General features: G+C 66.5%; 29 protein-coding genes and 2 pseudogenes (1 of these 31 cut by a window edge). 24 read left to right on the forward strand and 7 right to left on the reverse strand.

Annotated elements, in window-relative coordinates; translation table 11 throughout:
* Window positions 1–49 precede the first annotated feature (49 nt).
* The 8 genes and pseudogenes from BN4346_RS49055 (at window position 50) to BN4346_RS37015 (ending at window position 29,780) form a co-directional block, all read left to right on the forward strand.
* Window positions 50–8,116, forward strand: coding sequence for an SDR family NAD(P)-dependent oxidoreductase (locus BN4346_RS49055; RefSeq protein ID WP_327344516.1), 8,067 nt, complete (start codon window positions 50–52; stop codon window positions 8,114–8,116).
* Between the two features lie 19 nt (window positions 8,117–8,135).
* Window positions 8,136–12,926, forward strand: coding sequence for a type I polyketide synthase (locus BN4346_RS36990; RefSeq protein WP_067973237.1), 4,791 nt, complete (start codon window positions 8,136–8,138; stop codon window positions 12,924–12,926).
* 324 nt (window positions 12,927–13,250) lie between these two features.
* Window positions 13,251–16,307 (forward strand): annotated as a pseudogene (locus tag BN4346_RS50060) (type I polyketide synthase); the annotation flags it as partial.
* 114 nt (window positions 16,308–16,421) lie between these two features.
* Window positions 16,422–17,999, forward strand: a pseudogene (locus BN4346_RS50065) (SDR family NAD(P)-dependent oxidoreductase); the annotation flags it as partial.
* A gap of 241 nt (window positions 18,000–18,240) precedes the next feature.
* Complete coding sequence (locus BN4346_RS49935; protein WP_407695083.1) at window positions 18,241–18,660, forward strand: acyl carrier protein; 420 nt, start codon at window positions 18,241–18,243, stop codon at window positions 18,658–18,660.
* Window positions 18,660–24,098 (forward strand): type I polyketide synthase, encoded by a 5,439-nt coding sequence (locus BN4346_RS37005; protein ID WP_067973247.1) that lies wholly within the window; start codon window positions 18,660–18,662, stop codon window positions 24,096–24,098. The genes BN4346_RS49935 and BN4346_RS37005 overlap by 1 nt, the downstream gene beginning before the upstream one ends.
* Window positions 24,095–28,498, forward strand: a complete 4,404-nt coding sequence (locus BN4346_RS37010) for a type I polyketide synthase (RefSeq protein WP_268811482.1) — start codon at window positions 24,095–24,097, stop codon at window positions 28,496–28,498. The genes BN4346_RS37005 and BN4346_RS37010 overlap by 4 nt, the downstream gene beginning before the upstream one ends.
* A 25-nt stretch (window positions 28,499–28,523) precedes the next feature.
* On the forward strand, window positions 28,524–29,780 hold the full coding sequence (locus BN4346_RS37015; RefSeq protein ID WP_067973249.1) for a phthiocerol/phthiodiolone dimycocerosyl transferase family protein: 1,257 nt from the start codon (window positions 28,524–28,526) through the stop codon (window positions 29,778–29,780).
* Here BN4346_RS37015 and BN4346_RS37020 read toward each other — a convergent pair.
* Complete coding sequence (locus BN4346_RS37020) at window positions 29,773–30,603, reverse strand: class I SAM-dependent methyltransferase (protein ID WP_067973254.1); 831 nt, start codon at window positions 30,601–30,603, stop codon at window positions 29,773–29,775. The two genes, BN4346_RS37015 and BN4346_RS37020, sit on opposite strands and share 8 nt — an antisense overlap.
* 217 nt (window positions 30,604–30,820) lie before the next feature.
* Here BN4346_RS37020 and BN4346_RS37030 point away from each other — a divergent pair, with 217 nt between their 5' ends.
* The 5 genes from BN4346_RS37030 (at window position 30,821) to BN4346_RS37055 (ending at window position 36,467) form a co-directional block, all read left to right on the forward strand.
* Window positions 30,821–31,519, forward strand: coding sequence for a flavodoxin family protein (locus BN4346_RS37030; RefSeq protein ID WP_078058666.1), 699 nt, complete (start codon window positions 30,821–30,823; stop codon window positions 31,517–31,519).
* Between the two features lie 13 nt (window positions 31,520–31,532).
* A complete protein-coding gene (locus tag BN4346_RS37035) occupies window positions 31,533–32,036 on the forward strand; it encodes a DUF2505 domain-containing protein (protein WP_067973257.1) in 504 nt (167 codons plus the stop codon).
* Window positions 32,029–32,775 (forward strand): nitroreductase family protein, encoded by a 747-nt coding sequence (locus BN4346_RS37040; protein WP_067973260.1) that lies wholly within the window; start codon window positions 32,029–32,031, stop codon window positions 32,773–32,775. The genes BN4346_RS37035 and BN4346_RS37040 overlap by 8 nt, the downstream gene beginning before the upstream one ends.
* Before the next feature lie 80 nt (window positions 32,776–32,855).
* Complete coding sequence (locus BN4346_RS37045) at window positions 32,856–34,364, forward strand: hypothetical protein (RefSeq protein WP_067973262.1); 1,509 nt, start codon at window positions 32,856–32,858, stop codon at window positions 34,362–34,364.
* Between the two features lie 744 nt (window positions 34,365–35,108).
* Window positions 35,109–36,467 (forward strand): cytochrome P450, encoded by a 1,359-nt coding sequence (locus BN4346_RS37055; RefSeq protein ID WP_067973266.1) that lies wholly within the window; start codon window positions 35,109–35,111, stop codon window positions 36,465–36,467.
* 21 nt (window positions 36,468–36,488) lie between these two features.
* On the opposite strand, the gene BN4346_RS47725 is transcribed toward BN4346_RS37055, so the two are convergent.
* Window positions 36,489–36,767, reverse strand: a complete 279-nt coding sequence (locus BN4346_RS47725) for a hypothetical protein (protein ID WP_154677601.1) — start codon at window positions 36,765–36,767, stop codon at window positions 36,489–36,491.
* Window positions 36,768–37,174: 407 nt separating this feature from the next.
* Here BN4346_RS47725 and BN4346_RS37060 point away from each other — a divergent pair, with 407 nt between their 5' ends.
* The 4 genes from BN4346_RS37060 (at window position 37,175) to BN4346_RS37075 (ending at window position 41,731) form a co-directional block, all read left to right on the forward strand.
* Complete coding sequence (locus BN4346_RS37060) at window positions 37,175–38,794, forward strand: hypothetical protein (protein WP_154677602.1); 1,620 nt, start codon at window positions 37,175–37,177, stop codon at window positions 38,792–38,794.
* 429 nt (window positions 38,795–39,223) lie between these two features.
* The gene (cmrA, locus tag BN4346_RS37065; protein ID WP_067973271.1) at window positions 39,224–40,030 is read left to right on the forward strand and encodes a mycolate reductase; all 807 of its coding nucleotides are present in this window, start codon (window positions 39,224–39,226) and stop codon (window positions 40,028–40,030) included.
* Window positions 40,027–40,866, forward strand: a complete 840-nt coding sequence (locus BN4346_RS37070; protein WP_067973274.1) for an SDR family NAD(P)-dependent oxidoreductase — start codon at window positions 40,027–40,029, stop codon at window positions 40,864–40,866. The genes cmrA and BN4346_RS37070 overlap by 4 nt, the downstream gene beginning before the upstream one ends.
* Window positions 40,867–40,945: 79 nt before the next feature.
* Window positions 40,946–41,731 (forward strand): alpha/beta hydrolase, encoded by a 786-nt coding sequence (locus BN4346_RS37075; RefSeq protein ID WP_067973306.1) that lies wholly within the window; start codon window positions 40,946–40,948, stop codon window positions 41,729–41,731.
* Window positions 41,732–41,798: 67 nt separating this feature from the next.
* Here BN4346_RS37075 and BN4346_RS37080 read toward each other — a convergent pair whose 3' ends face one another.
* The 3 genes from BN4346_RS37080 to BN4346_RS37090 all read right to left on the reverse strand — a co-directional run bounded on the left by BN4346_RS37080 (window position 41,799) and on the right by BN4346_RS37090 (window position 44,659).
* Window positions 41,799–42,632, reverse strand: a complete 834-nt coding sequence (locus BN4346_RS37080) for an SDR family oxidoreductase (RefSeq protein WP_235653642.1) — start codon at window positions 42,630–42,632, stop codon at window positions 41,799–41,801.
* A gap of 66 nt (window positions 42,633–42,698) precedes the next feature.
* Window positions 42,699–43,466: a phthiotriol/phenolphthiotriol dimycocerosates methyltransferase gene (locus tag BN4346_RS37085; RefSeq protein ID WP_067973312.1), complete on the reverse strand. Its 768-nt coding sequence runs from the start codon at window positions 43,464–43,466 to the stop codon at window positions 42,699–42,701.
* A gap of 86 nt (window positions 43,467–43,552) precedes the next feature.
* Window positions 43,553–44,659 (reverse strand): AurF N-oxygenase family protein, encoded by a 1,107-nt coding sequence (locus tag BN4346_RS37090; RefSeq protein WP_327344522.1) that lies wholly within the window; start codon window positions 44,657–44,659, stop codon window positions 43,553–43,555.
* Between the two features lie 210 nt (window positions 44,660–44,869).
* Between BN4346_RS37090 and BN4346_RS37095 the strand changes: the two genes are divergently transcribed.
* The 6 genes from BN4346_RS37095 (at window position 44,870) to BN4346_RS37115 (ending at window position 51,904) form a co-directional block, all read left to right on the forward strand.
* Complete coding sequence (locus BN4346_RS37095) at window positions 44,870–46,357, forward strand: flavin-containing monooxygenase (protein WP_067973276.1); 1,488 nt, start codon at window positions 44,870–44,872, stop codon at window positions 46,355–46,357.
* Window positions 46,358–46,508: 151 nt separating this feature from the next.
* A complete protein-coding gene (locus BN4346_RS37100; protein WP_167666248.1) occupies window positions 46,509–46,946 on the forward strand; it encodes an MmpS family transport accessory protein in 438 nt (145 codons plus the stop codon).
* Window positions 46,943–49,813, forward strand: a complete 2,871-nt coding sequence (locus tag BN4346_RS37105) for an MMPL/RND family transporter (protein WP_067973282.1) — start codon at window positions 46,943–46,945, stop codon at window positions 49,811–49,813. Before BN4346_RS37100 ends, BN4346_RS37105 begins: the two co-directional genes overlap by 4 nt.
* A 348-nt stretch (window positions 49,814–50,161) precedes the next feature.
* Window positions 50,162–51,052 carry a PE-PPE domain-containing protein gene (locus BN4346_RS37110; protein WP_067973291.1) on the forward strand — a complete coding sequence of 297 codons (891 nt, stop codon included), beginning with the start codon at window positions 50,162–50,164 and terminating at the stop codon, window positions 51,050–51,052.
* Window positions 51,053–51,287: 235 nt separating this feature from the next.
* Window positions 51,288–51,416, forward strand: coding sequence for a hypothetical protein (locus BN4346_RS49515; protein WP_268811483.1), 129 nt, complete (start codon window positions 51,288–51,290; stop codon window positions 51,414–51,416).
* 14 nt (window positions 51,417–51,430) lie between these two features.
* Window positions 51,431–51,904, forward strand: coding sequence for a hemerythrin domain-containing protein (locus BN4346_RS37115; protein ID WP_067973293.1), 474 nt, complete (start codon window positions 51,431–51,433; stop codon window positions 51,902–51,904).
* Between the two features lie 4 nt (window positions 51,905–51,908).
* Here the strand turns inward: BN4346_RS37115 and BN4346_RS37120 are convergent, their stop codons facing one another.
* The gene (locus tag BN4346_RS37120) at window positions 51,909–52,676 is read right to left on the reverse strand and encodes a lipase family protein (protein ID WP_067973296.1); all 768 of its coding nucleotides are present in this window, start codon (window positions 52,674–52,676) and stop codon (window positions 51,909–51,911) included.
* 306 nt (window positions 52,677–52,982) lie between these two features.
* Here BN4346_RS37120 and ileS point away from each other — a divergent pair, with 306 nt between their 5' ends.
* Window positions 52,983–56,144, forward strand: coding sequence for an isoleucine--tRNA ligase (gene ileS, locus BN4346_RS37125; RefSeq protein ID WP_067973298.1), 3,162 nt, complete (start codon window positions 52,983–52,985; stop codon window positions 56,142–56,144).
* Between the two features lie 297 nt (window positions 56,145–56,441).
* Here the strand turns inward: ileS and BN4346_RS37130 are convergent, their stop codons facing one another.
* Window positions 56,442–57,671 carry the 3' portion of an IS1380 family transposase gene (locus BN4346_RS37130; RefSeq protein ID WP_067973314.1) on the reverse strand. 177 nt of this gene lie beyond the right edge of the window, so 1,230 of the gene's 1,407 nt are visible here — the last part of the coding sequence; its start codon lies off the right edge, out of view; its stop codon occupies window positions 56,442–56,444.

Consider the following 57,671-nt stretch of genomic DNA (forward strand, 5'->3'; position numbering starts at 1 on the left):
TCTGTGTGACTGATGACGAGCTGCTCGCGCGGCTCTCGGTGAGGTTGAGTTGAGCGAGAAGAGTGCTGCGCCGGCCGTGGGGCCGGATCGTCGGGCGATTGTTGCTGAGGCGCTGCGCAAGATTGATGATTTGACGGCGCGGTTGGCGGTTGCTGAGGCGGGTGATACTGAGCCGATTGCGGTGGTGGGTGTGGGGTGTCGTCTGCCTGGTGGGGTGGATGGTCCGGCTGCGTTGTGGCGGTTGTTGTGTGATGAGGGTTCGGGGATTGTTCGGGTTCCGGCGGATCGTTGGGATGCCGTTGGGTTGTTTTCGTCGGATCATTCGGTGCCGGGGACGATTTGTTCTCGTGAGGGCGGGTTTTTGACGTCGTGGCAGCCGGCGGAGTTTGATGCGGAGTTCTTTGGTATTTCGCCGCGTGAGGCTGATGCGATGGATCCTCAGCAGCGGTTGTTGATGGAGGTGGCCTGGGAGGCGTTGGAGCATGCCGGGATCACTAAGGAGGCGATCCGGGGTACGCAGACCGGTGTGTTCGTGGGGATGACGACCAACGACTATGCGTTGGCTGCTGCGGAACAGTTCGGTCCGCGCGATAATGATCCCTATCTTTCGTTCGGTAATGCGCCGAATTTTGCGGCGGGGCGGTTGTCGTATTTTTTGGGTGTGCATGGTCCGGCGATGATGTTGGATACGGCGTGTTCGTCGTCGTTGGTGTCGATTCATTTGGCGTGTGCGAGTTTGCGGCGTCGGGAGTCGGATCAGGCGTTGGCGGCTGGGGTGAATTTGATGTTGACCCCGCAGAACAGTATTGCGACGTCGCGGTGGGGGATGTTGGCGCCGGATGGGCAGTGCAAGACGTTTGATGCCGCGGCTGATGGTTATGTGCGGTCTGAGGGTGCTGGGGTGGTGGTGCTTAAGCGGCTTTCGGATGCGCAGCGTGATGGTGACCGGGTGTTGGCGGTGGTGCGTGGTTCGGCGGTGAATCAGGATGGGCCGTCGTCGGGTCAGACGGTGCCGTCGGGTCCGGCGCAGCAGAAGGTGGTGCGGGCGGCGTTGGCGTCGGCGCGGTTGGGGCCGGGCGATATTGATTATGTCGAGGCGCATGGTACGGGGACGGCGTTGGGGGATCCGATTGAGTTGGATGCTTTGGCGGCGGTGTTTGGTGAGCGGGGGTCTTCGGCGCCGTTGGTGTTGGGGTCGGTGAAGACTAATTTGGGGCATTTGGAGTCTGCTTCGGGTGTTGCGGGGTTCATTAAGACGGTGTTGTCGGTGCAGCGGGGGTTTATTCCGCGGCATGTGAATTTTTCGGAGTTGACGCCGAATGCGGGTGTGGGGGCGTCGAAGTTTGTGGTTGCTGGTGCGGCGATGGCGTGGCCGGTGGTGTCGCGTCCGCGTCGGGCGGGGGTGTCTTCGTTTGGGGTGTCGGGCACTAATGCGCATGTGATTGTGGAGCAGGCTCCCGAGGGTGAGGTGGCTTCGGGGGCTGTTGCGGTGCCGGTGAGTACGTTGGTGGTGTCGGGCAAGTCGCCGGCGCGTATCGCGGCCACTGCCGGGGTGCTTGCGCAGTGGATGGCCACCGACGGCGCCGACATCGCGCTACCGGACATCGCCCACGCGCTCAACCATCACCGCACTCGTCATCAGAAATTCGCCACCATCGCCGCCCGCGATCACGAGCAGGCCATTGCGGGGCTTGCTGGGCTGGCCGCCGGTGAATCCGCACCGGGCGTGGTGGAACCCGCCGCGGCGCTGCCCGGCCCCGGGACTGTGTTTGTGTTTTCGGGTCAGGGTTCGCATTGGGTGGGGATGGGTCGTCGGTTGTTGGCCGATGAGCCGGTGTTTGCTGCGGCTGTTGATGAGTTGGAGCCGGTTTTTGTTGCGCAGGTGGGTTTTTCGCTGCGTGAGGTGATTGCTGCGGGCGTGCAGATTTCTGGTGATGCGCAGGTGCAGCCGGTGATCATGGGGTTGCAGTTGGCGTTGGCTGCGTTGTGGCGTTCTTATGGGGTTGTTCCGGATGCGGTGATTGGGCATTCGATGGGGGAGGTGTCTGCGGCGGTGGTGGCCGGGGCGCTGACGCCGGAGCAGGGTTTGAGGGTGATCGGGGTGCGGTCGGCGTTGATGTCGCGGCAGGCCGGTCAGGGTGCGGTGGCGTTGTTGGAGTTGGATGCCGCTGCGGCGGTGGAGTTGTTGGCGGGTTATCCCGGTGTTGAGGTGGCGGGGTATTTGTCGCCGCGGCAGACGGTGGTGGCGGGTGCGCCGGCGGATGTGGATGCGGTGATCGCTGCGGTGGCTGCTTCCGAGCGGTTTGCGCGGCGGGTGAATATGGAGGTGGCCTCCCATACCGCGTTCATGGATCCGATCCTGGATGAACTGCGCGCCGAGTTGGCCGACATCACCCCCCAAACGCCGCAGATCCCCTTCATTTCCACGGCGGTGGATCCCGCGAGGCCCACGCCGCGATTGGACGCGGACTACTGGGTGGCCAATGTGCGCAAGCCCGCGTTGGTCAGCCAGGCCGTGACCGTGGCGGCCGCGGACCACGACACCTTCATCGAGATCAGCCCGCACCCGCTGTTGACCCACTCGATCATCGAGACGGCCGAAGCCGTCGTCGCCGAACCGGTGACGGTGGCCTCGACCCTGCGCAGGGGCGACGACGAGACCCTGAGCTTCCATGTTCAGCTCACCGAACTCGGCCGGCACCACAGTGGCACCGCCGCCAGGGTCGGCGGATTCGCCGAATTGCCCAGCACCCCCTGGCAGCACAGCCGGCATTGGCTCTACCCGCCCGGACCGGCCGGCCAGGCACCGGACCTGCATCCGCTACTCGGCGTACACGTCGAGATGCTGACCGGCGGCCACCTGTGGCAGAACGACCTTCGTGCCGAGGCCATGCCGTGGCTGGCCGAGCAACCGGTGCACGGACAGGCCGTTGCGTCCGCGGCGGCACTGATCGAGATGGCGGTGGCAGCAGGCAGCCAGGCCCTCGGTATACCCGCCGAGTCGATCGCGGTGACCAGCCTGAAGATCGAACAGCCGCTGCTGCTCGACACCGGGATGCAGGTCACCACCCAGCTCAGCGGGGCCGATGGCCAAACCCGGGTCGAGATCCACGCCCGCCAGGGCGACGAAGCCTGGACCCGGCACGCGGTCGCCGACATCGCAGCCGCGCCGGCGGATCGGGCGGCCGACGTGGGTGCCGAGCACAGTGTGCTCACCCTGCCCGACGATGTGGCCACCCACCCGGCGTACCGCCTGCACCCGGCCTTGCTCGATGCCGGGCTGCGGCAGCTGGCGGCGGCCATCGGAGTCGATAACGCGGAGCACGGCGGTTACGTGCCGGCGGCGGTGGCCGCGGTGCGGGTGTTCGCACCTGCCGGACGCCAGGTGCGTTGCCACACCGAGGTGAGCAGGCACGAAGACACGGTGGCCGTTGGCCGGGTCGTCCTGACCGACGACTCGGGCGCCGCCGTCGCCGAACTCACCGGTGTCGAGCTGCGCCCGCTCGATCCCCGCTCGCTGCGGGTGCCGCTGGACCAGAAACTCTTCGCCACCGAGTGGACACCGACGGAGCCGGTCAAGACGACGGACGGTACCGGTGGGGCCGCCGGCAGCTGGCTGCTGCTCTGCGAGCCCGGCGCCGACACCGAGGGCTTGGCCGCGCAGTTCGCCGCGCGGTTGGCCGCCCCGAGCCGCAAGGTGCTCACCGGGCCATTCGCCGATGACCCCGCTCTGATCGACGCGGTGGGGCAGGCCGCCGCCGACCCCGCGCATCCGCCGGCCGGCATCGTCGTCTTCCTGGACCGGCGCGGGTTCGACGGGTCCGACCCGGACGGCGCACTGGCTCGCGCTCGCGAGCTCATCTGGACGGCTTCCTCGACGGCCCGCGCGGCGGTCGAGGGCTGGCCGGCTGCGGCCGGAGACAATAAGCCGCGGTTGTGGCTGGTCAGCCGTGGTGGGCTGGCCTTCGGCAGCGAGGTACCCGGCGACCCCGCTATCGGCGCACTCAAAGGTGTGGTCCGTACCTGGCGGTTCCCCGGCGAACTCGCCCGGGTCCTCGCCGACGAGCCCGACCTGGGCGCCACCCTGGTCGATCTGGACGCCTCGGCGGACACCGCAGCCCTGGCCGACGCCTTGCTGGCCGAACTGGGCGCCCCGCTGCGCGACGACGTGATCGCCTGGCGCGGCGGACAGCGCTACACCGAACGCCTCACCCGGGCCACGCTCGGCGGTGCCGCCGAAACGGTCCAGGCGTCGCACGCCGAGGTCCGCGCGGACGGCTCCTACCTGCTCACCGGCGGTCTGGGCGGTCTGGGCATCGTGGTGGCCCGCTGGCTGGTGGCCCGCGGCGCCGGACGCATCGTGCTCAACGGCCGCAGCGAGCCCGCCGACCAGCAGCGCGCTGTCCTCGACGAACTGGCCGCCGCCACCGAAGTGGTCTTTGTGGCCGGCGACATCAGCGCGCCGGGAGTGGCCGAGCGTCTGGTGGCCGCCGCGCAGGAGACCGGCAAGCCGCTGCGCGGGGTCGTGCACGCCGCCGGTGTGCTGGGCGACGGTCTGGTGACGGCCGTGACTCGCGAGAGCCTGGAGAGCGTCTGGTCGGCCAAGGCTGTCGGCGCCGCGCGGCTGCATGCGGCCACCGCAGCCGCCCAGCTCGACTGGTGGGTGGGCTTCTCCTCGATGGCCGCGCTGCTGGGCCTGCCCGGCCAGCTCGGATACGCCACCTCCAATGCCTGGTTGGACGCGCTGATGGCGTGGCGGCACGCCTCGGGCCTGCCCGCGACCGCCATCAACTGGGGTCAGTGGTCGGATGTGGGTCTGGGCCGGTCGATGACGCTCAGCGTCCTCGACCCAATCAGCCCCGATGAAGGCGTCGAGGCGCTGGACGCCGTGCTGGGTGCCGACTCCGGCCTGATCGGGGCTCGGATTGGGGTGGGACGGCTGCGTATCGACCGTGCGGTCGCCACCTCGCCGGAATTCCGGGATCTGACCTTCTTCGAGGATCTGGTGAGCGAGGCCTCTGAAGCCGGAGTGGCGGTCGATGCCGCTGCGCCCGATATGGAGGTGGCCTCCCATACCGCGTTCATGGATCCGATCCTGGATGAACTGCGCGCCGAGTTGGCCGACATCACCCCCCAAATGCCGCAGATCCCGTTCCTGTCCACCGTGGTCGATCCGCTCGGGCCCACCCCGGTGCTCGACGCCGGCTACTGGGCGGACAACGTGCGCCAACCTGCCCGGGTGAACCAGGCGGTGGCCGCCGCAGGGGACAAGTACGGCACGTTCATCGAGATCAGCCCGCACCCGATCTTGACCCACACCATCGACGAGATCCTGGACGCGGTGCCGCACTGCAGCGTCGCCACGCTGGTTCGCGACGGCGATGACACCGTCGTCTTCCATCAGCATCTCAACAGCGCGCACCCGGTGAGCCCTCGCGAACTGCCGCACCCGTCGGGGACCCACCCGGTGCTGCCGACCACGCCGTGGCGACACACCCACCACTGGCTTGTAGCCGAAAGTTCCATCACTGCAGCAGAATCCGCGCCGCGTCCGGGACTTCTGCTGGGTACCCACATCAAGATCGGCAGCACGCCGACCGTCCACCTGTGGCAAGCCCGGCTGTCGCCGGAGACCAAGCCCTACCCCGGCAGTCACCGCAACAACGGGGTGGAGCTGGTCCCGGCATCGGTGCTGCTGCAAACCCTGTCGGACGCCGCGTTCGAGGTCAGCGGACACTCGGCGGTCAACGAGATCCGGTTCGAGCACCCGATCATCGTCGACCGGCCGCGGACCATCCAGGTGGTCGCCGACGGTGAATCGGTGACGGTGTCATCGAAGGCGGTTTCCGACGACCCCGCGGCTCGCTGGGTCAAACACCTCAGCGCCCGCATCGCGCCGCGCGACGAATCCTCCTGGCCCGCTGCTGATTCGGCACTCACCAATGGCCACGGCGGAACCTTCTTCGACGACGACGCGGTGACCGAGCTGTGGCTCACCTGGGGCAGTGAGGGACGCCCGTTCGAGTGGTCGCTGACCTCCGGTCGGGCCACCGCGACGGAATTGCGTGCCGACGTCACATCCGCGCAGTCCGGCACGGCCGCGCTGCTCGACGCCGCGCTGCACGTTGCCCGCCTGGTCGACGATGCCAACTCCGAGCTCATGGTGCCCGCGTCGGTCGACGATGTCCGTTTCGGCGACGCGCCCGCCGACGGCCGGGCCGGAGTCACTGTGCAGCGGCGCGACGGCGGCGAGGGCGAACTCATCGTCGACATCGCCGTGACCACAGCCGACGGCGCCCGGTGTGTCGACATCCGCGGGCTGCGCTACACGGCGCTGAACTCGGCCACCTCGGCCGACGACCCGAGCTCGATCGCCCACGCGATCGACTGGCAGCCCTGGGATGCCGAACCGCAAACCCCGAGCCAGCCGGGATCTTTGACGGTGATCGGTGGCGGTGCCGCCGCCGAGCGTCTGCGCGACGGATTGACCGCGGTCGGTCACCACACTGTCGGGATCACCGACGCCCAGAACGTCGTCTACGTCGCCGACCCGGGCCCAGCAGACGAATCCGACCTGGATTGCGCGGCCCGGCTGGCCGGCGAGGTGGCCGAGCTGGTGGCCACACTGGCCGACCGGGACGCTCACCCGCCGGCCCTGTGGATCATCACTCATGGAGTGCACGAGGCCGCCTCTGCCGCTGCGGTGCGCCAAAGCTGCCTGTGGGGTCTGGCGGGCGTGATCCGGGCAGAGCAACCGCAGCTGTGCGGTGGGCTGGTGGACCTGCCCAGCGGTGACACCGTCGATGTTGCCGCGTCCGCTGCGGCGCTGTCGGGCATCCTGCGCACGCCGGCCAAGGCCATCCTGGTGTGGCGTGACGGCCAGTTCCTGACGCCGGCGTTCACTCCGATCGCCGGTCCGCCGCAGCGTGAGCCGATGGTGTGCCAGCCCGACGGCGCCTACCTCATCACCGGCGGTATGGGTGCGCTCGGCCTGCTGATGGCCGGATGGCTGGCCGACCGCGGTGCCCGGCGCCTGATCTTGGCGGGCCGCAGCGCCCTGCCGCCCCGGCGCGACTGGGACTCCGAGGAGATCGAGGAGGGCGTGCGGCACAAGATTGCCGCCATCCGGGCGTTGGAGCGGCGCGGTGTCACCGTAGATGTGGCCGGCCTCGACGTCGGCTCCCGGGCCGCGGTGGCTGACCTGTTGGCCCGCCGCGACGCCGCCGGCGCCCCGCCGATCCGCGGCATCATCCATGCTGCCGGTATCACCGAGGGCCAACTGCTCACCGAGGTCGAGACCGAGCGGCTTCGCGACACGATGTGGCCCAAGGTCGCGGGTGCGCAGGTGCTCAATGAGCTCTTCCCACCGGGAAGCCTGGACTTCTTCTTCATGACCGCAGCCGCCGGGGCAGTGTTCGGGGTTCCTGGTCAGGGTGCCTACGCGAGCGCCAACGCCTACCTGGACGGCTTGGCTCGGGCCCGCCACCAGCTGGGCTGCCACAGCGTCAGCCTGGACTGGGTGGCGTGGAAGGGCGTGGGCTTCGGGGTCGAGGCACACGTCGTGCTGCACGAACTCGAGCGGATGGGCTCACGGCCCATCACCCCAGCGGAAGCCTTCGCCGCCTGGGACCACGTGGAGCACTACGACGTCGCGCAGGCCGTGATGGTGCCGCTGCCGTCGGAGGGGGAGCCGGGTACCGCCGGCACCGGTGTTGCCGGACCGGTCCGCGACTGGGCGCAGCTGCCCGCCGATGAGATACTGAGCGAGCTGGAAGTCGGGTTGCGCAGCATTCTGGCGCGCGAGCTTCGCATGTCGGAGGCTGAGCTTCAGCTGGACCGGCCGTTCGCCGAACTCGGTCTGAACTCCGTGATGGCGATGTCGGTCCGCCGCGACATCGAAGCGCTGGTCGGCATGGAGCTGTCGGCCACCATGCTGTGGAATCACCCGACGACTGCGGCACTGGCGGCGCACCTGACCGGCAAGCTGCTGCCGCAGGAAGATGTCGGCGGCGGCGCGGAAGCCACCGGAGGTGAGCTGCCCGAGTCGGCCGACAGTGTTTTGAATGAGCTGTTCGACAGCGTGGAATCGGCTCCGGCCGGATGGGACGGGATCTAGTGGGAATTGAGTTCCCCGCATGACCGCAGCATTTGACGAAGAATCACTGCGCCACTGGCTGGCCGACTATCTGGTCACCAACATCGGTTGCAGCCTCGAGGACATCGATTTCAACGCGTCGCTCAACGATCTGGGCGTCGGTTCCCGCGATGCCGTAGTGCTCTGCGGGGAGCTGTCCGAACTGCTCGGCCGCAAGGTCTCACCGGTGGAACTCTGGCAGCACCCGTCGGTCACGGAATTGGCCCGGTTCCTCATCGAGCCCGAATCCGCCGACGAAGAGTTAGCACCCGAGCCCGGTCGATTTGGCACCGACGAGCCCATCGCGGTGATCGGTCTGGGTTGCCGGTTCCCCGGTGACATCAACTCACCGGACGCGCTGTGGCAGTTCCTGCTCGACGGCGGCAACGCGGTGACAGAAGTGCCTGCCGATCGCTGGGAGCCGTTCGACGACGGGTCAGCCGAGACCGGCAACGCGATCGCCCGGACCACCCGCTGGGGCTCATTTCTGCGCGATATCGCCGCATTCGACGCCGAGTTCTTCGACATCTCCAGCCGCGAAGCGGTCAAGATGGACCCGCAGCAACGGCTCTTGCTCGAAGTGGCGTGGGAAGCCTTGGAGCACGCGGGAATTCCGGCGACATCGTTGCGGCGATCGCAGACCGGTGTGTACGTCGGGGCCAGCATCACCGAGTACGGCTGCCATGCGTCCTCCGACCTGCAAAGCGTCGACGCCTGGAGCAACGCCGGTGGCGCACTGAGCATCATCGCCAACCGGCTGTCGTATTTCCTGGACCTGCGCGGGCCGTCGGTGACGGTGGACACCGCGTGCTCGTCTTCGCTGGTCGCCCTGCACCTGGCGTGCCGGAGTCTGCGGACCGGGGAATGCGAGACCGCCATCGCCGGCGGCGTGAACCTGCTGATGTCACCCGCGGTGTTCCGCGGGTTCGACCAGAGCGGGGCCTTGTCGACGACCGGTGCCTGCCACGCGTTCGACGCCGACGCCGACGGGTTCGTTCGCGGTGAGGGCTGCGGTGTCGTGATACTCAAGCGGCTGTCCGACGCCCGCCACGACGGCGACCGCGTGCTGGCGGTGGTGCGCGGATCGGCGATCAACTCCGACGGCCACTCCAACGGCCTGCTGGCGCCGAACCCGGCCGCCCAAATGGCGGTCCTGCGATCGGCCTACGCCGACGCCGGCATCGCCCCACAGGACGTCGACTACGTCGAAACCCACGGAACCGGAACCCTGTTGGGCGACCCGATCGAGGCCAAAGCGCTGGGCACCGTGCTGGGCCGGGGCCGTTCCGCCCAGGCGCCGCTGCTGCTCGGCGCCGCCAAGTCGAACCTTGGCCATCTCGAGGCGGCCGCCGGGATGGTCGGCTTCATCAAGACGGTGCTGGCCGTCCAACGCGGGCGAATTCCGAAGAACCTGCATTTCAACACCCCGAACCCGCACATCACTTTCGAGCAGATGCGTTTGAAAGTCGTTGCCGAACAACAGGAATGGCCTTCCTCGGATCACCCGCGGCGGGCCGGGATCTCCTCATTCGGATTCGGTGGCACCAACGCCCATGTGGTCATCGAGCAGGCGCCACCCGCCAAGATCACTGCGCGCGAGGTAGATCCGGCAGTGACCACCCTGGTGGTCTCGGCACGGACCCCGGAACGGATCGCGGCAACAGCCAGCGACCTGGCCGACTGGATGGAAGGCGACGGCGCCGGCGTGGAACTGGCCGACGTCGCCCACACCCTCAATCACCACCGTGCCCGGCAACCCCTGTTCGGCACGGTGTGCGCCCGCGACCGGGGTGCGGCGATCAGTGGCCTGCGGGCACTGGCGGCCGGCACCTCGGCGGATGGCCAGGAGTGCGGAGTCATCGGTCCGCACGACGGCCCATGCGGCCCCGGCACCGTATTCGTGTATTCGGGCCAGGGCTCGCACTGGATCGGCATGGGCCGTCAACTGCTCACCGACGAGCCGTCGTTCGCCCGGGCGCTGGCCGTGCTGGAACCGGCATTCGTCGAACACGTCGGGTTCTCGCTGTGGCAGGTGATCTCCGCCGGTGAACCGGTCAGCGGCGACGCGCAGGTACAGCCTGTCCTGATGGGACTCCAGCTGGCGCTGACCGAGCTGTGGCGCTCCTACGGGGTACACCCCGACGCCGTTATCGGTCACTCCATGGGCGAGGTCACCGCGGCGGTGGTCGCCGGGGCGCTGAGCCCGGCCGATGGATTCCGGGTCATCGCGGCTCGTTCGCAGTTGATGTCGCGGCAGGCCGGTCAGGGCGCGGTGGCGCTGCTGAACTTGGACACCGACGCCGTCGAGGCGCTGCTGGCCGACTACCCGGATGTCAGTGTGGCGGGCTACCTCTCGCCGAAGCAGACCGTGGTGGCGGGTCCGGTGGCACCCGTCGATGCGGTCATCGCGGCTGTCAGTGGCCAGAACAAGTTCGCCCGGCGGGTCAACATGGAAGTGGCCTCGCACACCGCGCTGATGGACCCGATCCTGCCCGAGTTGCGGGCGGCATTGGCGGACCTGACGCCCGAAGTCGCCACCATCCCGTTCTTCTCGACGGTGACCGAAGCCGCCATGCCGGCCGGGGGCATACCGCTCTTGGACGCCGACTACTGGGTGAACAACGTTCGGCAGCCTGCGCTGCTGACCCAAGCGGTTGCTGCCGCGGCCGGGGAGTACACCACGTTCGTGGAAGTCAGCGCCCACCCGATTCTCACTCACGCGATTGCTGACACCGTGGAAGCGCTCGGCGGTCACCACCACAGCGTCGGAACCCTGGTGCGCGACGCCGACGACGCGGTCAGCTTTCACACCAGCCTCAACTGCACGCACACCACCCAGCCCCCGCAGACCGCGCACCCGGCTGAGCCGCACCCGGTGCTGCCCGCCACCCCGTGGCAGCACAGCAGCTACTGGATCGAGACCGCGGCCGTCCGGCGCCCCGCCGTCCCGGCTGGTGCCGGCCCACAACGGGCCGTTGGCAGTCCGGGTGCGGTGCCCGAGGACTGGTGGTGCGAACTGACCTGGCCGGCTGCCGAAGCAGCGGCCTCGGAAATCGATACGGCGACCGGCACTCCCTCCTGGCTGGTGATCGGCGGCGATGACCTGGGTGCCGAGATCGGCGCGAAGCTGGGCGGCGGCGTTACTACGCTGGACGCATCGGTTCTGGCTGCCGACGGCGGACGCGCGGCACTGGCCGCGGCGCTGGGCACCGCCACCCATGTGCTGTTCGCGCCGTCCACGGATGCGAAGGATCTGAGCGCCGCACCGGCCTACGATGCGTTCAACGCGGCGCGGCGCCTGGTCACCGCGATGGCGGAGCAGCTGTCGAACCCGGCGAAGCTGTTCCTGCTGACGCGCAATGCTCAACCTGTCGGCGATGGCGACCGGGCCAACCCCGCGCACGCCGTGCTCTGGGGACTGGGCCGCAGCCTGGCCCTGGAGCACCCGGAGATCTGGGGCAGGGTCGTCGACGTCGACGAGTCGGTCCCCGCAGCACTGGTCGCCGGATATCTGCTGGCCGAGGCCGACGCCTCCGACAACGAGGACCAGGTCGTCTACCGGGCCGGTATTCGTCGGGTGCCGCGCCTGCTCGGCGGTCGTCCCAGCGGTGCTGCGCCGGTCGAATTCGACGCCGACAGTTGCCATCTGGTGATCGGTGCGACCGGCAACATCGGGCCGCAGCTGGTACGGCAACTGGCGGCCAGTGGCGCCAAGACCATTGTCGCGGTGTCCCGACGTCCGGGCTCACTGCTCGAGGCGTTGGCGACGGAGTTGGCCTCGGCCGGAACGACACTGGTGACAGTGCCTGCCGACGCCGCCGACGAGACCGCGATGGGCGCACTGTTCGATCGCTTCGGTGCGGACCTGCCGCCGCTGGAAGGCATCCACGTGGCGGCCTTCGCCGGCGGCCCGGTGACCCTGCGGGACATGACCGACGACGACGTCACCACCATGTTCCGTCCGAAGCTCGACGTGGTCGCGGTGTTGCACAAGCTGTCGCTGCGACAGCCGGTGCGCTACTTCGTGCTGTTCTCGTCGATCTCTGGCATCACCGGGTCGCGCTGGCTGGCGCACTACACGGCCACCACTACCTTCCTGGACACCTTCGCCTACGCCCGCCGCGCGGCCGGGCTGCCGGCCACCGCGATCAACTGGGGCTTGTGGAAGTCGTTGACCGACACCCAATCCGATGTCGAACGCCAGGTGACTGTCGACTCCGGGCTGGAGCCGATGGCCGACGATGTCGCCATCGGAGCGCTGCCACTGGTGATCGGTGCACACAGCGCGGTGCGGCACACCGTCGTCGCGGCGGACTGGCCGCGGCTTGCCGCCGCTTACCGCACCCGGGCGGCGCTGCTCATCGTCGACGAGCTGCTGATCGTCCACGCACCGGCTGACGGACCGGCCGCCCAGAGCACCGAGTTCCGCCGCGCTCTGGCTGAGGCGGAACCCGAACAGCGTGCGGAGCTGCTGCGCGAACACGTCACCGACCAGGTCGTCGCCGCCATGGGACTGGGGTCGCGCCACGCGCTGGATCCGACCGCCGGATTCTTCCAGTCCGGCATGGATTCGCTGATGAGCGTCACCCTGCAGCGGTCACTCTCCGACAGCCTCGGCGAAACTCTGCCGGCCGCAGTGGTGTTCGACTACCCGACCATCGACGCACTGACGGGATATCTCGCGACGATCCTGCCCGAGCTGGTAGCGGTCGCCGAGCAGGACAGCGCCGACGCCTATGACGACATGAGTGATGACGAGCTGCTCGCGCAGCTGTCGGAGAGGTTGAGTTGAGCGAGAAGAGTGCTGCGCCGGTCGGGGGGCCGGATCGTCGGGCGATGGTTGCGGGGGCGGTGCGCAAGAGTGATGATTTGACGGCGCGGTTGGCGGTTGCTGAGGCGGGTGATANGACGGCCGCGCTGTCCAAGGCACACGGACTGGTGAGCGGTGACTTGGTCCTCGTGTCGCCGGGTGCTATCCCGATCACGACCAGTGGCAAGATTCGCCGTTCCAGCTGTGTGGAGATCTACCAGCGTGATGGGTTCGACCGACTGGATGCTACCGCTCGGTCTGTGTGACTGATGACGAGCTGCTCGCGCGGCTCTCGGGGAGGTTGAGTTGAGCGAGAAGAGTGCTGCGCCGGTCGGGGGGCCGGATCGTCGGGCGATTGTTGCTGAGGCGCTGCGCAAGATTGATGATTTGACGGCGCGGTTGGCGGTTGCTGAGGCGGGTGATACTGAGCCGATTGCGGTGGTGGGTGTGGGGTGTCGTCTGCCTGGTGGGGTGGATGGTCCGGCTGCGTTGTGGCGGTTGTTGTGTGATGAGGGTTCGGGGATTGTTCGGGTTCCGGCGGATCGTTGGGATGCCGATGGGTTGTTTTCGTCGGATCATTCGGTGCCGGGGACGATTTGTTCTCGTGAGGGCGGGTTTTTGACGTCGTGGCAGCCGGCGGAGTTTGATGCGGAGTTCTTTGGTATTTCGCCGCGTGAGGCTGATGCGATGGATCCTCAGCAGCGGTTGTTGATGGAGGTGGCCTGGGAGGCGTTGGAGCATGCCGGGATCACTAAGGAGGCGATCCGGGGTACGCAGACCGGTGTGTTCGTGGGGATGACGACCAACGACTATGCGTTGGCTGCTGCGGAACAGTTCGGTCCGCGCGATAATGATCCCTATCTTTCGTTCGGTAATGCGCCGAATTTTGCGGCGGGGCGGTTGTCGTATTTTTTGGGTGTGCATGGTCCGGCGATGATGTTGGATACGGCGTGTTCGTCGTCGTTGGTGTCGATTCATTTGGCGTGTGCGAGTTTGCGGCGTCGGGAGTCGGATCAGGCGTTGGCGGCTGGGGTGAATTTGATGTTGACCCCGCAGAACAGTATTGCGACGTCGCGGTGGGGGATGTTGGCGCCGGATGGGCAGTGCAAGACGTTTGATGCCGCGGCTGATGGTTATGTGCGGTCTGAGGGTGCTGGGGTGGTGGTGCTTAAGCGGCTTTCGGATGCGCAGCGTGATGGTGACCGGGTGTTGGCGGTGGTGCGTGGTTCGGCGGTGAATCAGGATGGGCCGTCGTCGGGTCAGACGGTGCCGTCGGGTCCGGCGCAGCAGAAGGTGGTGCGGGCGGCGTTGGCGTCGGCGCGGTTGGGGCCGGGCGATATTGATTATGTCGAGGCGCATGGTACGGGGACGGCGTTGGGGGATCCGATTGAGTTGGATGCTTTGGCGGCGGTGTTTGGTGAGCGGGGGTCTTCGGCGCCGTTGGTGTTGGGGTCGGTGAAGACTAATTTGGGGCATTTGGAGTCTGCTTCGGGTGTTGCGGGGTTCATTAAGACGGTGTTGTCGGTGCAGCGGGGGTTTATTCCGCGGCATGTGAATTTTTCGGAGTTGACGCCGAATGCGGGTGTGGGGGCGTCGAAGTTTGTGGTTGCTGGTGCGGCGATGGCGTGGCCGGTGGTGTCGCGTCCGCGTCGGGCGGGGGTGTCTTCGTTTGGGGTGTCGGGCACTAATGCGCATGTGATTGTGGAGCAGGCTCCCGAGGGTGAGGTGGCTTCGGGGGCTGTTGCGGTGCCGGTGAGTACGTTGGTGGTGTCGGGCAAGTCGCCGGCGCGTATCGCGGCCACTGCCGGGGTGCTTGCGCAGTGGATGGCCACCGACGGCGCCGACATCGCGCTACCGGACATCGCCCACGCGCTCAACCATCACCGCACTCGTCATCAGAAATTCGCCACCATCGCCGCCCGCGATCACGAGCAGGCCATTGCGGGGCTTGCTGGGCTGGCCGCCGGTGAATCCGCACCGGGCGTGGTGGAACCCGCCGCGGCGCTGCCCGGCCCCGGGACTGTGTTTGTGTTTTCGGGTCAGGGTTCGCATTGGGTGGGGATGGGTCGTCGGTTGTTGGCCGATGAGCCGGTGTTTGCTGCGGCTGTTGATGAGTTGGAGCCGGTTTTTGTTGCGCAGGTGGGTTTTTCGCTGCGTGAGGTGATTGCTGCGGGCGTGCAGATTTCTGGTGATGCGCAGGTGCAGCCGGTGATCATGGGGTTGCAGTTGGCGTTGGCTGCGTTGTGGCGTTCTTATGGGGTTGTTCCGGATGCGGTGATTGGGCATTCGATGGGGGAGGTGTCTGCGGCGGTGGTGGCCGGGGCGCTGACGCCGGAGCAGGGTTTGAGGGTGATCGGGGTGCGGTCGGCGTTGATGTCGCGGCAGGCCGGTCAGGGTGCGGTGGCGTTGTTGGAGTTGGATGCCGCTGCGGCGGTGGAGTTGTTGGCGGGTTATCCCGGTGTTGAGGTGGCGGGGTATTTGTCGCCGCGGCAGACGGTGGTGGCGGGTGCGCCGGCGGATGTGGATGCGGTGATCGCTGCGGTGGCTGCTTCCGAGCGGTTTGCGCGGCGGGTGAATATGGAGGTGGCCTCCCATACCGCGTTCATGGATCCGATCCTGGATGAACTGCGCGCCGAGTTGGCCGACATCACCCCCCAAACGCCGCAGATCCCCTTCATTTCCACGGCGGTGGATCCCGCGAGGCCCACGCCGCGATTGGACGCGGACTACTGGGTGGCCAATGTGCGCAAGCCCGCGTTGGTCAGCCAGGCCGTGACCGTGGCGGCCGCGGACCACGACACCTTCATCGAGATCAGCCCGCACCCGCTGTTGACCCACTCGATCATCGAGACGGCCGAAGCCGTCGTCGCCGAACCGGTGACGGTGGCCTCGACCCTGCGCAGGGGCGACGACGAGACCCTGAGCTTCCATGTTCAGCTCACCGAACTCGGCCGGCACCACAGTGGCACCGCCGCCAGGGTCGGCGGATTCGCCGAATTGCCCAGCACCCCCTGGCAGCACAGCCGGCATTGGCTCTACCCGCCCGGACCGGCCGGCCAGGCACCGGACCTGCATCCGCTACTCGGCGTACACGTCGAGATGCTGACCGGCGGCCACCTGTGGCAGAACGACCTTCGTGCCGAGGCCATGCCGTGGCTGGCCGAGCAACCGGTGCACGGACAGGCCGTTGCGTCCGCGGCGGCACTGATCGAGATGGCGGTGGCAGCAGGCAGCCAGGCCCTCGGTATACCCGCCGAGTCGATCGCGGTGACCAGCCTGAAGATCGAACAGCCGCTGCTGCTCGACACCGGGATGCAGGTCACCACCCAGCTCAGCGGGGCCGATGGCCAAACCCGGGTCGAGATCCACGCCCGCCAGGGCGACGAAGCCTGGACCCGGCACGCGGTCGCCGACATCGCAGCCGCGCCGGCGGATCGGGCGGCCGACGTGGGTGCCGAGCACAGTGTGCTCACCCTGCCCGACGATGTGGCCACCCACCCGGCGTACCGCCTGCACCCGGCCTTGCTCGATGCCGGGCTGCGGCAGCTGGCGGCGGCCATCGGAGTCGATAACGCGGAGCACGGCGGTTACGTGCCGGCGGCGGTGGCCGCGGTGCGGGTGTTCGCACCTGCCGGACGCCAGGTGCGTTGCCACACCGAGGTGAGCAGGCACGAAGACACGGTGGCCGTTGGCCGGGTCGTCCTGACCGACGACTCGGGCGCCGCCGTCGCCGAACTCACCGGTGTCGAGCTGCGCCCGCTCGATCCCCGCTCGCTGCGGGTGCCGCTGGACCAGAAACTCTTCGCCACCGAGTGGACACCGACGGAGCCGGTCAAGACGACGGACGGTACCGGTGGGGCCGCCGGCAGCTGGCTGCTGCTCTGCGAGCCCGGCGCCGACACCGAGGGCTTGGCCGCGCAGTTCGCCGCGCGGTTGGCCGCCCCGAGCCGCAAGGTGCTCACCGGGCCATTCGCCGATGACCCCGCTCTGATCGACGCGGTGGGGCAGGCCGCCGCCGACCCCGCGCATCCGCCGGCCGGCATCGTCGTCTTCCTGGACCGGCGCGGGTTCGACGGGTCCGACCCGGACGGCGCACTGGCTCGCGCTCGCGAGCTCATCTGGACGGCTTCCTCGACGGCCCGCGCGGCGGTCGAGGGCTGGCCGGCTGCGGCCGGAGACAATAAGCCGCGGTTGTGGCTGGTCAGCCGTGGTGGGCTGGCCTTCGGCAGCGAGGTACCCGGCGACCCCGCTATCGGCGCACTCAAAGGTGTGGTCCGTACCTGGCGGTTCCCCGGCGAACTCGCCCGGGTCCTCGCCGACGAGCCCGACCTGGGCGCCACCCTGGTCGATCTGGACGCCTCGGCGGACACCGCAGCCCTGGCCGACGCCTTGCTGGCCGAACTGGGCGCCCCGCTGCGCGACGACGTGATCGCCTGGCGCGGCGGACAGCGCTACACCGAACGCCTCACCCGGGCCACGCTCGGCGGTGCCGCCGAAACGGTCCAGGCGTCGCACGCCGAGGTCCGCGCGGACGGCTCCTACCTGCTCACCGGCGGTCTGGGCGGTCTGGGCATCGTGGTGGCCCGCTGGCTGGTGGCCCGCGGCGCCGGACGCATCGTGCTCAACGGCCGCAGCGAGCCCGCCGACCAGCAGCGCGCTGTCCTCGACGAACTGGCCGCCGCCACCGAAGTGGTCTTTGTGGCCGGCGACATCAGCGCGCCGGGAGTGGCCGAGCGTCTGGTGGCCGCCGCGCAGGAGACCGGCAAGCCGCTGCGCGGGGTCGTGCACGCCGCCGGTGTGCTGGGCGACGGTCTGGTGACGGCCGTGACTCGCGAGAGCCTGGAGAGCGTCTGGTCGGCCAAGGCTGTCGGCGCCGCGCGGCTGCATGCGGCCACCGCAGCCGCCCAGCTCGACTGGTGGGTGGGCTTCTCCTCGATGGCCGCGCTGCTGGGCCTGCCCGGCCAGCTCGGATACGCCACCTCCAATGCCTGGTTGGACGCGCTGATGGCGTGGCGGCACGCCTCGGGCCTGCCCGCGACCGCCATCAACTGGGGTCAGTGGTCGGATGTGGGTCTGGGCCGGTCGATGACGCTCAGCGTCCTCGACCCAATCAGCCCCGATGAAGGCGTCGAGGCGCTGGACGCCGTGCTGGGTGCCGACTCCGGCCTGATCGGGGCTCGGATTGGGGTGGGACGGCTGCGTATCGACCGTGCGGTCGCCACCTCGCCGGAATTCCGGGATCTGACCTTCTTCGAGGATCTGGTGAGCGAGGCCTCTGAAGCCGGAGTGGCGGTCGATGCCGCTGCGCCCGGTGCCGGACTGGTCGACCATCCCCGCCGATCAGCGGCGCGACGTGCTGGCGGTGCGGCTGCAAGCTATCCTGGCCCGCGAACTTCGGACATCTGCGTCAGCGATCGATGTGGATCAGCCGTTCCCCGAGATGGGGCTCGATTCCATGATCGCGATGACGGTTCTGAAAGAGACACAACAGGTGGTTGGGGTGGATTTGTCGGCGTCAATGCTGTGGAATCACCCCAGCATCTCAGCGTTGACGACGCACCTGGTGGGACTGCTGGCGTCGCGTTATACCGACCCGGACAGCACCGCGGGGCAAGACGACGATGATTTGGGGTTCGGCTCATCCGGCGGTGTGCTGGATGAGTTGTTCGATCAGGTCGAGTCGGCTTCGACCGGTAGCGAGAGCGGTATTTATTGATGACGACGATCTTCAACAGGATGTCGGCGATGGGCGCCGACAAACGGGGGGCGCTGACCGAGCAGTTCGACAAGGCGTCGCGGATCGCCGCCGCCGAACCGATCGCGGTCATCGGGATCGGCTGCCGCTTCCCGGGTGGCGCCTCGGGCCCGGACGCCTACTGGGACCTGTTGGAGACCGGGCGCGACGCCATCACCGAAATCCCCGCGGATCGCTGGGACGCCGACGAGTACTACGACCCGGACCCGCTTGCGCCGGGCCGGATGTCGTCGAAGTGGGGCGGCTTCATCTCCGATGTCGCCGGATTCGACGCCGACTTCTTCGGAATCTCCCCGCGCGAAGCCGAGGCCATGGATCCGCAACAGCGGCTGATGCTCGAGGTCGCCTGGGAGGCCCTCGAACACGCCGGAATGTCGCCGGAAACCCTGTCAGGCATCCGCTCCGCGGTGATGATGGGCGTGTATTACACGGAATACCAAGGGATTTCGGCAGCAAACCCGGACGCGATCGACGGCTACTCGGCCACCGGTAACGCCCACGCCGTCGCCGTAGGCCGGATCGCCTACCTGCTGGGCCTGCGGGGTCCCGCGGTCGCGATGGACTCGGCGTGCTCATCGTCGCTGGTCACCATTCACATGGCCTGCCAGAGCCTGCGGATGCGGGAGAGCGACCTGGCCCTGGCCGGCGGCGTCAGCCTCATCCTGCGCCCGGAAACCCAGATCGCCATGGCCAAGTGGGGAATGTTGTCGCCACGCGGCAGGTGCCACAGCTTCGACGCCGGCGCGGATGGATTCGTCCGCGGCGAGGGCGCCGGGATCGTGGTGCTCAAGCGCCTCACCGACGCCATCCGCGACGGCGACCGGGTGCTGGCGGTGGTGCGCGGTTCGGCGATCAACCAGGACGGCAAGTCCAATGGCCTGACCGCGCCGAACACCATTGCCCAGATCGACGCGATCAGTCGGGCGTTGCGCAGTGCCGACGTCGCAGCGAACTCGGTGAACCTGATTGAAACCCACGGCACTGGAACAGCTTTGGGCGATCCGATCGAGTTCGAGGCGCTGGCCGACGTCTACGGGCGCGGCGCCGACAAGTGTGCGCTGGGCGCGGTCAAGACCAACATCGGCCACCTCGAGGCGGCCGCCGGGATTGCCGGCTTCATCAAGGCTGCGTTGTCTGTGCAACGCGGACAGATCCCACCGAATCTGCACTTCTCCAAGTGGAACCCGGCGATCGACCCGTCCCCGACCCGGCTGTTCGTCCCCACCGAGATGACGCCGTGGCCGGCGGCCGAGGGCCCGCGGCGTGCCGCGGTGTCATCGTTCGGGCTGGGCGGAACCAACGCGCACGTAGTGCTCGAGCAGGGACCCGACCCGGTGCCCGCGCCGGCTTCGGCAGAACCGGTCGCCACCCTGGTGATCTCGGGCAAAACCGAACAGCGGGTGGCGGATTGGGCTGCCACCCTGGCCGACTGGCTCGCCGGCCCGGGTGCCGCTGTCCCGCTGGCCGACATCGCCCACACCCTCAACCACCACCGCAGCCGGTACGCCAAGTTCGCCACCGTCTGCGCACGCGACACCGAGCAGGCGCTGGCCGGGCTGCGGGCGGTCGCCGGCGGATACCCGGCCCCCGGAGTGGTCGGCACACACGCCGCATTGCGTGGTAAGGGAACCGTCTTTCTGTACTCGGGTCAGGGATCCCAGTGGGCCGGCATGGGCCGCCAACTGCTGGTCGATGAGCCGGCGTTTGCCGCCGCTGTCGATCAGCTGGAGCCTGATTTCGTTGCGCAGGTTGGATTTTCGCTGCGTCAGGTCCTCGAATCCGGCGAGCCGGTGGTCGGCATCGACCGCATCCAGCCGGTGCTGGTGGGCATGCAGCTGGCCTTGACGGCGCTGTGGCGATCCCACGGCGTCGAGCCGGACGCGGTGATCGGGCATTCGATGGGGGAGGTAGCCGCGGCCGTGGTGGCCGGTGCGCTGAGCCCCGCCGACGGCCTGAAGGTGATCGCCACCCGGTCGAGGCTGATGGCCCGATTGAGCGGCCAAGGTGCTATGGCCCTGCTGGAGCTGGACGCCGATGCCGCCGAGAAGCTGGTCGCCCAGCACCCCGACATCACCGTGGCGGTGTACGCAGCGCCGCAGCAGACCGTGATCGCCGGCCCGCCCGACCAGGTCGACGCGGTCGTCGCGATCGTCGACGCCCAGGGCAAGCTGGCCCGGCGCGTCGAGGTGGACGTGGCGTCGCACCACCCCACCGTCGACCCGATCCTGGGCGAGCTGCGGACCACGCTCGCCGACCTGAAGCCGTCGGCGCCGAAGATCCCGCTGATCAGCACCGTGGGGCAAACCGGTAGCGACACACCGACATTTGACGCCGATTACTGGGTGCACAACCTGCGCAACCCGGTGCGGTTCGCCCAGGCCGTGACCGCGGCCGCCGCCGGGCACGCGACCTTCATCGAGGTCAGCCCGCATCCGCTGCTCAGCCACGCCATCAACGGCAACCTCGAAACGGCGCGGCCCGCCGGTGACAGTGTGGTGAGCGGCACCCTGTTGCGCGACCAGCCCGAGGCGCTGAGCTTCCACACCAATCTGGCGACCGTCGCGCCGCCGTCCTCCGACGCGCCGCAACCCGACGGCGGGATCGGCCGGGCCAACCTGCCGCCACGGCCGTGGCAGCACGTCCGGTACTGGGCGGCGCCGGTCGCCGCGAACCGCCACAGCGCCGACGCACATCCACTGTTGGGTATCCACGTCGAACTGCCGTCCGGTCACGGCCACGTCTGGCAGGCCGACGTGGGCACCGACCTCGTCGCATGGATGGCCCACCACAAGGTGCACGGCCAGGTCGTGATGCCGGCCACCGGCTTCGCCGAGATTGCGTTGGCCGCGGCCGGCGAGGCGTTGGGCCTGCCGCCGTCCGCTGTTGCCGTGGACCGGGTCGAGGTCGAGCAGATGCTGCGCGTCGACGAGCGGACCGAGGTCACCACCCGGCTGCTGCACGACGCCGACGGTTCCGACGAACTCCGCATCGAGATCCATTCCCGCCCGGCCGGCGGCAGCTGGTCTCGGCACGCCGTGGCCCGCGCCGCGGCAGCACAGCCCGCCGCCGCGGCGCAGCGCCCGGCACCCACCGCTGGCGGTACCGCGCTGTCACCTGCCGACCTGTACACGGCGCTGCGCCGCACCGGTCTGCAGCACGGGCCGGCGTTCGCCGCACTGACCCGGATCGTGCGCAAGCCCGGTGGCGCCTCGGAGGCCGAGATTGTGCTGCCCGACGAGGCGACCGCCCACCGTGGCTACCGGATCCACCCGGTGATGCTGGACGCGGCCCTGCAGTGCCTGGCCGCGGCGCTGCCCGACGAGTCGTTGATGGGTTCGGCCGGAATGGAAGAGGCCACCTACCTTCCGGTGGCGGTCGAGAACATCCGGGTGTTCGGCGACGTGGGCCGCCGAGCCCGCGGGCACGCCGAGCTGACCAGCCACGACGACGGCGGAATCCTGGGCCGGGTCACCCTGACCGACGACACCGGGACAGTCACCGCCGAGCTGTCCGGGATCTATCTGCAGCGGGTGCAGCGCCGTACCGTGCCGCTGCCGTTGACCCAGAAGATCTTCGACACCGAATGGGTCGACGCGCCCGCTCCCGCACAGCCGCCGGCGGCCGCCGACGGCAGCTGGCTGGTGCTGACCGACGGCGCCGAAACCGAAGCGCTGGCAGCCGACTTCGCCGCCCGCTTCGGCTCCGACAACCGCCGGGTGATCACCGCGGACCTGACCAACGAAGCCGCGGTACGGGAAGCGTTCGCACAGACCGCCGACGACCCGGACCGGCCGCCGGTCGGGGTGGTGGTGCTGGCGGCCCGTAATGCCTTTGACGGCTTGGAAACCGGAGATGCGACCGGCGATGCGCCGGCCCGCGGTCGTGACCTGGCCTGGTCGGTCGCCGCTACGGTGCGCACCATCGTCGGCGGCTGGCACGGCACCGCGCCGCGGCTGTGGCTGGTCGGCCGCAACGGCCTGACCGTGGGCGTCGACGAGACGCTTGAGCACGGTGACCCGTCGATCTGCGGCCTCAAGGGACTGGTGCGGGTGCTGGCCTACGAGCACCCGGACCTGCACACCGGCGTGGTCGACCTGGACGCGTCGGCGGACCCGGCGGCGACGTTGATCACCGAGCTGGGCCTGGCGAGCACCGACGACGTGGTGGCCTGGCGCGGGGAGCACCGCTACGCCGAACGGCTCAAGCGTGCGAACTTGACACCGAACGGCGCCCCGATCGTGCGGTCCGACGGCGCCTACGTGCTGACCGGCGGCCTGGGCGGGATCGGGTTGGTCGTCGCCCGGTGGCTGATCGACCGCGGTGCTGCGCGGATTGTGCTCAACAGCCGTTCGCAGCCCTCCGAGGAGCAGCGCGCCGTGCTGTCCGAGCTGGAGGAAAAGGCCCAGATCGCGGTCGTCTCCGGCGATCTCGCCGCACCGGGTGTGGCCGAGAGCCTGGTCGCCGCCGCGGAACAGACCGGGCTCACGCTGCGCGGTGTCATCCACGGCGCCGCCGTCATCGACGACCAGATCGTGGTCGGCATCGACAAAGAGACGCTCGGCCGGGTGTGGGCGCCCAAGGCCACAGCCGCGCTGCGCCTGCATCACGCGACTCTCGGCAAGGACCTGGACTGGTGGGTCGGGTTCTCCTCGACCTCGTCGCTGCTGGGCGCACCCGGTCAGGCGTCCTACGCCGCGGCCAGCGCCTGGCTGGACGGCCTGGTGGCGTGGCGGCGGGCCGCCGGGCTGCCGGCCATCACCATCAACTGGGGCCAGTGGTCCGGCGTCGGGGTCGCCCAGGAGCTCAAGTTCAGTGCGCTGGACCCGATCAACCCCGACGAGGGCATGGAGGCCCTCGAGGCGATTCTCGGCGGCGACCTGTCCCGGGTCGGCGTGGCGCGGTTGCGCCTGGACCGGGTGGCCGCGGCCTTCCCGGAACTACAGCAACTCGGGTACTTCGCGACACTGGCCGAAGAACTTGACCTCGACGACGAGGACGACGACTGGCCCGGTCCCGAAGGCCTCAAGCAGCTCAGCGCCGCCGAGGCCACCACAGCCGTTGTCGCACGGTTGGGTTCGCGGATCATGGCGATCATGGGCTACCCCAAGGGCAGCGTCATCGATCCTGCTCGGCCGTTGACCGAGCTCGGCATGGACTCACTGATGGCGGTGCGCATCCGTAACACCGTTCGCGGTGACTTCGGCGCGGAGCCCCCGGTGGCACTGCTGCTGCAGGGTGCCTCCTTGACCGACCTGGCCGCCGACCTGGCCCGCCAACTCGGCCTCGCCGAGCAGGAGGGGGCGACCGACGGCGCAAGCGACGTTCGTAGCCGCGCTCAGCAGCGTGCCGCGGCACGTCAGCGGGCCGCGGCACGGCGAAAAGTAGGAGATCGTTCGTGACCAACAATGAAGTGCCGCCCAACGCGATCGCGGTTGTCGGCATGGCGGGGCGTTTCCCGGGCGCTCGCACGCTGACCGGATTCTGGAACAACCTGCGCAACGGCACCGAATCCATCGTCACGCTGTCCGAGGACGAGCTGCGCGCCAGCGGTGTGAGCGACAAGGCACTGGCGAACCACAACTACGTGCGGCGGGCCGCGCTGCTGGAGGGCATCGACGAGTTCGATGCGGGCTTCTTCGGCTTCACCCCGCTGGCCGCCCGCACCATGGACCCACAGCACCGGCTGTTCCTGCAGACCGCCTGGCACGCCCTGGAGGACGCCGGCTACCGGCCCGGCGAGATCGAGGGATCTGTCGGGGTCTACGGGACCAGCACCACCAGTGGCTACCTGCTGCACAACCTGATGTCGCACTACGACCCGAACCTCATCATCGGCCAGGGCGTCAGCTTCGAAATGGTCAACCTGTCGCTGCAGAACGACAAGGACTATCTGGCCACCCGGGTGGCCCACCAGCTCAACCTGCACGGCCCGGCACTGTCGGTGCAGACGGCCTGCTCGTCGGCGTTGGTCGCACTGCACTTGGCCTGCCAGAGCATCCTTAACGGCGAATGCGACATGGCGCTGGCCGGTGGGGCGTCGCTACGGGTCCCGCACCACGTCGGATACTGGCACGAGCCGGGCTCGATGGTCTCGGCGAGCGGGCACTGCCGGCCGTTCGACGTGCGCGCCGACGGCACCATCTTCTCCAGTGGTGTCGGCGTGGTGGTGCTCAAGTCGCTGGACGCGGCCGTCGATGACGGTGACCAGATCCACGCGGTGATCCGGGGTTCGGCGCTGAACAACGACGGCGGCACCAAGATGACCTACGCCGCGCCCACCGCAGCGGGCCAAGCCGACGTGATCGCCGAGGCGCATGCGGTCGCCGAAGTCGACGCGTCCACCATCAGCTATATCGAGTCGCACGGCACCGCCACCCCGCTGGGTGACCCAATCGAAATCGAGGGCCTGCGACAGGCTTTCGCGGTCTCCGAGGAACAGCGGTCCGGCCCCTGCTATGTGGGCTCGGTCAAGTCCAACATCGGGCACCTGGAGTCGGCGGCCGGTATCGCCAGCCTGATCAAGACCATCCTGTGCCTCAAGCACCGGGCGATTCCCGGCACGCTGCACTACACCAGCCCGAACCCCGAACTACACCTCGAGGACGGGCCGTTCCGGATCCGCGGCGAGTACGGGCCGTGGGAATGGGACGGCATCCGGCGCGCCGGGGTCAGCTCGTTCGGTGTCGGCGGCACCAACGCGCACGTCATCGTCGAAGAATGGCCTCAGGAAGAGGCTCTCGTCCCGGCGCCCAAGCCCGGCCCCGAGGTGCTGCTGCTGTCGGCACGTACCGCCGAAGCGCTGGCGCAGGGACGCATCGATCTGGCCGCTGAGCTGACCGGTGGCCAGGATGGCGAAGCGCCCAACCTCCCCGATGTGGCCTACACGCTGGCCAGCCGGCACCCGCACAACCTGCGGCTGGCCGCGGTCGTCGCCGATCGGGCCGACGCAGCATCGGTGCTGGGTGCCGAGGAGAGCGAGAACGTCTTCATCGGCGAGGGCGTGGACCTCGGCGCGGACGCGTCCGAGACCGACCGGGTGGTGTTCCTGTTCCCGGGACAGGGTGCCCAGCACATCGGGATGGCGCGCGGGCTCTACGACAACGAGCCGGTGTTCGCCGAATACTTCGACCGCTGCGTGGCCGGTTTCGAGGCGGAGCTGGGCTATGACCTGCGCGCGATGATCTTCGAGGGCACCTCGCGTGACCTCGAGCGCACCGACCGCACCCAGCCGGCGCTGTTCACCGTGGAATACGCGCTGGCGAAGCTGGTCGAGAGCTACGGCGTGCGTCCAGCGGCGCTGGTCGGTCACAGCATCGGCGAATACGCCGCCGCAACCGTGGCCGGTGTCTTCGACCTCGACACCGCGATCAAGGTGGTGGCGATGCGGGCCCGGCTGATGCACGCCGCGCCGCGCGGCGTCATGGTGGCCGTACCGATCAGTGCCGACGCGGTCGGTGCTTATCTCACCGGTGATGTCGACCTGGCCGCGGTCAACGACCCGGACGGCTGCGTGGTCGCCGGAACCGAAGCCGACATCCGGGTGTTCTCCGACGCGCTTAAGCAAGCCGGGATCAACGCGCGCCGGGTGCGGACCTCGCACGCGTTCCACTCCCGCCTGATGGACTCGATGATCTCGGAGTTCACCGCGTTCCTGTCTCGGCAGACCCTGCACGAGCCGCAGATCCCGCTGCTGTCGAACCTGACCGGCACCTGGTTGGCGCCCAGCGAGGCGACCAACCCGGCGACCTGGGCGCGCAGCGTGCGGGCCACGGTGCGGTTCGCTGACGAGATCGACACCGTGCTGAACGACCCGCACCGTGTCCTGGTCGAGGTCGGCCCGGGGGCCACCCTGACCGCGTCGGCGGCCCGCAACCCGAAGTTCGCGAGCGGACATCGGGCCGTCCGTTTGATGCGCCATCACGCCCAGAACCGCGACGATCGCGACACCTTCCTGCTGGCGCTCGGCCAACTGTGGGCCGCCGGTGTTGAGGTGGACTGGTCACCGCTGCGCGGCGACTATCAACCCAAGCGCGTCACTGTCCCCGGCTATCCGTTTGAGCGCCAACGGCATTGGCTTGAGCACAATGCCGGCGCCACCTGGGTGTCCGGCACGGGCGCCGCAGGCGGCGCCGCGGGCGAGCAGGGCAGCGGTAACGGCACCAGCGGTTCCAGCGGCACTTCTATCGAGGCGACGCTGCAACGGATCTGGGCGGTGTGCCTGGGTGTCGGCTCGGTGGACCGCACCGCCAACTTCTTCGACGTCGGCGGTGACTCGCTGGTGGCGATCAGCGTCGCCATGGCCGCCTCGCACGAGGGGCTGGACCTCACCCCGCAGGACCTCTACGACAACCCGACGGTCGTGGCGCTGGCCAAGGCACTGACCGCCCGCTACACCGCCGGCGGACTGGGCCGCCAGTCGCTCGGCGAGGTGGAGCACCCGCCCCTACCGCCGAACATCACCTACTTCCTGGAAAACGGTGTCCGCGAACACGGTCGCTGGCGTATCCCGCTGATCCTGCGGCTGCGGCCCGACGTCTCCGTCGACGACGTCCGAGCCGTATTGACCGCGGTGGTCAACCACCACGACGCGCTGCGGCTGCGCATCACCGAGCGGGCCGGTACCTGGGAACAGCAGGTGGCCGAACCCGGCGAGTTCGGGGAGATCAGCACCCACTCGCTGCCCGAGGGCATGACGGCGGAACGCGATGCGGTGCGCACGCTGCTGACCGAGCACATCCGCGACCAGGATCTGTCCAGCCCGCCGCTGACGGCGCTCTACATCCGGGGCGCCTCAGGTGACTTGTGCTACCTCGCGCTGAGCCTGCACGCAACCGTCGGTGACGAGGCCTCCCGCGACATCCTGGTCACCGATATCTTCACCGCCTTCGGTCAGAAGCTGGGCGGCAACGACATCGAACTGCAGCCGGTCGGGGTCGGATGGACCGAGTGGTCGCAGCGTTGCGCCGGACTTGTAACCCACCCGGCGGTGCTGGAAAGCCGCGAATTCTGGTTGAAGACAACGAAGTCGGCGACCCTGCGGCTGGCCGCAGATGTCGCCGAGCCCCCGGCCGCGGCCGATCTGTCCAAGCTCACCACGACGCTGCCCGCCGCCGACACCAGCGAGATCGACGATGCGCGTCGGCGGCTGCGGCTGCCGATCAACGAGATCCTGCTGGCCGGGCTGAGCCGGGCGGTGGCCTCGGCGGTCGGCGAGGGCACTCTCGCCGTCGACATGGGGGGAGCGGGCCGTTCGGTGCTCAAGCCCGACGTCGATCTGCGCCGTACGGTGGGCTGGTTCACCACGCTCTACCCGGTTGCGCTGGGCTGCTCCGCCGACGGCCAGGCAAGTGCTCGGCAGCTGCTGGACTCGATCCACGAAACGTTGGACGGTGTACCGCATTACGGGATCGGCTACGGCCTGCTCCGCTACCTGTACGCGCCGACCGCGCGACTGTTCGGCTCGGTTGCCCCTGCCGATGTGTACTTCTCCTACGTCGGCGCGATTCCCGAGCCGCCATCGCTCGGCGATGCTCCCGTCCAGTTCGACCCCGATACCGCGATGCCGGTGCGTGAGGCGATCCCGGGGCTGGGGCACGCGCTGGAGCTGCGGGCCTATCGCACCGGCGGTGTGCTGTACCTGGATTGGTGGCATGACAGCCGCCGGATCGAGGAGTCGGTGGTGCGCGCGATCGCCGACGGTTTCTCCGCGGCGGTGATGGACCTGGTCCGCGCGGCCCTCGCCGAAGAGGACCTGGCCTCGCAAGGCGAAGACGAAATGACCTTGGTCGAGCTGTCTTAGCCTTTGATTTAGGAGAGAACCGAAAGTGTTTGCCACGTCGGTCATTAGGAAGCTGGCGATCAGTGAGGAGATGCTGGCCGAGACCCACAATTTCGTGGGCCTCGCCGCACACGTCACCGGTCCGGTCGACATCGATCTGCTCTCGGAGGCCTACGAGGCGCTGCTGGAGGCGCATCCGATCCTCACCGGGCGCCTGGAGCGACTGCCCGACGGGCGCCACCAGTTCGTCACCGATGACCTGATGCCCGACGGCATCGAGGTCATCGAACTCGAGGGGCCCGACGCGCAGCCGCCCGCCCCGCGTTTCGACCAGAGCGAGTCGCTGGTGGCGATGCGGGTGATCATCCGCGACGGGCAGGCCCAGCCGACCCTGTACGTGCACCACGCCGTCGCCGACGGTCACCACATGTACGCGCTGATCGAGGAGATGCTGTCTTTCTATACCGACCTGGTCACCACCGGCCGGATCGGTGCGATCAACGTTGAACCCGCTCCACTGTCCGTCGAAGCGGTGCTGGCCGATCGGGGGATCGCCAAGCAGCAGCGCTCCGGGATCGAACGGTTCATGCCGGCGCTGTTCGCCTACGACCTGCCGCCGACCCGGCGGGCCGTCGGGCAGGAGACGCCGTCGTCGCCGGTGCTCGTGCCGATGGCGTCGTGCCGATTGACCGAAAGCCAGACCGACAACGTGGTCGCGTTCGGCCGGGCCCACGACCTGAGCCTGCATGCGGTGCTGTCGGCCGCGGTGCTGATCGCCGAATGGCAGCTGCGCGGCAAGCTGAGTATCCCGGTGCCCTACGTCTACACCGTCGACTTGAGATACTTTCTGTCACCGCCGGTTTCGGCCACCGGATGCACCAACCCGATCGGGCTGGCCACCTACCTCGCCGAGGTCGACGCCAAGACCGATCTGGTCGAGATGGCTCGCGATATCGCCGCGAACTTCCAGAAGGACCTCGACGAGGGCGTCATTCAGCAGTCCCGGTTGCACTTCAGCCCGCAGTACGTCGGAAACCCGCCGGGCCTGCCCGACGTCGTCGTGCTGAGCAACAACGGTCTGGTTCCGCCGGTGCGGACGCCACCGGGCGTCGAGGTGACCACGACACACGGCGAGCTGTACTTCGCCGTGAGTGCGGGTATCGACATCTACTTCACCCAGATCTTCTCCGGGCAGCTCAACATCGAATATCACTCCCACGGGCCGGCGCCTGAGCGCTCGGTGGAGGCGATTCGCGCGCTGCTGTGCGAGATCGCCGATCAGCACGCCGCCGGCGTCAGCTGACCGGGCCGAAGGCGTAGCGGTGATACTGCAGCATTCCGCGCAGCGGCCGCACCGCCCGGGCCAACCGGCTGGATCGCCGGAATCCGGCCGGTACTCGGCTGAAGGTCTCCGCGTCGAAGAAATTCGCGGCTGCCAGCAGCCGAATGCCGGTGACCTTGCCCAGAATGTCGGCGGGATCGTTGACCGCCCAGTGCAGCGTGGCGCCGGACTGTCGTTGCAGCCGATGGCTCTTCTGGGTCTTGATACCGAACCAGTTGTAGAAGTCGATCTGCAGTTCGCCGGCCGGGAACTTGTCGACGATGCTTTGCAGCAGTGCCACACCGTCGGCTTCGGACAGGTACATGCTGATGCCCTCGGCCAACAGCAGGACCGGGCGATCGGTGGGAACGTCGTCGAGCCACGACGGGTCGGTCGCCGACGTCGCCACCAGGTGGTAACCCGGGCGGTCGGGGTACACCTGCTTGCGCAACGCGATCACCGGTGGCTGGTCGACGTCGTACCAGGTCACCTCGGGACCGGGATCGATCCGGAAGACCCGGGCGTCCATACCGCAGCCGAGGTGAATGACCGTCGCATCCGGGTGGGCGGCCAGGAACTGACGCGCCCAGATGTCGTATTGGGCGGTGCGTACCGTCACCAGGGGCGCCCAGCGGCCGGGAGCCTTGAGTGCGTCCCAGTCGAAGTCGATACGCTCGACCGCCGCTTTGGCGTACCGATCGCCCAGCACCGGGGAGTCGAAATCGGCGTCGAGTGCCTTGAGGTAGAGCGTCGTCAGCATGGTTGCCGCGGCGCCGTGCAGGTCGACGGGGATCTTGTCTGCCACGTCGGCGAGCCTAATACGCTTGACGGGCAGTCGATGCACCGCACGGTCGGACCCGGCGGTTCAGCGAGGCTCGACGGAGGAGAGCCGAAGCTGGGACCGTCGCATGAACCCGGCGGTTCAGCGAGGCTCGACGGAGGAGAGCCGAAGCTGGGACCGTCGCATGAACCCGGCGGTTCAGCGAGGCTCGACGGAGGAGAGCCGAAGCTGGGACCGTCGCATGAACCAGGAGGCACAGATGGCGGTTGAGGCCAGCGAGCGCAACGGACGAGCGCCGCGGATCCTGTTGTTGTACTACAGCTTCTCCGGGCAATCGCGCAAGGTGCTCGAGGCTGCCGGCGAGGTGTTCGCGCAGCGGGGCTGCGAGGTGGTCACAGCCGGTATCGAATTCACCGACCCGCGCTACTCCCAGCGTTTCGCGCAGTTCCCGCTGCGCCGGGTCTGGCCGGACATGCTCAGCGTGCTCAAGGCGCAGCAGCGCGGCGAGACGGGACAGATCCGCACTCCGGACGCGGTGCGCGACGGCGACTACGACTTGATCTGCATCGGCTCGCCGACCTGGTGGAAGGCGCCCGCCATGCCGATCAGGTCATTTCTGCAAACGGATGAGGCCCGAAAGCTTCTGGACGGCAAGCCGTTTGTGGTGTTCACCGTGTGCCGCGAGTTCTGGCAGGAGAACTATGCCGAGGTCTGTCGGCTCGCCGACGAGTGCGGCGGTCGCTATCAGGATGAGATTCACCTCACCTACGCCGGCGACCCGCTGCGTTCGATGCTGGCGTTGACCAGCTACCTGGGCAGCGGCCGCTACCGGGAGCGCTACCTGGGCCTGCGCCTGCCACCCACCAACGTCCAGCCCGAACAGCTCGACCGGGTCCGCAAGTTCGCCGCGGGCCTGGTGAGCCGGTTGTTCGGCAAGTGAGAGGTCAGCGGTAATGCCCCGTTCCTTTGAGGTGACGTTCTCCTCACCGGCATCCGTCGAACAGGTCCACGGTGCCTTCGGGGACCGGTCCTATTGGCAGGCCCGGCTTGAGGCCTTCGGCGGAAGTAAGACCCTCGATTCCCTCGATGTCGATGCGGACGGCCGTATTCGGGTCGTGGTGACCGAGGATCTGCGCCACGGCGCGTTGCCCGGGATGTTGGCCAAGGTGTACCGCGGCGACCTCAACATCGTCACCACCGAGGTATGGACGCCGGCCGAGGACGGACGGGTGAATGGTGAGATCACGGTCGCGGTGACCGGTGCCCCGGGGTCGGGGAGCGGCATCGCGGTGCTCGAACGCGACGGCACCGGCTCGAGGCTGGCGCTCAACGGCACGATCCGGTTCAAGGTGCCATTGGTGGGTGGCCCCATCGAGAGCTTTCTTGCCCGGGAATTCTCGCAAGGCATTCCGGAAATTCAACGGTTCACCACGACCTGGCTGGGTGAAAATGCCTGAATCTGAGTCGCCGTACGCGCATGTGCCGACAACGACCGAGGCGTTGGCCCGGCTGGACATGCCGTTGGGTGCGGCCATGATGACCCAGCGTGCGATACGGCGGGTGTACTCCGACCCGGTCGATGACGCCGTGGTGCTCAAGTGCATCGAGCTGGCGCTGCGTGCCCCGACCGGAAATGACGGGCAGAACTGGGAATTCATCGTCGTGAAGGATCGCCGCGTTAAAGAAGAACTGGCGAAGCGTTATCGGCAGGCGTGGAAGATTCAGCGCGGCGTGGTGTTACGGCGAAAAATCAAAACCGACGAATCGATCGCCGGCATTGCCCGGGCGATGGAGTGGCAGATCGACCATTTCGCCGAGCTCCCGGTGCTCGTGGTGGCCTGCCTGCGGTTGGGGGCGCGGGAGGGCCGGTTGCCGGTTGTGCGCATGCCGCACATCGCCGAATCCGCCTACTGGGGATCGATCTACCCCAGCGTTCAGAATCTGCTGCTCGCTGCCCGTGCCATGGGATTGGGTGCGTCACTGATCACCCTTCCGCTGTGGAATCAGCGCGCCGTACGGCGCGTCCTGGGCCTGCCGCACGGGGTCACGCCGTGCTGCATCGTTCCGCTGGGCTGGCCCCGTGGGCGCTACGGCCCGACCACCCGCAAGCCAGTCGGCGAGGTCGCTCACCTCGACGGCTATGGCAACCGGGAGTGGTTGCACCGCCGAGACCTTGAAGACGCAGAAGACGCATAGGTCTTCTCAGGTCGCGTTTTCGCAAACCTCGGGGTAACCTGTGGTCGCACGTTGGTTCACTTCTGGGGGGAAGAAGAACGATGTATGTTGCCGTCTGCAACCGTCGTCAGGTCAAGGGGGGCGTTGCCGCCGCCGTCGCCGGGATCGTCGCCGGCCAGGCACTTGCCGTCGCGCCGCTCCCGGGACTAGCGAGTGTGGAGCGCGCGGCCAGCCTGCTCGCCGCGGATTCGCTGCTCAACGTCCCGTTGAACCTGTTCCAGGACGTCGTGAACATCCCGTCCAACGAGATTCAGGCGATTCAGAACCTGGGCAACGCGATGTTTTTCGGCGGGACTTGGTTCACATCCAGCGCCACGAACCTGTGGGGTGAGGACCCGGGCGACGGGGGGCGCTTCATGGCGATCACCCAGATGCTGTTCCCGTTCCCGGCGATTTCCGGGATCGATGACCCGGCCCCCGGATATGGCGACTTCAATTGGGATGATGCGGCGGCCGGCCATCTGGGCCTGAGCCAGCAGATCGCCCTGATGCTGGACGCTGAGCTCCCGGTCAGTGCATCCAGTGATGCCGACTGGAGCGGGCCGGTGATTCCGATCGCTCCCATCACCGGTTATGCCCCGCTCGACTCGGGCCTGTGGAACACGATGATCTGGACCGGGCTGCAGGAGTTCCCGCTGATCGACAACTGGTTCAAAGTCCCGTTGTCTGATCTGCAGGACGGGTACACATTCGGCAACGTCGTCGACCCCAGCGCCGGTGTCGGCGAGAACGGGGCGGTTCCCACCGACGACGTCTACCAGATGCCTGGCACGCACCCGCTGCTGGACGCCAACGGTAACCCCGTCCTCAACGCCGGCGGCAACGTGATCCAACTCATGCCGTGGTCCAATCAAGAGTTCAAACTGGATTTGGCGTATCCCTTCCAACACTTCTGGCAGAGCTTGCAGGCTCCGGTCGACCCCAACACGTACGTGCAGGGCTTCCAATTGCCCGACCTGATCGAATTGGGCCGGGCCCTGCAGAACCTCACTGCGGGTTCGGTCGTCGGCTTCGACCCGTTCGTCGTGGGCAGCCCGCTTTGCCTGCAGGTCTGCGGTTCCATCCCGGATGCGTTGAGCATGCCGGGGATTGTTCAGGGCATCAGCGAGCTGTGGCCGGGAAACACCTCAATCGAGCACTGGCTTGAGCTGTATAACACCCCGGGTACCGGCCCCGGTGACCTGGCCAACCCGTTCGGTATGACCAACAACCCGGTGCAGACCTCAGTTAACTTTTCGAACTTGTTCATGGAGGGGATTCGCGCCCAGTTCGATCTCGGCAACCCGCTTCCAAACCAGGCGCCGGAGGGCGTGAATACCCCGACTGAGTTCCCGGTAGGCCCAACTGCTCAGGCCTTGATCGATCTGATGCAGAAGGACCTCGTTCCGGGCGTGAATGACACCAGCGTGCAGGACTTCGTCGGCTCCCTCGCGTCCGCTTTCCACTACACGCCGATCGACTACAGTGACCCCAACTGGTTGATCGACGCCGTACCGCCGAACACCATCGAAGAATGGCTCGCCTCGCTGTTCGCCGGTCTGGGGTTCTGAGCCGGGGAGCCAGACCCGACCGTTAGAGCATCAGCCCGGCAATCGCTGCAATCGCTGCGGCTGGGATAGCTTTCTTAGGAATGTCGTTGACTCACAAGTGATTCGGCGCATTTTGGGCGGTATGCCCGGGACGGATCTGGTCGGTCGGCCACCTCACGGCGCCTGCGCGGGCGGGGGTCGGTGTCACTAATGGGTGGTAGTCCGATCCGAGTCCCGACAGCGGTTGGCGCGGCATCTGTTTCGGCCAGTCCTTTTTGCAGCCATGGTGGTGCTTGTTGGCAGCCGTCATTGTGGCGTGCTCGCTGCGGTCAGGTACGGGTAGTGGCTCGTGTCGGTGAGTTCGTGATTTCTTGCTTTCGCCAGCCGCCGATCGTCTAGTCCTTGATGGCCAGATCGGCGGCGATCTGGCGGGCCGGCGGCGACCAGATCGAGTACTTCGCGGCGGTCGGAAGTCCTCGGGATAACGCTGGGGCACGGACGACGGATCCTTCGGTGGGTGGGCGTTGTGGCCCGAAGTTCAGCAAACCGAATTCGTGCCACCCCGAGCACATATGACCGGCTACGAAAGGGGGTGGCTCGACCGCAAACCACTGGACCAGCCCGCTCGAAGCCAGCACGACCACATCGACCGTTACTTGCCACTTGGCGCCGAGCTACCTGTACGCTGCGCGATGCAGCCACACCGATCACCCCGGTGGCCTGGCGAGGCTGCCAGCGACGATCGTGACAAGGGGCTTGCCAGAGATGGATCAGACGGAAGTGACGCGCCGGATTCGATTTCGCGCCAGCTTGCTTAAGATCGGCACCCAGGGGCTGATCGGCGTGGCCCGCGATCGAGCTACCGCCTACCGGTACGCCCTGACCGGACGCGAGACCGCCCCGCTGACCGACTTCGACCCGTTCGCACCCGAGACGATGCGCGACCCCTACCCCGGATACCGCGCGCTGCTATCCGGGTCGAAGGTGTGGTACAGCCGCAAGCGCGGCATTTGGATCATTCCGGGCTACGACGAGGTCAAACAGGCTCTGCGAGACAACGATGCGTTGTCCTCGGCAGAGAGCCAGGCCCGCTTCCGGGTCCGACTGAAGACGATGAACGCCACCGACCCGCCGGAGCACACTCGACTGCGCCATTCGGTGTCTCGGGCCTTCACCCCCCGAGCGATGAAGTCGTGGGAATTTCACGTCAACCGGGCTGCCGACGAGCTGGTCAACGCGATGATCCGCCGCCAGCGGGTCGAGATCGTGGCTGACCTGGCCAAACCGCTCCCGAACCGGTTGATCACGATGATGCTGGCGATACCGGAGGAAGACCGCCAACAGTTCCTGGATTGGGCAGACACCATCAACGAGGCCGCGTTCGCGCCGCTGACTCCGCACGGCATCGCCATGAACATGCGCTCCAGCCAGGCGGTCATCGCGATGTACCGCCACCTCGCCCCGATGATCAAGGCACGTCGGTCCGCACCGGGTGACGACCTGATCTCCATGCTGGCGGCTCCCGCAGGGGAAAGCACGCTCTCCGATGACGAGGTGTTCTGGACCACGTCGATGCTCGTTGGAGCCGGCAGCGAGACCACAACAAACCTGATATCCGGCCTGTTCTTAACCCTGGCACAGCGTCCGGACGTCTACTCACGGCTACGCGAGAACCCAGAGCTGATCCGCCCGGCGATCGACGAACAGCTGCGGTTGGTCTCCCCTGTTCAGGGGTTCTACCGCACCGCGACCCGCGATTATCCGGTCGGCGAGCACACCATCCCGGCCGGTGCGCGGGTACTGGTGCTGTACGCGGCCGCCAACCGCGATCCACGTCACTACCCGGATCCGGATGATTTCGACCTTGACCGCAATCCGACCGACCACCTCGCGTTCGGCAGCGGTGCGCACTACTGCTTAGGCACCCACCTGACCCGGATGGAGGTCAGCCGCGTGCTGACGCAGCTAATCCAGCGCGTCAAGGCGATCCGGCTGGACGGGGAGTACCGCTACATGGTCAATGCGACGATGCGCGGGCTGGAGCACCTGCCAATTGAATTGGTGCTCGTCGAAGAGGATCCGGACCTGCGGGTGGCGCACTTCGGGGCCATCGGCGCCAGATGAACGCCCAGCCGGTCACGTTGGTCACCGGCGCGATGAGCTGGATCGCGGTCGGCCGCAATCCGATCTGTTTGGGGCCAATGTATTTGCGGCACTGAGCTTGTCGCAGGCATTGCAGCGGTGCCGCTCGTCTAGCCCGGCGGAGAAGCTGGCGCAGTTGGCGATGGCGATGCTCAAAAAGTTGGTGGCCAGTGCGGCGGTCTGGTGCGAGTCGATCGACCAGCCGACGACCCGCCGGGAGGACGTATTGAGCACTACCGCGTAATGCGCCTTGTCCTCGTGGGCGCGGTGTTCGGTGGGCACCTCCCTGCGCGACGTGTTTGCGGAATGTCGTTGACTCACAAGTGATTCGGGCCATCTTGGGTGAAGCCGTGTGCACGGTATGCCCGGCGCGGAAATGGTCGGTCGGCCGCCCCATGACGCATTGCCTGCGCGGACGGCGGTTGGTGTCGCTATGGGTGGTAGTCGGCTCGTGTCGATGAGTTCGTGAGTTCTTGTTTTCGCCAGCTGTAGATCTGGCGGAAGTCCTCGGGACAACGCTGGGGCACGGACAACGGATCCTTCGGTGGGCGGACGTCGTGGCCCGAAGGCAAGCAAACCGACTCCTGCCACCCAGGGCACATCAGAACTACATAAGTCGCACTTCGGTAACTCTTCGGGTAGTTTTCACCCCAGTCACCACAACTCTGTGATTTCTGGGAGGAACACGCATGTCTGCTGCTGCACGACGACGTGAGCAAGTCAGATTGGGCATTGCGATGGCCGCGTCCGGTCTCGTCGCCGCTACGCCACTGCTAACTCCCGCGCCGTGGGTGGTGGAGTCCTCCGCCGTGCAGCGAGCCGCGAACCTGATGAGCGGCGAGTCGCTGCTCAACGTACCGCTGAATCTGTTCCAGCAGTTGGTCAACATTCCTGCCAACGAGTTCGCTGGAATGCAGGTACTGGGTAACTCGTTGATTTCGAGCGGTCCTTGGTTCGGCGCCAGCGCCACCAACATCTGGGGTGAGGACCCGGGCGACCCGTTGCACTTCATGGGCATCATCGACATGCTGTTTCCGTTCAGGACGATTTCCGGGATCGGCGATGCGGCACCGGGGGTCGGCAACAACGGCCTGCCGTTCGACCCGAGTGGTGCTCTGGGTCTGCATCCGGGTGACCCCGGCTATGTGAGGCCGTTTGACCCCAACGAGGCCGCACTGGGCCACTTGGGTCTCGGGCAGCAGATCACGTTGTGGATGAATGCCGAGCTTCCGGTGAACGCCTCCAGCGATGCGGACTGGAGCGCGCCGGGGATTCCGTCGACTCCGATCACCGGAGTCAGCGGGATCGACATGTTCATCTGGTTCATCGCGATGATGACGGGTCTCCAGAAATTCCCGCTGATCGAAAACTGGTCGAAGGTGCCGCTGAGCGACCTTCTGAACGGCTACACATTCCCGCACATCACCAGCGACAACTATGATCCGGATCCGGTGCATGGCACCATCACCGGCCCGGGCGCTGGCATGATCGATCCCTCGCAGGGCGTTGGGGTCAACGGTGAGGTGCCGGACAACCCGCTCTGGGGCACCGTCGGCACTCACCCGTTGCTCGATCACGACGGTAACCCGGTGCTCAATGCCAACGGCAACGGCGTCAACCTGATGCCCTGGGAGGGCCTGACCTGGAAGATGGATCTGGCCTACCCGTTCCAGCAGTTCTGGAACGAACTGCAGCAGACTCCGGAGAGCATGCAGTCCTACCTGAACGGGTTCGATCTGCCGACCTTGGAGGAGATGGCCCGCTCCGTGCAAACCCTGCTGGCCGGTCTGCTGATCGGCTTCGACCCGTTGGTGCCCGGCAGCGTGGTCTGCCTGGGGCAGTGCGAGATTCCGGTCTGGCTGCAGCTGCCGTCACTGGTGAAGGGCCTGGATGCGCTGTGGCCGGGCAATGCCTCGATCGAGGAGTGGCTCAGGCTGGCGGCCATCGAAGCCAAGGTGGACAGCGGGACCCCGGGAGGCTGGGGGTCGGTCAACGCACCCACCAACCACCAGATCGAGTACACCGAGGTCCTTCGGCAGCTGTTCAACTTCGGCAACCCGTCACCGGCGAATCCGCCCGGCTCGCTCGATACCCCGATCTCGACGCCGATCTCCGATGAGATGCAGTGGCTTATCAACCTGATGAAAGATCTCGGGGTGCAGGACTTCGTCCACAAGGTGGCAGATTTCCTGGGGTATGAGCCCATTTACACCGGCGATGGCGCTGCGCCGGCGGACGCGTCTGTGCCGGAGTACGACACGTTGCTTGGTCACTGGGGGCTCGACGGTCTGTTCGGCCTCTCCGCCTAGGGCCAGCGGTCACTCCCAGGTTTGACGGGTTTTCCTGCACATCGTTCCCCACCCCGTGGCCGTCACTCCACGAGACGGTCAACATACGACGACGGGTTCGGGGGCCGGGCGATGCGGTTTGTCACCGACCATATGCGGGAGTACCGGTGGATCAACCAGACTGCTCCACTCGGCTCGACTGAGCCGAGGATCCGTCGCGGTGGTCAAAATTCGGACCCCGACGCGGGGGCCGTTTTCACCCGTCGTCGACAATGACGATCGCGTCGTCTGGATCGATACCAGATACAACCGCCGGCGTCGCCAACGAGTCCTCGGCAGGCTCACGCCCGTCGAGTTTGACGTGACTTACGCGGCCGCAGAAGCGGCCTGGTCACCCCGCACCCCAACGTCAACCAGGAGTGGGGGCAGTCGCGCTGTACACTGCGGCGTGTGTCATTACCCGTTCCCCATCCAGATGCGCGCGCAGTAGTCACCGGCGCGTCCCACGGCATCGGCGAGGCATTGGCTTCAGAGCTGGCGGCCCGTGGTCACAATCTGATCATCACTAGCCGGCGCGAAGAGCTACTCAACGACCTGGCCGGCCGGCTGACGGACCGGCACAATGTCACGGTCGAGGTCCGACCCGCCGACCTCGCCGACGCAGCCCAGCGAGCCGAACTGCGAGACGAGCTGGCGACCCGCAATATCTCGGTTCTGTGCGCCAACGCCGGTGCCGCAACAATCGGGCCGGTCGCGCAGCTCGACGCGGCAGGGGAGCGTGCGCTGGTGCAGCTCAATGCCGCGGGCGTGCACGACCTGGTGTTGGCGGTGCTGCCCGGCATGCTTGAGCGGAGATCCGGCGGCATCCTGATGTCCGGTTCGACCGCGGGCAACGCGCCGATTCCCAACAACGCCACCTATGCCGCCACGAAAGCTTTCGTCAACAGCTTCAGCGAATCACTGCACCACGAGGTGCGCGGATCGGGCGTGCACGTCACACTGCTGGCGCCCGGTCCCGTGCGGACCTTCACGGTGGAGTCGGTGGATGAAGCGACCAGCAGCAGGCTGGTCCCGGATTATCTCTGGGTCTCGGGTGAACATGCGGCGAAGGCTGCATTGGATGGCCTGGCGCGCAACAAGACCCGGGTCGTTCCGGGCGGTCCGGCGAAGATCATGTCACTCACCAACCAGTACGCGCCGCGCCGCATTAGCGTGCCGATCATCGGCCGTGTCTACGGGCAGCTCGCCGGACTATGAGGGCGCGAGGTTTCGCCGGGAAAGTTGCGGTCGTCACCGGGGCCGGTTCGGGGATCGGCCGGGCTCTGGCCATGGAGCTGGCCCACGCCGAGGCCAGGGTTGCGATCAGCGACGTGAACGCCGACGGGCTCGCCGAAACCCAACGGCAGCTGACCGCCGTCGGCGCCGAAGTGCTCTCTGACTCGCTCGACGTAGCCGACCGGGATGCATTTCTTGACTACGCCGATAGGGTCGCGGAGCACTTCGGGAGCGTCAACCAGATCTACAACAACGCCGGCATTGCGTTCTTCGGCGACGTCGAGATCACCAGGTTCGATGAGTTCGAGCGGGTGATGAACATCGACTTCTGGGGCGTGGTTAACGGAACGAAGGCATTCTTGCCGCACCTGATCGCTTCTGGCGACGGCCACGTGGTGAACGTCTCGAGCGCATTCGGGTTGTTCGCGCTGCCCGGTCAGGCCGCGTACAACTCCGCGAAGTTCGCCGTGCGTGGGTTCACCGAAGCATTGCGTCAGGAGATGGTTCTGGCTAAGCGCCCGGTGAAAGTCACTGCGGTATATCCGGGCGGCACCAAGACCTCGTTCATCGACAGCATGGGGGTTGCCGAACACCTCGGCGAGGTCGATCTGGTGAGCAGGTATGACAAACGCGCCTGGACGACCTCACCGGAGCGTGCCGCGCAGGTCATCCTGCGTGCGGTCCGTCGCGACCAACCTCGGATCCTGATCGGTCCCGATACCAAGATCCTCGATCTGCTGGTACGTCTCACCGGGTCCGCCTACCAGCGTGTCGTCCCGCCAATGGCAGCGCGGTTCGTTCCTCCTCCGGCGTACTGATACGTCGACATGCCTGGTGCTCGATGGAGGGCTGGCCATACGGAACCCTGGGTGGGTGAAGGACGAGGGGAGGGGTGTGGTGCTTGAGGTAATCGACAAGGGCAGCGTCAGCGACGCACATCCCGTTCCGCTGCTGTTCGTCCACGGCGCCTGGCATGCGGCTTGGTGCTGGGACGAGAACTTCCTCGGCTACTTCGCCGATCTGGGTTACCGTGCTCTGGCGCTCAGCTTTCGGGGCCATGGTGGCAGTGCCACCAATAAGTCTCTGCGAACGTGCAGCGTCGCGGATTATGTCGCGGACATCCGATCGGTTGCCGAAACCCTGCCGGCGCAACCGGTGGTGATCGGGCATTCGATGGGCGGACTGATCGTGCAGAAGTACCTCGAGAATCGGCCGTCACCGGCGGGAGTCCTGATGTCGTCGATTCCCCCGCAGGGGAATTTCGGGTCGAATCTGCGCTGGCTGCGTAACCACCCGTGGGATGCGATGAAGATGGTGATCACCGGAAGGTCGCTGCCCTACATCAATACGCCCGCGTTGGCCCGAGAGAAATTCTTCTCCGTGGAGACTCCTGAGGAGCGGGTAGTGCAATGCGCAGCGCGACTACAAGAGGACAGCGCCCGGGTCAGCATCGACTGCCTACTGCTGAACTTGCCGCACCCGGACCGGGTGACGACGCCGCTACTGGTGCTGGGAGCAGACCTGGACGGCACGCATACCCACAAGGAGGTCGAGGCGACGGCGCGCGCCTACCGCACCGAGGCGGAGTTCTTCCCCGACATGGGACACAACATGATGCTCGAGCCGGGCTGGGAGGCCGTGGCCGAACGAATCCATGGCTGGCTCGGCGACCGCGGCCTGTAGCGCCGGCTAGCAGCCCTCCGGCTAACAGGCTGACCGGAGCCATGCCGGGTCAGGGGTCCGCAGCGACTCAGTCACGCAGTCCAAGCATGAGGATTCGCTCCCACATCCGGTCGGTCAGCAGTGCCCGCAGAAGCAGGGTGGCTTTCCCCGAAGCTCCAATGGTGTAGCGGGGTTTGGGGTTTTTGGCCTCGACCACCCGTACCACGGCGCGTGCGACGGTCTCGGGTGTGATCATGACGCGGGGCGTTCCGCTGAGCCGGCGGGTGCTCTCGGCGTAGCGGCGTTTGAACCCGCCGTAGGGATCGTCATCGTCGTAAGTCGGGTGCGCGTCTAGTTGGGTGGTCACGAACGGCGTCCGTACCCCGGTCGGGTCGAGCAACACCACCCGTACACCGAATGGAGCTACCTCGGCCCGAAGCGCCAACGACAACGCCTCCATGCCGTACTTGACTATGTGATATCCGCCGGCCCCCGGGCCGACGAAACGTCCCGCGGTGCTGCCGATATTGACAATCGTGCCGGTCCCGCGCTCACGCATTCCAGGCAGTACGAGCTGTGACAAATGAAGGGCAGCAACCAAATTCGTTTCAAATAGGCTGCGCAGGTCACTCAGCGTCAGTTGTTCGAGCGGACCGGTCAACGGGAAGCCCGCACAGTTGATCAGCAAGTCCACGCCACCGTGAGAGGTCTGGATTTCCTGAACAAGCCGATCCACTGCCGCCTCGTCAGTGACATCGAGGGAGCGGGCCGCCAACCCGCGCGACTGCAGGCGTTGCAGTGCTTCCGGATTGCGGCCAACCGCGAAGACGCGGTAGTTGGCGGCATGCAGCCGCTCGGCTATGGCCTCACCGATCCCGCTCGTCGCCCCGGTGACCAGTGCGACCGGTTCGGCGTTCAGCATCGGGTGTTGGGTGACCGCGGGTCGCTTACCGCGGCCTGCTCCGGGGATCCGACAGTTCGGTGGATGTCAGTCCTTGACGAGGTCGAAGATGCGGTAGGTCATCTCCCCGCGGTCCAAGTCGCGGAAGAACAGCGACCCCTCGACTACGGCGAACTCCCGGCCGAACCGGCGCAGGAAGAACGGCAGCCGCTCGTTGATCAGCTCGTTGGAGCGCGGTGAATTCGCCGCCAAGCCGCGGACGACCTCCCTGCTGATATCGCGTTCGTTGACCAGGCGCAACGGCGGCGTGGCCAAGGTCTGCTGCCAGGACTCGATCTCCGCGCGGGTCCGGAAGTCGGTGTGCAGGAAATGGCCGCCCGGGCGCAGCACCCGCCCGACCTCGCGGACGAACTGCGCGAAGTCCGGGTAGATGTGGGAGGCCTCGACGTTGACCACTGCGTCGAAGGATTCGTCTGGGAACGGCAGGTTCAGCGCGTCGCCCTGCACGAAGTCCAGACCCGGCACCTGGTGACGCCGCTGGCAGAACGCCACCCCGTCGGGGTTGAAGTCGAGACCGGTGTACGAGGCTGGTTTGAGGGTGCGGGCCAGGAAGGAAGCACCGCCACCGTGGCCGGAGCTGACCTCAAGCACCTTCTTTCCGGCAAGGTCGATCTGCGTCGCGGTCTGGTGGTAGAGCTGGATCGAGTACCGGTTGGGCTCGTCGGCCTCATCCAGTTTCAGCCCCAGCGGCGGATCCTGCTCGTAACCCCAGTTGAGGAAGACGACGTCGTCGTGCCCCATCCGCTTGGTCATGTACGGGTACCAGTATTTGAAGACCTTCTTATAGAGCGGCATCGCCGAGATGCGGTAAACCAGGTCGGCGCCGACTTTTTCCAAGGTCTCAGATGGGGAACGCACCATACCGAAAGTATGGCACAAGCTCAGTGGTGGCTCGAGTCGCCGGTGGTGGAGGTCGGCACGGCAGTGCGCTGCGGCTCGCTACGGTAGCGCGAGGGTGGCCCGCCGATGTTGCAGAGCCGCCACATCATCTTTCCGGTGACAGTCATCAGGCCGATGTCGTGGCAGAGCATCCGGATGTCGGCGAAGGTGTTGCGCAGTTCCTGACGGGACTGGGGTGTGCCGGCCCGCAGCTGTTTGCGAACCGACCGCGGTATCTGGAACTGCCGACAGAATCGGCGCGGCGGCACCACTAGGGGCTGGGCGAGCACTCTCATGACGACCGGTACATAGCAGGACATCCACACTCGGTTCATCCAGCGTGTGTTCGGGACGCGTCTACGTAAGTAGGCATCCGCGAACGAAATGTGGCGGGCTTCCTCGGCGACGTGGATGGCCATGATCTTCTCTACGAGCGGATGTGTTGACCCCGGGTTGCGCAATGCTCTGGTCTGGATCACATCGATGGGCACCTCGCCTGCCAGGACGCCGAAGAAGAACACGTTGGGGAAGGGCCCGGCATACAGCGGCATCAGCGGCGAAAGCCAGCGCATCCAGTTCGGCATGCCCGGCACGTTGAAGCCGATGCGGTTCACCAGCTCCTGGAACATCAGGACGTGGCTGCACTCTTCGATGGTCTCGTGCATGCAGTAGCGGTGTTCGGGGGAGTCGTTGGGCATACGAGACGCGTACTGAACCAGGCCGCGGATCAGCATGCTCTCGAACTGCGTGGCGATCTTGGCGGTGTTGGCCTGCTGCCACATTCCCATCGCGATCTGCCTGTCGAGGGGTTGGCGGCTGTACCAGGATGTGCGCGCGAGCGGGCCCTCAGTCAGTACCCACCGCGGGTCATCTGGTGTGACGGCATGCTCGGCGGCGTCCCAGTCCACGTCGGCGAAGGGATCGAACCGATGCCGCAGCGAACTGGCGGAAAGGTTGGCCAGCAGGGCTGCATAATCAGCGTTGTCGCTGCTTGCGGTGGCGCGCGGCTGCCGCCGGCTGGCTCGCGAAGTGATGGTCAGTGCCAGTCCGGCGGTGAATATGGCTCCGAGCAACACGCTGACGAGCATCTCCACCGACATACCAAGCATCGCGTCGTCCCCGATAGTCAATCCAAAATGGATGATTTTGGTCTGTTAGCAGACTAGATAGCATCATATCTCCAAATTGGCGCACTCGTCGCACGCTGCGGCGTCGCCCCGGTGATGGTTGCCATTTCGCCTGCCTGGGCACGGGCGAAGACCGGGGCTGACCTCCGCAAACGGTGAAAAATCTGGGCGTTGCGGTAGCGTGTTGTCCTTATGGGGACCCACCAGTACGACGCCATCATCGTGGGCGCGGGCTTCGGCGGTATTGGCGCAGCGATCCAACTCGGCCGGCTGGGCTACGACAAGATCGTGATCCTCGATCGCTTGGACGGTCTTGGCGGAACGTGGCGGGTGAACCACTACCCGGGTCTGTCCGTCGACCAGCCCTCGACTACCTATTCCTACTGGTTTGAACCGAACCCCTACTGGTCTCGGCTCTTCGCCCCCGGCAACGAGGTCCAGGCTTACGCCGAGCATGTCGCGGACAAATACGACGTGCGCCGCCACATGCGCTTCAACGCATCCGTCGACGGCGCCCAGTGGGACGAAGACGCGAAGGTCTGGCGGGTTGCGTTAGCCGGTGGCGAGACGCTGACCTCGCAATTCCTGATCGTGGCCACCGGCTTCCTGTGCCAGCCGAAGATCCCGGACATCCCCGGCATCGATACATTCGCCGGTCACGTCGTACACACCGCAGCCTGGGATCACGAGTACTCGATGGCCGGGCGCCGCGCGGCGGTCATCGGAACCGGATCCACCGGCATCCAGGTGATCCCCGAGCTGGCCAAAGAAGTCGCCGACCTGACGGTGTATCAGCGCACCCCGATCCTGGTGACCCCCAAGTCCGACGTGGTGTTCCCGCCGGTAGCCCAGCGGATGTTTGCCCGGCTGCCGTTCACCCAGCGCATCGTGCGGTGGCTCACCGACAACACCACGGACTTCATGATGGTCCTGACCATGTGGCGCTACCGGCGTTTCAAGTTCCTGAACAAGGCGATGGCGGCTCAATCCGCGCTGCACCGCCGCCGGGCGGTGCGGGATCGTGAACTGGCCGACAAGATGCGGCCCGATTTCGACTTCGGCTGCAAGCGCCCGTCGATCTCCAACGACTACTACCCGACCTTCGCCAAACCGAACGTGCACTTGGTGACCGAGGGGATCGAGCGGATCGAGCCGGACGGCATCGTGGCGCGGGACGGCACCAAGCGAGAGATCGACACCCTGGTGTTGGCGACGGGTTACGACGTGTGGGAGGGCAACCTGCCGGCGATCGAGGTGATCGGTCGCGGTGGTCGCAACCTGGGGAAGTGGTGGCGGGAAACTCGTTTCCAGGCCTACCAGGGCATGACCGCCCCCGCGTTCCCGAACTTCATCAATATGGCCAGCCCGTTTTCCTGGGTCGGGTTGTCCTGGTTCAACACGGTGGAATACCAGATGCGCCACATGAACCGGCTCTTTGGTGAACTTCAGCGGCGCGGAGCCCACACGTTCGAGGTCACCGAGGAGGCCAATACGCGCTTCTATGAGCGTATGACCAAGCTGCTCGACGATTCGGTTTTTCACCTCGGCAACTGCGCCACCTCGAATTCCTACTGGTTCAACCATCAGACCGGGGAGGCGCCGCTTTTCCGGCCCACCTCGGTTCGCAGCGCCGTCAACGAGCAGGACAGCTTCCCGCTGACCGACTACGCGATCACGTGAGCACTGTTGCCGTTGGCCCGCGCGGTAGCGGGGTTCGTGCATCTACCCCCCAGCAAGCGGAGACTGATTCTGCGCGCCTCATGATTTACTCATTAGTGCAGTTCGTGCGCTCACCGAATCGTTGGCGTGCCGGGGGGAACGGGTGAGGGAAATCCTGGTTGTCAGACTTTTCGGGCGGGTGTGGATACCGCTGGTCATTCTGCTGGTGATCGGAGCCGGAGCCGTCATCGTCTCGCGAGTTCACGGGATCTTCGGCTCGGAGCGGCGCCCGGTCTACACCGACAGTCACGTCGCCGGTACCAACTCATATACCCCCAAGCAGGTGGTGTACGAGGTCTTCGGTCCGCCCGGCGCAGTGGCTGACATTAGCTATTTCAATGCCGATATCCAGCCGCAGCAAGTGAATGCAGCTCTTTTGCCGTGGTCGTTGACGTTGTCGATCAATGCGCCTGCCGTCATAGCAAATGTTGTGGCGCAGGGCGACAGCTCCAGTCTGGGATGCCGCATCATGGTGGACGGTGAAGTCAAGGCCGAGCGGGTGTCGCGCGAAGTGAATGCCTATACGCATTGCGAGGTACGGGGCGCATGAGCGCCCGCCGCCCCGGCCGCCCGGCCTTCGCCGCAGTCGTCCACAAGTTCGCCATCCCGGTAATTCTTGCCTGGTTGGGAATCTCCCTGCTGGTCAGCCTCGGCGTTCCGCCGCTCGAACAGGTCGCCAAGGACCGCGCCGTATCGCTGAGCGCCCAGGATGCACCGTCGTTGAAGGCGATGGCGCGCATTGGCGAGCTGTTCCAGGAATCCGATACCGACAGCATCACGATGATCGTGCTGGAAAGCGAGCAGCCCCTTGGCGAGGCCGCTCACCGCTACTACGACGAACTCATCGGTCAATTGAACGCCGATTCGGCGCACGTGCAGCATGTGCAGGATTTCTGGGGTGACCCGTTGACCGCGCCCGGGGTCCAGAGTGCAGATGGCAAGGCCGTCTACGTCCAACTGAATCTCGTCGGAAACATGGGTGAGGCGAAGGCGAACGAGTCCGTTGATGCGGTCCGGGAAATTGTGAACCGCATCCCCGCGCCGCCTGGGGTCAGCGTCTATGTCACCGGTCCGACGCCGCTGAGCGCAGACATGATGCAGGTCGGTGACCGCGCCATCATGAAGATCACGCTGGCAACAGTCGTGGTGATAGCGATCATGCTGCTGCTGGTGTACCGCTCGATTGCGACGGTGGCGCTTGTGCTCGTGATGATCGGGGTGGAACTGACGGCGGTGCGAGGCATCGTCGCCTTCCTCAGTGATACCGGCGTTATCAGAATCTCGACGTTCGCGATCAGCATCCTGGTCTGCTTGGCGATCGCGGCGGGCACCGACTACGTCATCTTTTTCATCGGTCGATACCACGAGGCGCGCCATGCCGGCGAAGACCGGACGTCGGCCTACTACACCGCGTATCGCGGTGTGGCACATGTGATTCTGGCTTCGGGCTTGACCGTCGCGGGGGCGACGTATTGCCTCAGCTTCACCCGCCTCCCAATCTTTCAAACCATGGGTGCCCCGTGCGCGGTAGGAATGCTGGTCGCGGTTGCGGTCGCACTTACGTTGGTGCCGGCCGTTCTCGCGGTGGCCGGCCGGTTCGGCTTGCTTGAGCCCAAGCGCACCATGTCGACTCGCGGTTGGCGGCGGGTGGGAACGGCGGTCGTACGCTGGCCCGCGCCCATCTTCCTGGCTTCCTGTGCAGTGGCGTTGGTGGGTTTGTTGGCGCTGACGGGATTCCAGGTCAACTACGATGACCGTCCGTACATGCCCCGTGACACGCCGGCCAATGTCGGTTGGGCGGCAGCGGAGCGCCATTTTTCCGAAGCGCGATTGCGGCCCGACGTATTGGTGATCGAGTCCGATCACGACCTGCGCAATTCAGCGGATTTCTTGGTACTGAACAGACTGGCCAAGGCGATCTTCCGGGTCGAAGGTGTCGCACTGGTCCAAGGCGTTACCCGGCCGGAGGGCGCGCCACTGGAACATACTTCCGTGCCGTTTCTGCTCAGCCTGCAGAGTGCCGGTCAGTTACAGAATATTAAGTTCGTTAAGGACCGGATCGCCGATATGCATGCGCAGGCCGACGACCTGTCCGGCACGATCGCCTCACTGGAGCGTGCCTATGCATTGATGCAGGAGTTTAGGGACACAACGCACCACATTGTCGGGGTTAGCAAGGAAACGATAGAGATCACCCGGGAAATACGCGACGACATTGCGAATTTCGATGATTTCTTCAGGACATTCCGCAATTATTTCTATTGGGAGCCGCACTGCGCCAATATTCCGGTATGTGCGGCGATGCGGTCAGCTTATGACGCCTCGGATGGTATCGACAGAGTCAGCGAAAAACTGGATGAGTTGACGCCAGATCTGGACAATTTCGACACGGTGATGCCCCAGGTGCTCGCGCTGGTACCGCCACAGATCGCCACCATAAAAAGTGTGCAGAATATGCTCTTGACCGCCAACAGCACTATGACGGGCATCATCGAGCAAATGGAGCAGCTGGGCACGGATGCATCGGCGATGGGGCAAGATTTCGACGCTGCCCAAAACGATGACTCCTTCTACTTACCCCGCAGTGTGTTCGGCAACCCCGATTTCCAGCGTGTGATGAAGCTGTTCTTGTCACCCGACGGCAAGGCGGCGCGCTTCATCATCACGCACCGGGGCAACCCGAGCACCGAAGCCGGTATCGCGCGGATCGATCCGATCAAGACGGCGGCCGAGGAGGCGCTCAAGGGCACCCCGCTGGCTACCGCCAAGATTTATGTCGCCGGCAACGCGGCGGTCTTGAAGGACCTCAAAGAAGGATCGGCCTACGACCTGCTCATCGCGGGCACGGCGTCGCTGTGCATCATCTTCATCATCATGCTGATTCTCACCCGCAGCCTGATTGCGGCGCTGGTGATCGTGGGCACTGTGGTCGGCTCGTTGGGCGCCTCGTTCGGGCTGTCGGTGCTGGTCTGGCAGTACCTGCTGGGCTTGAACCTGCACTGGATGGTGCCGCTGATGGCGATCATCATTTTGTTAGCGGTGGGTGCCGACTACAACTTATTGCTGGTCGCGAGGTTCAAGGAGGAAATCGCGGGCGGCCTCAAGACCGGCATCATCCGCGGCATGGGCGGCACCGGCAAAATTGTTTCGACTGCAGGCCTGGTCTTCGCGTTCACGATGGCGGCGATGATCGTCAGCGACCTGCGGGTGGTCGGGCAGGTTGGTACCACGATAGGTCTCGGACTGCTGTTCGACACCCTGGTCGTGCGTTCGTTCATGACCCCGTCGGCGGCCGCGCTGCTGGGCCGCTGGTTCTGGTGGCCCCAGCAGGTACCTAACCGCAGCCGTGCATCTCAGGGCCACCGGTCGCTCCCAAGCGTGAGTCGATCGGCCGATGAACATATGTCGTTGAGTTGATCTCGTCGATTGCGCGTAGCCGACACTGAACGCGTCCGATTGTCTGCGTGCGAAATTCATCGGCGCAGATCAAAAAATGTTTATTCTTCTATCGACACCTCGCCCCAAGCAGTTCAGTTGGTGGATCGAGCCTAAATCGGGTCGTATCGATATGTGTTCGATTCCAGTGGGAGAGCGGTCAGCGCTAACGCTGGTTTTGATGGCTTGACAAACGCCTGATATCTTCACGGCGTGAAAAATGCACTCATGAAGAGCGTGGCAGCAACGGTCGCTGCCATCACTACGCTGTCCATGACGTCTGCTGTCACTTCGGCCGCTGATGTTGTTCAGCGCCTGGACGTTTCACTCATGGCCACAGGTGGCGTCTGGGACATCGGTGGCCTCAATAACCTGCCCGCCGGGCAGAGCGTGGCGCTGGTTCTCGGTTCCAGTGGAATTCCTACTCCGTCCGAAACCTACGTCGAGACCGCGTTCAACACGTATCTGGCTCCCAGCGGGCGGTTCGGCGGAGACTTGAGCCACGTGTACGCCTTGACCACTCCGGAGCTTGGCTACGACACCAGCCATGTCCTCCCGCAGGATCAGGCTGACATCATGGCGGCGCTGGTTCCCTTGCTGCACAGCGGTCACGACGTCACGTTGTTCGGGTATTCGCAATCGGCGGCGGCCATCAACGGGGCACTCAATGAGCTGTACGACACCTACGGTGATGACGTCACCGGGCGCGTCAACTTCGTGCTGGTCGGCAACGGTGGTTCACCGGACGGCATTATGAACATGATCTACGCGTCGCTGCCGTCGTGGGCGCAGGACATCCTGCGATCCACCGCGGCTCAGCTCAATCTCGACGGTGGTGTATTGAACTTTGGGGAGAATGAGCCTTCGCGCTACGTCACTCCCGAGCACTTCCACGGCAGCGTGTTCACTCTTCAAGGTTTCGGAGGGATGTCGGTTCCCGACGGCTACGCAAGCTGGAGTCCCACCAGTTTTGCTGACGGCTCATGGTTCCTGCAGCTCCTGGGACTGGTCACCAGTCATGAGCTGTACATGGGAGTGTCACCCGATGACATCTACTCTGCATTGGCGGGCGTCGACCCCACTGACACGGTCCACTACCTCGACTTGAACCCGTCCGAGGGCTTCTTGACTCTGCTTACTGCAGCGGGAATCAACGTCGGATGGATTCCCGAATCTCTCGGAGATCCGCTGGTGGACTTCTTCTCCAGCCTCGGTATCTAAGTTCAGCTCGGGCATCGCAGGTAGACGGTCACTGGCGCCGTCTTGCTCGCGAACGCGATTTCGCGGATGCCTTGACCACTCGGCTGTCGACGCGGTTCCTGTCGGCTTCCCATGCCGACTCTGGTCAACTCCCTGCACCGTGGGCTAGATTTAGCCAAGTTCCGATTGTAGAAAGTGGTCGCGGGTTCCGGCACGGCTTCAGCTGGTGAGTCTGCGCCGATAAAGGAGTCGGTAGATGAGCATCGCGGACCGGACCGTAGCGGCCACCCGGGGAGGGGCGCTGACAGTAGGTGCAGGCACGCTGGGCCCGGTGTCTCGACTGTTCACCGGCGCTGAGATCAGCGTCGATGCGACGCTGGTCTGAGGGGAGCGCCATACATGTCCGGTGAAGCCCTTTCGGTTGCCTTGGAACGTGAGCATCTGCAGATCGACGCCGGAATCAGAGCCTTCCTGGCGGGCCTCGAGGGCGACCGCGTCGACGCCGCCGGCCTGAGCGCGACACTGGCGGTGCTGCGACGCCATATCTATCTGGAGGAACAGCTGCTGTTCCCGCCGATCAGCAGCGGCGCCCACATTATGGCGGTGTTCGGGATGATCCGCGGCCACGGCCAGATCTGGCGCACCATGAACGCACTCGACGACATGGCCGGCGCAGGAGCTGACCACGACAGGTTGCGGTGGACCTGTCGACAATTGCTGGCTCTGCTGGCCGACCACAACAAGGTGGAGGAGCCGGTGATCTACCCGGCCGTCGACACCGGACTGGCACCCGAGCAGGCCGCGGAAGTGGCCGAATTCCTGGCAGCCGGCCAGATGCCCGAGGGGTGGACCTGCGCACGGGGAGCGGTCTGAGCGGTCAGGCTTCGCCGGCGATGAGCGCCGACAGGCCGGCGTGATAGGCGGCCAGGCTGTGCCGCCAGCCGATGTCGACGGCACCGCCGCTGTCCACGGCGATCTGGGCGCCCACATGCACATACGGCGCGGGCGGCACCAAGGGGACGATGTCGAGGAAATTCACTACGCGATAACAGCATTCGATGGCAGCGTCGAACGCGGCCTTGAAGTCGGCCACGCCGACGCGTGGGCCGGCGAATGTGGTCAGCCGCGGTTCGATGGTGTTCGGGGGCATCGCTTGGGCGACATCCGGTGCGGCCAGCACGGCCAAGGCGGCCCCGAGGCTGTGCCCGGTGATGAGGATCTGACTGCACCCGCTGGTCGCCGCGGGCAGGTTGGCGGCGATGGAGGTACGGACGCAGCCGTAGATGTCCTGGAAGCCGGCGTGCACCTGGCCGAACCGCATGAACCCCGCCACCGGTGTGTAGGGCGCCGGGAGGAAGTCGAGATCGGCGATCCAGTCCGCTACATCGGAGCTGCCACGAAATGCGATGAACGCGGTGCCGCTGGCGGTGTGATGGCCCATCAACCCAAAGATGTTGGTGTCCTTGGCCATCGCTGTCGCCGGATGCTGCTCGGGCAGCGCCGCCAAGTGTGCCTGGTCGGCCTTGATCAGGGCGGTCTGGCGCCAACCCGGCGGCAGCGTGGGCGCAGCGCCGGACATCACGGTGTAGGCCGCCGATGCCAGCGGCAGCACCACGTCGCGGGCGTACGACGGGCTGAATGCCACGCTGAACAGTCTAGGAGGCTCAAAGGTGCCAACGCGTTGGCAACTTTGAGACTCAATGTTGTCAGCATGTTGGCAACGTTTAGACTCCTCTCCATCGGCACTGAACCGGCAATCACCGGGGAGCCTTCGGAAGAACAGCCGCACCGCCTAGCAGCCGGCTCAGTAGAACCGAACGGGACGGCCCGTCACAGCCCTACATGAGCGGTCGCGCCCTAGGACGGGAGTGCGGCAAGCGGGGTGGTACCGCGGCGCTCGCGCAACCGCGCGGCGTCGTCCCCGGGCCGGGCCCTTGGGAGACGACACACCGTGAGCGAACGCAGCTATCCGAAGCCGGCCTCCGGCGCCCCCGACTTTCCGGCGGCTGAAGCCGCCGTCCTGGACTACTGGGCCGCCGACGACACCTTCCGGGCCAGCATCGCCCGCCGCGACGGTGCGCAAGAATACGTGTTCTACGACGGGCCGCCGTTCGCCAACGGTCTGCCGCACTACGGGCATCTGCTGACTGGCTACGTCAAGGACATCGTGCCGCGCTACCGCACCATGCGCGGCTACAAGGTGGAGCGCCGGTTCGGTTGGGACACCCACGGGCTGCCGGCCGAGCTGGAGGTGGAGCGCCAGCTCGGCATCACCGACAAGTCACAGATCGATGCCATGGGCATCGCCGCGTTCAACCAGGCATGCCGGGATTCGGTGCTGCGCTACACCTCCGAATGGCAGGCCTACGTCACCCGCCAGGCCCGCTGGGTGGACTTCGACAACGACTACAAGACCCTCGACCTGCCGTTCATGGAGTCGGTGCTGTGGGCGTTCAAGCAGCTCTGGGACAAGGGCCTGGCCTACGAGGGCTATCGGGTGCTGCCCTACTGCTGGCGCGACGAGACGCCGCTGTCCAACCACGAGCTGCGGATGGACGACGACGTCTACAAGAGCCGCCAAGACCCGGCGTTGACCGTCGGGTTCCGGATCGTCAGCGGGGGTCCGGCCGGCGAACTCGAGGGCGCTCACCTGTTGGTGTGGACCACCACCCCGTGGACATTGCCGTCCAACCAGGCGGTGGCGGTCAACCCGGATGTGACCTATGTGCTGGTCGCAGCGGGGGAGCGGCGATACCTGTTGGCGCAGGCACGGCTGGGCGCCTACGCGCGCGAGCTCGGCCTGGGTGAGGGCGAACAGGCGCAGGTGCTGGGCAGCTACCGCGGGTCGGAGCTGCTCGATATGCGCTACGCACCGCCGTTCCCGTATTTCATGGATTCGGCGAATGCCTTTCGGGTGCTGGCCGCCGACTTCGTCTCCACCGAGGACGGCACCGGCATCGTGCACCTGGCGCCCGCCTACGGCGAGGACGACAAGAACACCACTGACCCGGCCGGAATCATCCCGGTCACGCCGGTGGATGCCAAGGGCCGCTTCGATGTCACCGTGCCGGACTATGTCGGCCAGCATGTTTTCGATGCGAACAAGGCGATCATCGCCGACCTCAAGAACGGCACCGGGCCGGCCGCGGCCAACGGCGCGGTGCTGGTACGCCATGAGACCTACGAGCACCCGTACCCGCACTGCTGGCGCTGCCGTAACCCGCTGATCTACAAGGCGGTGTCGTCGTGGTTCGTCCGGGTCACGCAGTTCCGGGACCGGATGGTTGAACTCAACGAGCAGATCACCTGGTACCCCGAGCACATCAAGGACGGGATCTTCGGCAACTGGCTGCGTGGCGCACGCGATTGGTCGATCTCCCGAAACCGCTACTGGGGCACCCCTATTCCGGTTTGGAAGTCCGACGATCCGGCCTATCCACGGATCGATGTTTACGGCAGCCTGGATGAGCTGGAGCGCGACTTCGGGGTGCGGCCGGACAATCTGCATCGCCCCTACATCGACGAGCTGACCCGGCCCAACCCCGACGATCCGACCGGCCGTTCGACGATGCGGCGCATCCCCGATGTGCTGGACGTGTGGTTCGACTCGGGCTCGATGCCGTATGCCCAGGTGCATTATCCGTTCGAGAACCAGGACTGGTTTTTGGGCGGGGCGGCGGGAGACGCCGAGCCCCACTACCCGGGCGATTTCATCGTCGAGTACATCGGGCAGACCCGCGGCTGGTTCTACATGATGCATGTCCTGGCTACTGCACTGTTTGACCGTCCGGCGTTCAAAACCTGTGTGGCGCACGGCATTGTGCTGGGCAGCGACGGGCAGAAGATGAGCAAGTCATTGCGCAACTACCCGGACGTGAGCGAGGTGTTCGATCGCGACGGCTCCGACGCCATGCGCTGGTTCCTGATGGCCTCGCCGATCCTGCGCGGCGGGAACCTGATCGTCACCGAGGCGGGCATCCGCGAGGGCGTACGCCAGGTGATGCTGCCGCTGACCAACGCCTACACCTTCCTGACGCTGTATGCCCCGAAACCCGGTGTCTGGCGCACGGATTCGCAGCATGTGCTGGACCGCTACATCCTGGCCAAGTTGGCGTCGCTGTGCGAGGTCCTGACGCAGGCCCTGGATGTGTGCGACATCTCCGGGGCGTGTGAGCAACTGCGACAGTTCACCGAGGCGCTGACCAACTGGTACGTCCGGCGGTCCCGGCAGCGGTTCTGGGACGAGGACGCCGACGCGATCGACACCCTGCACACCGTGCTGGAGATCACCGCGCGACTGGCCGCGCCGCTGCTGCCGCTGACCACCGAGGTGATCTGGCGCGGTGTCACCGGGGAACGCTCGGTGCACCTGACCGACTGGCCGCAGGTTGCCGATCTGCCCGCGGATGCTGCGCTGGTGGCGGCGATGGATCAGGTTCGCGAGGTCTGCTCGGCGGCGTCCTCGGTGCGTAAGGCGCACCAGTTGCGGGTCCGGTTGCCGCTGCCGAAGCTCACGGTGGCCGTCGACGATCCGCAGCGGCTGGCACCGTTCACCGATTTGATCGCCGACGAGCTCAACGTCAAGGCCGTCGAGCTGACCGACGACATCGCCCGCTACGGCCGGTTCGATCTGGCGGTCAACGCGAAGGTGGCCGGTCCCCGCCTGGGTAAGGATGTACAGGCCGCGATCAAAGCGGTCAAGGCCGGCGGCGCCGTGGTCAACCCGGACGGGACCCTGAGCGCGGGTCCGGTGGTGCTGCTGGAGAGCGAGTACACCGCCAAACTGGTCGCCGCCGACCCCGAATACACCGTGGCGCTGCCCGAAGGCGCCGGCTTGGTGGTGCTCGACAGCGCGGTTACCCCCGAACTGGAAGCCGAGGGCTGGGCCAAGGACCGGATCCGGGAACTGCAGGAGCTGCGTAAGAACAGCGGCCTTGACGTCTCCGACCGGATCAGCGTGGTGATCGCGGTGCCCGAGCAGCGGCGGCCATGGGCGCAGAATCACGCCGAGTTGATCGCCGGAGAAATCTTGGCGACCAGTTTCGAATTCGGCGACCCGGCCAATCCCGTGGAAATCGGGGACGGTGTGCGGGTGTCCATCGCCAAGGCCTGAGGGTTCAGTCGCCAAAATTGCGATCGCGGCCAGGTCCGACTTTCTCGCGCCGAGATTCTTATGGTCGGAGCCGGCCGGTGGACGGGGCCTGCGCCGTTCACTGTTGGCAGCTCAAACACGGCATTAGCCTCGATTTTGCATGGAAAATGGGTTCGGGCTCGGTCTGATGGCGAATTGGCTGATTGGTAATGATTTTCGGGTGGTGGCGTGGCGGAGCTGTCCCGTGTCGCCGGGTGGGGCGGGCTTTCCCAGGGCCGGTGGGCCTTTCAACGTTGGTCGGTCGGATGGGCCGCGGTGTTATCGGAAGGCGCTGCGGATGGTCTGCCAGGCGGCGGCTATCGCCGATGCCCACCGCCAGGTGACATCCAGGCGTAGCCGCAGTTGACGGGCACTGCGGGTGACGCGGGCCGCGACGTGCAGGACCCGGTAGCGGAAGGTGGCGATCTCAGCGCGGGCCAGTGCCGGGTGGCTACCGAATCCGATGAGTCGGGTCCAGGTGACCAGGTCGGCGCCGGCCAGAATGACTTCGAGCCAGGCAGCGTTGGCCCAGAAGGAATGACACGGCAGGTTACGCAGACCGGTGGCCTTCAGTTCGCGGATACGGTCCTCGACGCGGGCGTGCTGACGGTGCCGTAACTCCAGGCCCGCTACCTGCCCGGCGATGATTCCGGGTGGTGTGTCGGTGATGAACGCGGTGATCCGCATCCCGTCGGCGTCGGTGAACCGCAACTGCGCGCCGGGGTGGGGGCGTTCTCTGCGCAGGATCAACCGGGTCCCGGCCGGCCAGGAGGCCAGGTTGACCAGGGTGGTGGCCTCGGCGACCCAGGCGCCGTCGCGGATACCGCCGTCGGTGTCGATCGCCGGGTACCAGGCATCAGCGAGGGTGAGACTGTCCACGGCGTCCTGCACGCGGGCGTCGACAGGGTAGCCGAAGGAGAACCCGACCCCGGCGATGCGGCAGGCATCGGCGAATCGGTGGGTGGCCCCGGCGGTGTCGCAGCGCACCACCACCCGGGGCTTATCGGGATCATCGGGGTGGTCTGGGTCGGGCCGCCACGCCGGGGGCAGGGCGGCCAGTGCCTGTCCCAGAACGATGACGTGGTCACTGGCAGTGTTGGAGCCGGCGTTACCGTTGCGCAGCAACCCGGCCAGAGCCTCGCCACCGGCGATCTCGGGGCGGTCCAGGAACGCTAGCAGCGGATGAAGACCGAACGTCTTCTTCCAGGTCGGGGCGGCGCCGGTCTTGTTGTCGGAGTGATCGATGACCAGGGTGGCGTCGATGTCGATGTGCAGCCAGCCCTCACCAGCGGGGGACGCTCCGGCTTCCCAGGCCGCGGCCCGCGCGGCGGCCCGCGCGGCCCGTACCCCGGGTAGGTGTGCGGCGTCGATGCGCTCATCGACCAGCCGCCACATCGTGGTCGTCGAGGCCTTCGCACCCAGGACGTGCTCGCGATCCCCGCACAGTTGCGCGACCCCGTCGATGCAACTCGTCCCGTCGGCGACCGCGGCGGCCAGATCAGCGAACAC

Origin of the sequence: Mycolicibacter icosiumassiliensis, assembly GCF_900078685.2 — a bacterium.
In the GTDB taxonomy this organism is placed as follows: domain Bacteria; phylum Actinomycetota; class Actinomycetes; order Mycobacteriales; family Mycobacteriaceae; genus Mycobacterium; species Mycobacterium icosiumassiliensis.

Bases quoted from the DNA above. Each gene is read 5' to 3' on its own strand.
- BN4346_RS36990 (WP_067973237.1), top strand. From the start codon at position 8,136: ATGACCGCAGCATTTGACGAAGAATCACTGCGCCACTGGCTGGCCGAC.
- BN4346_RS49935 (WP_407695083.1), top strand. From the start codon at position 18,241: ATGCCGCTGCGCCCGGTGCCGGACTGGTCGACCATCCCCGCCGATCAG.
- BN4346_RS37005 (WP_067973247.1), top strand. From the start codon at position 18,660: ATGACGACGATCTTCAACAGGATGTCGGCGATGGGCGCCGACAAACGG.
- BN4346_RS37030 (WP_078058666.1), top strand. From the start codon at position 30,821: ATGAACCAGGAGGCACAGATGGCGGTTGAGGCCAGCGAGCGCAACGGA.
- BN4346_RS37035 (WP_067973257.1), top strand. From the start codon at position 31,533: ATGCCCCGTTCCTTTGAGGTGACGTTCTCCTCACCGGCATCCGTCGAA.
- BN4346_RS37040 (WP_067973260.1), top strand. From the start codon at position 32,029: ATGCCTGAATCTGAGTCGCCGTACGCGCATGTGCCGACAACGACCGAG.
- BN4346_RS37045 (WP_067973262.1), top strand. From the start codon at position 32,856: ATGTATGTTGCCGTCTGCAACCGTCGTCAGGTCAAGGGGGGCGTTGCC.
- BN4346_RS37055 (WP_067973266.1), top strand. From the start codon at position 35,109: ATGGATCAGACGGAAGTGACGCGCCGGATTCGATTTCGCGCCAGCTTG.
- BN4346_RS37060 (WP_154677602.1), top strand. From the start codon at position 37,175: ATGTCTGCTGCTGCACGACGACGTGAGCAAGTCAGATTGGGCATTGCG.
- BN4346_RS37070 (WP_067973274.1), top strand. From the start codon at position 40,027: ATGAGGGCGCGAGGTTTCGCCGGGAAAGTTGCGGTCGTCACCGGGGCC.
- BN4346_RS37080 (WP_235653642.1), bottom strand. From the start codon at position 42,632: ATGCTGAACGCCGAACCGGTCGCACTGGTCACCGGGGCGACGAGCGGG.
- BN4346_RS37085 (WP_067973312.1), bottom strand. From the start codon at position 43,466: ATGCCGCTCTATAAGAAGGTCTTCAAATACTGGTACCCGTACATGACC.
- BN4346_RS37090 (WP_327344522.1), bottom strand. From the start codon at position 44,659: ATGCTTGGTATGTCGGTGGAGATGCTCGTCAGCGTGTTGCTCGGAGCC.
- BN4346_RS37095 (WP_067973276.1), top strand. From the start codon at position 44,870: ATGGGGACCCACCAGTACGACGCCATCATCGTGGGCGCGGGCTTCGGC.
- BN4346_RS37105 (WP_067973282.1), top strand. From the start codon at position 46,943: ATGAGCGCCCGCCGCCCCGGCCGCCCGGCCTTCGCCGCAGTCGTCCAC.
- BN4346_RS37110 (WP_067973291.1), top strand. From the start codon at position 50,162: ATGGCCACAGGTGGCGTCTGGGACATCGGTGGCCTCAATAACCTGCCC.
- BN4346_RS49515 (WP_268811483.1), top strand. From the start codon at position 51,288: ATGAGCATCGCGGACCGGACCGTAGCGGCCACCCGGGGAGGGGCGCTG.
- BN4346_RS37115 (WP_067973293.1), top strand. From the start codon at position 51,431: ATGTCCGGTGAAGCCCTTTCGGTTGCCTTGGAACGTGAGCATCTGCAG.